Origin of the sequence: Tessaracoccus bendigoensis DSM 12906 (genome assembly GCF_900141915.1) — a bacterium.
Lineage (GTDB): Bacteria > Actinomycetota > Actinomycetes > Propionibacteriales > Propionibacteriaceae > Arachnia > Arachnia bendigoensis.
Map to the genome: position 1 here is coordinate 1 of NZ_FQZG01000034.1, position 40,806 is coordinate 40,806.

Genomic DNA, 40,806 nt, shown 5'->3' on the forward strand with positions numbered 1-40,806 from the left:
AGTGTTTGGGCTTGTCGGGTGGCATCCAGGATGCGGGTCTGGTCGTAGCCGGCAGTGATGACCTGCCGCCCAGCTTCCCGCATCGTTTGGTTCATGTGTTCTATTGTTCCGGGCGGGTCCGACAGAAACCCCCGCCCCGGACGCTGTGGAAGATAACGAAACGGTAACGATTCCCGTCGACTTTCGGTCCCCGGTCGGGGTCGGGTTCCTGCACAAAGTCTCGGTGTCTCAATCTCAAGAATCTGTGGCCAGGATTCTGCACCGTATGCCAGGTGGTAACGCCCACGCCTTGCTCGTCCCTCGCAAGGCGGCTCAACCGGCGGCTCAACCGGCGGCTCGACCGCCGGCTGGTTGAGCCGACCCGAAGGAGTGCTGGATGCCCTGCGGGTAGCCTCTGCTCACATGAGTCAACCCCAAGATCCGCTTCCGGGCGAGGGCTGGGCCATCGGCCCCGACGGCATGGCGCGTCGGTCCGCCGCGCGGGTCCTCCTGTTCGACGGGCTGGGGCGCCTGCTGCTGGTCAACGCCCACGACGCGCAGAACCCGGCCCGCCACTGGTGGTTCACCGTCGGGGGCGGGATCGATGAGGGGGAGAGCGCCCGGGATGCGGCCGTCCGGGAGGTCCGTGAGGAGACGGGTCTTGAGGTCGACCCTGCCTCGCTGATCGGGCCGGTCGCCGTGCGCAGTTCGGTCTTCGATTTCTTTGCCAGGCATGTGCGTCAGGACGAGGAGTACTTCGTGGCGCGGCTTGGCGGCATGGCGGAGCACCTGGTCACGACCGGCTGGACGGCGGTGGAACGCTCCTTCATGGATGGCCTGCGGTGGTTCACCCGCCAGGAGATCGAGGCCCTCGAGGTCGAGGTCTTCCCGGTGGAACTCGTACAACTTCTCGACAATCTGGTGGGAGGTTGGGACGGCACCCTGCGTCGCCTGGGCGACCTGAGTGGAAGTTGAACCTGGACTTTTGCGATCCATGCCCCGGTGATGCAGGCGGCGATTCACTGTGACCCAATGAGTCAGCAGAAGATGGCCGGGGAGACGCCAAGGTCTCTCAGATTTCAGCGCAAGATTGCGCTGCTCGCGGGCGCAGGGATGTTCATCGACGGTTTCGACGTCGCCGTGATCGCAGTCGCTCTACCCGGCCTCCGGCAGGAGTGGAACATCACCAGCGGGCTCGTCTCCGGTGTGGTGGCCTCCGCCGTCGTGCTGGGCATGTTCTTCGGAATGATGTTCGGTGGCCGCCTGGTGGACAAGTTCGGGCGACGGAAGATGTACCTCTTCGACCTCCTGGGGTTCGTCGTGTTCGCGTTGGCCGCGGCCCTCACGCAGAATGTCTGGCAACTGATCGCAGCCCGGTTCATGCTCGGCCTCTTCATCGGCGCCGACTATCCCATCAGTTCATCGGTGACCGCGGAGTTCACCTCCCCCAAGCGGCGCGGCGGCTACATCATCTTCATGTCGCTGCTTTGGCAGTTGGGTGCCTTCACCGCCTATGTCACGGGCATCGTCCTGATGCAGGTCGGTGACAGCGCATGGCGCTGGATGTTGGCCGTCGGGGCGCTGCTGGCCGTGATCGTGATCATCATGCGGCACAGCATGCCCGAATCGCCGCGATGGCTGCGGGCGCAGGGCAGAGACGCGGAGGCCGACGCGATCGAACGCCAGGTGTTCGAGGAGCACGACCTGGTGATCAACTCCGGGTCTGGCGTGAAACCCGCCTCTGCAAGCAAGGGGCAGTGGAGGGAACTCTTCTCCCCGCTGATGATCAGGGCAACCGTGTTCTGCTCGGTGTTCTGGTTCGCGTTCGCCGTCTCGTTCTACGGGATCCAGATGTACACCCCGACGATTCTCGGGCCATTCACTGAGGGACGACCCGAGCTGGCCTTCCTCGGTGCCGCCCTGATCGCTGCCTTGGGTGTCGTGGGTGCCGGGATCGGCATGTTCACCGTCGAACGCTGGGGGCGCCGTCGCCAGATGATCTGGTGCTTCGTCGGTATGGTCATCGCCCTGGTCGTCCTGGCCCTGTGGCAGGACCCGACGCTGACCTTCCTCATCGTGTTCCTGTCGATCACGATCCTGCTGGCCAACCTCGGGCCCGGGGTGCTCAACATGGTCTATCCGAATGAGATGTTCCCGACCCGACTGCGAGGCACCGGGGTGGGATTCGCCGGCTCGGTGAGCCGCATCGGGTCGATCCTGGGCGTGCTCGTCTTCCCGGTGCTGGTCGATTCGTGGGGAATGGCCAACGCCACCTGGCTCTTCGCAGGGGTTGCGATCATCGGGCTGGCGACCGCCGTGGCGCTGGCGCCCGAGACCAAGGGGCGGAGCATGGAGGAGTTGGAGGAACTTGCCAACAACGGCTGGCGTGACGAATCCGGTGAGCGGGTCGTGTATGGGAACTTCCGGAAGGGAGCTTGAGCGTGGTCAGCAACTTCTTCGCGGGCACCGTCGACGACTGGGACGACCCTGCCGGCATGTTGCACGCCTACCTGGTGCCTGACGGCTCGGTCCTCGACCGCCTGGTCGCTCCGACGCTGGCGCTCGATGCCCTGCCGTTCCTGGCCGTCCAGCCCCGGGAGGCGCTCCACGTCACGGTGCTGCGGTTCCCGTTCCTGATCCGTTCCCTGTCGGAGAGTCAGGTCGCCGAATTGGCCGCCGCCGCGGGCCGGAGTTCCGCCGGCACGGGCCCGCTTCTGCTGGACTTCGACGAGCCGCATGCCACCGCGGATTCCGTGTTGCTGCGGGCCGATCCGGTCGACGGCTGGCACCGCCTCGTGGCTGCGGCCCGCGCGGCAGCAGCCGAGGCACTCGGGGAGGGGGCCGGGCGGTATGCGCCACCGCCGGCGCCCCACCTCACGCTCGCCTACGCGACCGCGGGAGGAGACGACGGCGAGATCGAGGCCGCCCTTTGGCGCGGGGCGGAACCACACCGGTTCGGCCAGGTGGTCTTTGACAGGATCGCCTGGTGTGCAGTGCACCAGAACCGCGATGCGGGCACCTACACGTTCGAGACCATCAACGAGACGCCGCTTGGCTGATCAGGACCAGCGCAGGGCCTGACGGAGGGTGCCGATCCTCAGTTCCTGGGCCAGCGCGAGCCAGAGTTCTGCGCAGGCAAGCGCGTCGACGACGGCGTCGTGGCCCCGGTAGGTCGGCAACGAACTGCGCCGACGCAGGCGCCAGAGCCGAAGCGCATCCGGCGGATGGTCCTCGTCCATCCCTAGTGCCCGGTGACCCAGCGTCAGGGTGTCGATGGCCGGGAGGTCGATCTGGATGCCGTGCAGGCGGCGCACGGCCACGGTCAGGAAACCGACCTCGACCGCGCAGTGATGGGCGAGCAGTACCCTTCCGGCGAGCCGGTCGAAGACGAGGTCGAGGGCCTCTGCCAGGGGGACGCCGTCGGCGAGGAGTTCGTCGTCGGTCAGTTGGTGGATGACGGCGGACTGGCCCACGTCATGGCCCGGATTGACCAGGATGTTCGCGGCGCTGCCCAACGGGATGGTGAGGCCCTCCACATCGAGCATTCCTGCCGAGACGATGTGGTCCCGGTCTGCGTCCAAACCGGTGGTCTCGAAGTCGATGGCCAGGAGCGGCAGGTCTTCGATCGGGCAGGTGCGCGGCGGTGGGGGTGTTGCCAGGTAGTGACGCAGGCCGCCGTCGGGGACCTCGGCTGCCAGCGCCGCGTTGGACTTCCTGAATGGCCACCTCATCTACATGAACTGGGTCTGGAAGCTGACGGTGAGTGCCCGCTGCGACCTGCCGACGAAGGTGAACGCGTCGCGCAGGGTTCGCCGCTCGAACTCAGAAAGCTCGCCTGGGGCGATGAAGTTGTCCGGGTCTTCGCCCGCGGCGATCTGCATGCCCTGGTGCCGCAGCCTGGTGTAGCCGAGGAACTCGTGGGCATTGAGGAGGTTTTCGACCTCGGCGCCGTGTTCGGCTGCAGCCGCTAGCCGGGCGCGGGTGCCGACCTGGGGGAGGCCCCATTTGAGGGCGTAGAGCCGAGCCACGTCGACTATCGGGTTGATGCCGCCCTTCTTCACGTCGAGCCGGTCGCGCTGGGTGCCGTGCTTCTCCAGTACGAAGCCGCGCCAAAATCCGATGGGGACCGCGATGTCGTTGGCGTGTTTGGCGAGGTGTCCCAGGAAGCGCGTCGACTGGGGGGCGACCGCCAGCACCCGACGTTGCAGTTCCGCCGCCAGCGTGTGCTCGCCGTGGATGGGGCGCAGGTCGAAGAAGATCGACGAGTGCAGCACCGCTTCCGGGGTCGGGGTAGAAAGCCAGTCCGTGAAGATCCGGCGCCACTGGCCGAGCGGTTGACGCCAGCGGGGATTGGTTGCCATCACGTCACCGTCGCATCGGCTGAATCCGCACTGCACCAGTGCAGACGTCAGGTATTCGGCGAGCTCCGCGAAGTACGCGTCGTGCTCCGGGGCAGCGCGGTCGTCGAGGATGAACGCGTGGTCCTGATCCGAGCCCAGCGCCTGCTCCTGCCTCGCCAGGGACCCGAGCGCGACCCAGCAGTACGGGACCGGAGGGGAGCCGAGAGCTTGCTCACCGAGTTCGGCGAGGCGTTGCCACAGCGCATCGGTGGTGCGGCTGATGATGCGGGAGATGTCCTCAGCGGTCGCATCCTGCCGCAGCAGTCGGGAGACAAGGCGGGGAAGTCTGCCCATCACCGAGGCCAGACCCGCGACGTCGTGTTGGCGTGCCAGGTCGCCGACGAGGTAGAGCGGGCTCGACCGCTCCAGACGCATCAGGTCTCCCGAGGTCACCATGCCGATCACGCGATCGCCGTCCATGACGGGAAGATGGTGGATCCGGTGCTCAACCAGGCCGAGGAGCACATCGAGGGCCAGCGCGTCCTTGCCGACGGTGTACGGTCCGGAGGTCATCGTCTCGGCCAGGGGCGTCGTGCCGGACTGGGCCATCGCAACGACCCGCCTAAGGTCCCGGTCCGTGAGGATGCCGACGAGTTTCTCCCCGCGGGTCACCAACACCGCGGAGATCCGTTGATTGTGCATGACGACGGCCGCGTCGCCGACCGTGCAGTCGACGTCGATCGTGACCGGGGGACGCGTGATCATGTCTGAGACGGCGACCTGCAGCACCGGCCCGTCTTCGGAGGCCTGGCGGGTGGTGTCGCCCAACCGCGATTCGGTGAAGAACCTGAGCACCCCTGGGTCTCGGACCAGTTCGCGCACCACATCCGCGTCGAATGACCAGAGCAGGGTGTCCTCGGTTGCGGTGAAGGAGAAGCGGGACGGGCGGTCCTCCAGGATGGACGACTGCCCGAAGCACTGCCCCTCCTCGTCGTGATCGACCAGCGCGCCGTCGGCGTCTCTGATTTCCACCGCACCGGAGCGGATGACGTGCATGAGAGAGTTTGGCGACCCGGCGGCCAGGATCACGGTGCCCCGCCGTACGTAGGTGGCGACGGCGCGTCTGGCGAGCGCTGCGACCTCGGTTGGTGTGAGCCTGGACCAGGGTTCGCGGGCGGCGAGAAACTGCGTTGTCTCTGCAAGCTCCGACATGTTCGAAACAGTAGTGTTTCCGCGGCTGCGCGTGGGGTGATTCGGGGGAGTGAGGTCCCCGTTTCCTCAGCCCGACCACCAGATAGACCCCACCCACATGCGAATGTGTCCCCGCAGTCGACGACGACCACCGGTAGGATCGACGGGTCCGCCCTCGTCTCCGTGGAGGAAGCCTTGTCCGAAATCACCTTGTTCTCACCGGGATCCGGCCGTCGCATCACGCCCCGTTCCCGGGTCTCATCCGACGCCGTGGAATACGACCTCAGCGGAACCTGGCGGTTCCGGTTCTCCAGCCGACCGGAGTTGGCGCCCTCAGGGGCGGAGCGGGTGGACTTCGACGACTCGGGCTGGGATCAGATCACGGTCCCGAGCCACTGGGTGCTGCAGGGAAGGGACGACTGGGGCAGGCCGGCCTACACCAACTTCGACTACCCCTTCCCGGTCGAACCGCCGGTCGTTCCAGATGAGAACCCCACCGGCGACTACCGGCTCGACTTCGAACTTCCGGACGGTTTCGGCGACCGGGTCTACCTGCGGTTCGACGGCGTCGAGTCGCTCGCGATCGTCTCGCTCAACGGCGTTGAGGTGGGCGTGGTGCGTGGCAGCCGCCTGGCGCAGGAACTCGACGTGACCGAAGAGGCCGTCACCGGCCGAAACGTCCTGCACGTCCGCGTGCACCAATGGTCCGCGGCGACCTATCTGGAGGACCAGGACCAGTGGTGGCTGCCTGGCATCTTCCGCCCCGTCACGGTACTGTCCCGCCCCGCCGCGGGCATCGAGGATGTCTGGCTGCGCGCCGACTTCGACCCAGCCACCAGACAGGCCACCCTGCGGCCCGAGCTGCGGGCCGACGCGGATGCCTTCCCGATCACCGTCACGCTTCCGGAGCTCCGAGTCGAGGCGACCTTCGAGACGCCGTCGGACGTAGCCCCCATCCCGGTCGGGGAGGTGGCGCCCTGGAGTGCCGACCGTCCGCGCCTCTACGATGCCTCGGTCTCTAACGCCGTCGAGACCCGGACGCTCCGCGTCGGATTCCGGCGGATCGAGATCGTCGGGCACGAATGGCGGGTCAACGGCCGTAAGCTCCGGCTGCGAGGCGTCAACCGTCACGAGTACGATCCCGACCACGGCCGTGTGTTTGACGCCGACGCCGTCCGGGAACAGCTGAAGTTGATGAAACGCAGCAACATCAACGCGATCCGCACCTCGCACTATCCGCCGCACCCATCATTCTTCGACATGACCGACGAGCTCGGCTTCTGGGTGATCGACGAATGCGACCTGGAAACCCACGGCTTCGAGGCTGGCGGTTGGGTCGACAACCCGACGGACGACCCGCGCTGGCGGGAGGCGCTTCTCGACCGCATCGAGCGCACCGTCGAGCGCGACAAGAACCACCCGTCGATCATTTCGTGGTCGCTGGGCAACGAATCGGGCACCGGGCAGAACGCCGCGGCGATGGCCGACTGGGCACACCGGCGTGATCCGGAGCGCCCGGTCCACTTCGAGCCCGACTTCGACGGCCGCTACAGCGATCTCGTGTCGCGGATGTACCCGCCGATCGAGGAGATGGAGGACATGTCGGCCGGTACCGGTCAGCACATGTTCGCCAGCGTCGGACGCAACGCGGAACTGGCCAAGCGTCCGATGCTCCTGTGCGAGTACGAACATGCCATGGGCAACGGGGCCGGGGCGCTCGCCGAGTATGAACGGATCTTCGACACGCTGCCGCAGTGGCACGGCGGATTCGTCTGGGAATGGCGCGACCACGGGCTGCGCACCGTGACAGCCGACGGGCGCGAGTATTTCGGCTACGGCGGGGATTTCGGAGAAGAGATGCACGACGGTTCGTTCGTATGTGACGGACTGCTCCTCTCCGACGGCACCCCGACCCCGATGCTCGCCGAGTTCGCCGCCGTCACCACGCCGATAAAGCTCGTCCTGGGTGAGGGCAACGTGACCATCGAGAACCGCCGCCACGACGGCAACACCAGCGATCTGCGGTTCATGTGGCGTGACGAGTTGGAGGGCCGCCAGATCGGGCAGGGTGAACTGCGGGTTCCCGCGGTCGCGCCCGGGGCCAGCGTCACCGTCGGGTTGCCGGGGTTCGAGCCCCGTGCGGGCGAGTTGTGGCGCACGGTCGAGGCCGTCACCGCCGAACCGTCGGCCTGGGCCGGTCCCGGACACGTGGTCACCGCCGTCCAGCAGCGCCTCGCAGTCGGTGAATCGGCAACCGGGCAACCGGGCTCCGCGGCTCCCGTTGCCGAAGGCGGGATGATCAGCTTCGGGCCAGGCCTGTTCGATGCCCGCACCGGAGACCTGGTCGAGGTCGACGGCAGGACCTTCACCGGCCCGAGGCTGGAGCTTTGGCGGGCACCGACGGAGAACGACTCGCTCGGCTCGTTCCCCAGTTACGTCTACGTCGAGGCCACGTCATCACGGGGCAAGGGCGGCCCGGCTCCTTCGTCGGCGGAGCAGTGGCGTTCGGCCGGGCTTGACCGCCTGCACCGCAGGGTGATTTCGGTCGAGGCCGAGCCCGGAGCGCTCGTGGTCATGCACCGCTATGCCCCGGCAGCGACCAGGAACGCCGTGACCGTCGAGCTGCGCTGGACGCTCAGGGAGGGTGCGCTGAGGCTCGAAGCGACCGCGGTCCCCACGCGTGACTGGCAGGGCACCTGGCCGAGGATCGGCCTGCATTTCACCTTGGAGGAGGGCGTCGGACCGGTCGAATGGTTCGGCACCGGCCCCGCAGAGAACTATCCCGATTCCCGTGCGGCCGCCCTCGTAGGACGGTTCGAGTCCACCGTTGCCGAACTGAACGTCGACTACGCGGTCCCCCAGGAGAGCGGCCACCGCGCCGACCTCAGGGAACTCAGCCTGCCTGACCTGGGCCTGACGCTCCGGGCCGAGCCGGTCGCCGGTCAGCTGCCCGGGTTCTCTTTGCGGGAGCACGATGCCCACGAGGTGACCGCCGCCACGCACCCATACGAGCTTCCTGCTCCCACCGCGACCCATCTGTACCTCGACGCGCAGCAACACGGCCTCGGATCGCGCTCCTGTGGCCCGGATGTGCGTCCCGAGTACCAGCTTCGGCCGCGCGCGGCCGGTTGGTCGCTTGAGATCACTGGTCGGTGAGGCGGGGTATCATGCATCATGGTTGAGCAGTTCGCCTTATAGCAGAGGCCCGGTTAAAAGAACAGCCCCTACGGGGAGTAGTATTAATTCCACAGCGCCGTACCGAATCGCCCGGGGGTTTTCCGTGAAAGCGGAGTAACCGGGTGCCGGTACCCGCGTACCCGACACTCAAACCTGTCTCCCAGGAGCAAAATGACGGCCTCGGCCCCAACCCGCGAAGAGTCACTCGTACCAGAAGATCCGTGGGGAGGTTTCGTTCCCGGCGCATGGAGCAACAGCATCGACGTCCGGGATTTCATCCTGACCAACTTCACCCCGTATGACGGGGATGCCTCGTTCCTCGCAGGACCGACCGCCAAGACGCTGGGCGTGTGGGAAACCCTGCAGCGCGATTACCTGTCGGTCGAGCGCACCAAGCGCATCTACGACGTCGAGACGCACATCCCCGGTGATGTCGACGCCTTCCCGGCGGGCTACATCTCGTCTGACGATGACGTCATCGTCGGCCTCCAGACCGACACCCCGCTGAAGCGGCCCATGATGCCGGCCGGTGGATGGCGCATGGTCGAGACCGCGACCCGCGAGGCCGGCCTCGAACCCGATCCGCGGATCAAGGAGATCTTCACCCGTTACCGCAAGACGCACAACGAGGCCGTCTTCGATATCTACACCCCCCGCATCCGTGCGGCCCGCAGCTCACACCTGGTCACGGGCCTGCCGGACGCCTACGGCCGTGGCCGCATCATCGGGGACTACCGTCGGGTCGCCCTGTATGGCGTCGACGCCCTGATCGCGGCGAAGCAGACCGACAAGGATTCGGTCGCCGACCAGCCGTTCAGCGAGGACTGGGCGCGCTACCGCGAGGAGCACTCGGAGCAGATCAAGGCTCTGAAGAAGCTGAAGAACCTTGGCGCGAGCTATGGCTTCGACCTTTCGCGCCCCGCCGCGACGTTCCATGAGGCGGTCCAGTGGACCTACCTGGCCTACCTCGCCTCCGTGAAGAGCCAGGACGGTGCCGCCATGAGCATCGGCCGCCTCTCCGGTTTCTTCGACATCTACGCTCAGCGCGACCTGGCCTCCGGCCTGATCACCGAGTCCGACGCGCAGGAGATCATCGACGCGCTCGTCACGAAGCTGCGCATCGTGCGCTTCCTGCGCACCATCGACTACGACCAGATCTTCTCCGGTGACCCCTACTGGGCCACCTGGTCCGACGGCGGCTTCGCCAACGACGGGCGCACCCTGGTCACCAAGACCTCATTCCGCCTGCTGCAGACGTTGCGCAACCTCGGCCCGGCCCCCGAGCCCAACATCACCATCTACTGGGACGCGAAGCTGCCCGAGGGCTACAAGGCATTCTGCGCGTCGATCTCGATCGAGACCTCCGCAATCCAGTACGAGTCCGACGCCGAGATCCGCAACCAGTGGGGCGACGACACCGCGATCGCGTGCTGCGTCTCACCGATGGCCATCGGCAAGCAGATGCAGTTCTTCGGCGCGCGCCTCAACACCGCAAAGGCGCTCCTTTACGCCATCAACGGTGGCCGCGACGAGATGAGCGGCAAGCAGATCATCGACGGCTACGAGCCGATCACCGGTGACGAGCCGCTCGACTTCGACACCGTCTGGGCCAAGTACGACGCGATGCTCGACCATGCCGTCCACACGTATGTCGAGGCGCTGAACATCATCCACTACAGCCACGACAAGTACGCCTACGAGGCGATGGAGATGGCGCTGCACGACGACGAGATCGTGCGCACCATGGGCTGTGGCATGGCGGGGCTCTCGATCGTGGCTGACTCGCTGGCCGCCATCAAGTACGCAACCGTCACCCCGGTGCGCGACGAGACCGGCCTCGTGGTCGACTACATCACCGAGGGCGACTTCCCGATGTACGGCAACGATGATGACCGGGCCGACGAACTCGCCAAGCTGGTCGTGTCGACCGTCATGGGCAAGATCCGGAAGATCAAGCTGTACCGCGACGCCGTCCCGACCCAGTCGGTCCTGACGATCACCTCGAACGTCGTCTATGGCAAGGCCACCGGTGCCTTCCCGTCCGGGCATGAGGCCGGCACCCCGTTCGCGCCGGGCGCCAACCCCGAGAACGGTGCGGACACCCACGGCATGCTCGCCTCCATGATGAGCGTCGGCAAGCTGGAGTACGAGGACGCCCTCGACGGCATCTCGCTGACCAACACCATCACCCCGACGGCCCTGGGTCGTACCGAGGAGGAGCGCATCGCGAACCTGGTCGGCATCCTCGATGCCGGCATGGGGGAAGGGCTCTACCACGCCAACATCAACGTGTTGAACCGTGAAACGCTCCTCGACGCGATGGAGAACCCGGAGAACTACCCCCAGCTGACGATCCGCGTCTCTGGCTATGCCGTGAACTTCGTCAAGCTGACCCGTGAGCAGCAGCTCGACGTGCTCTCCCGCACGTTCCACGAGGCCCTCTGAGCCTGTGGATCAACCTCTGAAGGACGCCCCGGGCACCGCGCCCGGGGCGTCCGCCTCGCCCGCCACCAGGGCAGGCATGATCGGTGGGATCCCCGTGGTCGACGACTCCGACCGGTCCGCTGTCCTGCTCGGCACGCGCACCGGCGAGATCGGGCTGGTCCACTCCTGGGAGTTGGTCACCGCCGTCGACGGCCCAGGCACGCGGATGACGACGTTCCTTGCGGGTTGCCCGCTGCGGTGTCTCTACTGCCATAACCCGGACACCATGAGCGCCCGCCGCGGCGTTCCAGTACGGGCCACCGACCTGCTCGCCAAGATCTACCGCTACCGCAACATCTTCAAGGCCACCAAGGGCGGCATCACGTTGTCCGGTGGCGAGGTGTTGCAGCAGCCAAGGTTTGCCGAACGGATCCTCCGCGGAGCCAAGGAGTTCGGCGTCCATACGGCGCTGGACACCTCCGGCTACCTTGGCCGCAACGCCACCGACGATCTCCTCTCCGACGTCGACCTCGTCCTGCTCGACGTGAAGGCCGGCGACGAGGAGACCTACAAGCGGGTCACCGGCCGCGAGTTGCAGCCGACGTTGGACTTCGGGCGACGCCTGGACGGCTTTGAGACGGAGGTCTGGATCCGCTACGTGCTGGTGCCCGGCCTGACCGACGATCCAGATTCGGTGGCGCGGGTCGCCGATTATGCCGCGTCACTGTGCAACGTCACACGCGTCGAGGTCCTGCCCTTCCACCAGATGGGCCGCGGCAAGTGGCACGAGATCGGTATGACGTACCAGCTTGAGGACACTCAGCCCCCTTCCACGGAGCTCGCCGAGGCGACGCGGGAGATCTTCAGGGCCCGCGCCCTGACCACATACTGAGCGCCCCACCCCCGCGCTCGCGCGTGTCGCGGAGTTGGTGATAGCCCGGATTTGGCTCAGCCGCCCAGACGTGCCAAGATAGGGGGGTTGCTCCGCGAGGGGTCTGAGTGCTCCGGCGCCCGGAACAGCTCGCGAATCAGGCCGGATCTGAGCTTTCGGCACCTCCGGGTACGTCTTGGAAGGTCGCGCTCGGTCGAGTTCGATGATGCGACACTCCCGAGTACGGGGGTGGGGGTGACAAGGGGTTTTACCCCGAAGGAACTTGAAATTTCCAAAGGGACGAGAAGAAGGAACGACTGTGGCTGGACAAAAGATCCGCATCAGGCTGCGGGCGTATGACCATGAGGTCATCGACAGCTCGGCGCGCAAGATCGTCGACACCGTGACTCGCACGGGTGCGAAGGTGGCCGGCCCGGTGCCGCTGCCGACGGAGAAGAACGTGTTCTGCGTTATCCGTTCGCCCCACAAGTACAAGGACAGCCGTGAGCACTTCGAGATGCGCACGCACAAGCGTCTGATCGACATTCTCGATCCGACGCCGAAGACAGTCGATTCGCTGATGCGTCTCGACCTGCCTGCCGGTGTTGACATCGAGATCAAGCTTCCGTGAGGTCTGCTGAAATGAGTGAACGAATCGTGAAGGGCATCCTGGGCACCAAGCTCGGCATGACCCAGTTGTGGGACGAGAACAACATGGTCGTCCCGGTGACGGTCATCCAGGCCGGTCCCTGTGTCGTGACGCAGGTCCGCACCCCCGAGACCGACGGCTACAACGCCGTGCAACTCGGCTTCGGCGCGGTCAAGGCCAAGAAGGTCACCAAGCCGGAGGCCGGGCACTTCGCCAAGGCCGACGTCACCCCCCGTAAGCACCTGGTGGAACTCCGGACCGCAGATGCGTCCGAGTTCGAACTGGGACAGGAGCTGACCGCCGAGGTCTTCGCCGACGGCGAGTTCGTCGACGTGACCGGCACCTCCAAGGGCAAGGGCACCGCAGGCGTCATGAAGCGCCACGGCTTCAAGGGCCTCCGCGCTTCGCACGGTGTGCACCGCAAGCACCGCTCGCCCGGCTCCATCGGTGGCTGCGCCACCCCCGGCAGGGTCTTCAAGGGCCTTCGCATGGCGGGTCGCATGGGCAATGACAAGGTCACCGTCCAGAACCTGAAGATTCACGCGGTTGACGCTGAGCGTGGCCTGCTGCTTGTCCGCGGCGCCATCCCCGGCAACAACGGGTCCCTCGTCGTCGTCCGCAGCGCAGCTAAGAAGGGTGCCGCAGCATGAGCGATCTGACAGTTGACGTGATCGACGCCGCGGGCAAGAAGGCCGGAGAGGCCGACCTGCCGGGCGAACTGTTCGACACGCAGACCAACATCCCCCTGATCCACCAGGTCGTCGTGGCCCAGCTGGCGGCCGCCCGCCAGGGCACGCACGACACCAAGACCCGCGCCGAGGTCCGTGGCGGTGGCATCAAGCCTTGGCGCCAGAAGGGCACCGGACGCGCGCGTCACGGCTCGCGTCGTTCGCCGATCTGGACCGGCGGTGGCGTCGTGCACGGCCCGACCCCGCGTGACTACGGCCAGCGCACCCCGAAGAAGATGATCGCCGCGGCGCTCCGTGGGGCTCTCTCGGACCGTGCCCGTGACGGGCAGGTGTTCGTGGTCTCCGAGATCGTCGCCGGTGAGAAGCCGTCGACCAAGGGGGCCATCGAGTCCCTGACCAGGATCGCCGGCGACATCAGCAAGGTGCTCGTCGTGCTCGACCGCTTCGAGGACGTCGCCTGGCTCAGCCTGCGCAATGTTCCGACGGTTCACGCCCTGGCTGTCGACCAGCTCAACACGTACGACGTGCTGGTCAACGACAAGGTCATCTTCACCTCCGCGGCGCTGGCGGCGTTCGTCGCCGGGCCCGCGACCGGTCGGTCGGCCAAGGCCGTCGCCACCGAGTCGGAGGCCGCTGCGGTTGAGGCTGAGGTCGCCGACGACACGAACAAGGAGAAGGGCAAGTGATGAACGCGCTGAAGATCCGGGATCACCGCGACGTCATCCTGCGTCCCGTGGTGAGCGAGAAGAGCTACAACCTGCTCGACGACGGCAAGTACACCTTCGTCGTCGCTCCCGACGCCAACAAGACCGAGATCAAGATCGCCATCGAGCAGATCTTCGACGTCAAGGTGGAGTCGGTGAACACCCTCAACCGGCAGGGCAAGCGTCGCCGCACCCGTTACGGGTACGGCAAGAAGGTCGACACCAAGCGTGCGATCATCACCCTCGCTGAGGGACAGAGCATCGACATCTTCGGGGGCCCGGTCGGCTGACCGGAGTACTCACAAGAAGAAGGATTTTTGACTCATGGGTATCCGTAAGTACAAGCCGACAACGCCGGGCCGTCGCGGCTCAAGCGTGTCCGACTTCGTCGAGATCACGCGCTCCACTCCGGAGAAGTCGCTCCTCGCGCCGAAGACCAAGACCGGTGGCCGTAACAACACCGGCCGCATCACCACCCGTCACATCGGTGGTGGCCACAAGCAGGCCTACCGCATCGTAGATTTCAAGCGCTACGACAAGGACGGCGTTCCGGCAAAGGTCGCTCACATCGAGTACGACCCCAACCGGACCGCGCGCATCGCACTGCTGCACTACGCCGATGGCGAGAAGCGCTACATCATCGCCCCGAACGGGCTGACCCAGGGAACCGTCGTCTCGGCGGGAGAGGGCTCCGACATCAAGCCGGGCAACAACCTCGAACTGCGTCAGATCCCCGTCGGCACCACGGTGCATGCCGTGGAGCTGCGCCCCGGCGGTGGTGCAAAGCTCGGCCGCTCGGCCGGTGCAGCCATCCAACTGGTCGCCCGTGAAGGCAAGTACGCCACGCTGCGTATGCCTTCCGGCGAAATGCGCATGGTCGACGTGCGCTGCCGCGCCTCGATCGGCACGGTCGGCAATGCCGAACAGTCGAACATCAACTGGGGCAAGGCCGGCCGCAACCGCTGGAAGGGCATCCGCCCGACCGTCCGCGGTGTCGTGATGAACCCCGTCGACCACCCGCACGGTGGTGGCGAGGGCCGCACGTCCGGTGGCCGTCATCCCGTGTCCCCGTGGGGTAAGCCTGAGGGCCGCACCCGCGACAAGAACAAGGCGAGCAACCGCCTGATCGTCCGTCGTCGCAAGACCGGCAAGAAGCGCTGATAGGGAGCCTGAGAAAAATGCCACGCAGCCTTAAGAAGGGCCCCTTCGTTGACGACCACCTCCTGAAGAAGGTGGAAGTCCAGAACGAAAAGGGCACCAAGAACGTCATCCGTACCTGGTCGCGCCGCTCGATGATCATCCCCGACATGCTGGGGCACACCATCGCGGTGCACGACGGTCGCAAGCACGTCCCGGTGTTCGTCACCGAGTCCATGATCGGTCACAAGCTGGGCGAGTTCGCTCCCACGCGCACCTTCAAGGGGCACGTGAAGGACGACAAGAAGGCCCGTCGCCGCTGAGGCGCGAGATAAGGAACTGATTCAACTATGAGCAACGAGAACGGCAACAGCCGTCGTCGCGAAGCCCTCCTTGGGGACCGTGACGGCTCGTACGCCATCGCGCGTCACGTCCGTATGAGCCCCACCAAGGTTCGTCGCGTCATCGATCTGGTTCGCGGCATGGACGTCCCCGAGGCCCTGGTCGCACTGAAGTTCGCCCCGCAGGCGGCTTCCGAGCCGGTGTACAAGGTCGTGGCTTCGGCCGTGGCGAACGCAGAGTCCTCTGAGGGCCTGCGCTCGGATGACCTGTACATCTCCAAGGCATTCGTCGACGAGGGGGTCACCCTCCGTCGTATCCGCCCGCGGGCCAAGGGATCGGCCAGCCGCATCCTCAAGCGTGGCTCGCACATCACCGTGGTCGTCGAACCCCGCGAGACGAAGGGAGCCTGATAATGGGCCAGAAAATCAACCCGGTAGGCTTCCGTCTCGGCATCACCACCGATCACATCTCGCGTTGGTACAGCGACAAGCAGTACTCGGAGTTCGTCGGTGAGGACGTCAAGATCCGTGACTACCTGACCAAGACGCTGGAGCGCGCAGGCATCTCCTCCATCGAGATCGAGCGCCGTTCCGAGCGCGTGACCATCTTCCTCCATGCCGCCCGTCCCGGCATCGTCATCGGCCGCAACGGCGCCGAGGCCGAGCGGGTCCGCGCGGAGCTGGAGAAGCTCACCGGCAAGCAGGTTCAGCTGAACATCCTTGAGGTCAAGAACCCTGAGATCGATGCCCAGCTGGTCGCCCAGGGGATCGCCGAGCAGCTCGGCGCCCGTGTCGCGTTCCGTCGCGCCATGCGCAAGGCCCAGCAGACCGCGATGCGTGCGGGTGCCAAGGGTATCCGCATCAAGTGCTCCGGCCGTCTCGGCGGCGCCGAGATGTCGCGCTCCGAGGGATACCGCGACGGTCAGGTTCCACTGCACACCCTGCGCGCCGACATCGACTACGGCTTCTACGAGGCCCGCACGACGTTCGGTCGCATCGGCGTGAAGGTCTGGATCTACAAGGGTGACGTCGCAGGCACCAGGGCAGAGCGCGCCGCGCAGAAGGCCGCCCGCAACGCCGCACCCGCGGGACGTCAGCGTCCGGGTCGTCGCCCGGCCCGCGGCGAGGGCCGTGGGGATCGTCCCGAGCGTGGCGGTCGCCGCCGCGCCGACGCAGCCCAGGCTGATGCGCCTGCTGCGCCCGCAACTGAGAACGCAGGAGCATAAGTCATGCTGATTCCTCGTCGAGTCAAGTTCCGTAAGCAGCACCACCCTCACCGGGACGGTGCGGCCAAGGGCGGCACCAAGCTGGCCTTCGGCGACTACGGCATCCAGGCGCTCGAGTCGTCCTACCTGACCAACCGTCAGATCGAGGCGGCCCGTATCGCCATGACCCGTCACATTAAGCGTGGCGGTAAGGTCTGGATCAACGTGTACCCGGACCGTCCCATCACCAAGAAGCCCGCCGAAACCCGAATGGGCTCCGGTAAGGGTTCACCCGAATGGTGGGTTGCCAACATCAAGCCCGGCCGTGTGCTGTTCGAACTCTCCGGTGTGTCGGAGGAAGTGGCCCGTGAGGCCATGCGCCTGGCCATCCACAAGCTGCCGTTCAAGGCACGCTTCATCAAGCGCGAAGCAGGTGACATCTGATGAGCAAAGCTCTCAAGGCCCACGATCTGCGTGGTCTTTCGCGCGATCAGCTCAACGCCAAGATCGTCGAGCTGAAGGAAGAAGCCTTCGGGCTGCGCTTCCAGGCCGCCACCGGTCAGCTGGAGTCCAGCGCCCGCCTGAACGGCGTCCGCAAGGACATCGCCCGCATCTACACCGTGCTGCAGGAACGCAACCTGGGCATCGTGGACGAGCCTGCCGTTGAGGAGAACTGAAATGACTGAAGAAATCACCACCGAAGAGCGCAATCGTCGCAAAGTGCTTCAGGGAATCGTCGTGTCCGACAAGATGGACAAGACGATCGTCGTCCTGGTCGAGGACCGGGTCAAGCACCCGCTCTACGGCAAGGTCATGACCAAGTCGGAGCGGCTCAAGGCCCACGACGAGAACAACGAAGCCGGCATCGGTGACCGTGTTCGCGTCATGGAGACCCGCCCGCTGTCGGCGCAGAAGCGTTGGCGTCTGGTCGAGATCATCGAGCGCGCCAAGTAGCCAAAACTCGAAATGGCCCGTCCCTCACGTCGAGGGGCGGGCCATTTTGCCTGCTCACAAGCGCGGCGGGATCTGCCCCCGGCTCAGCCCTGCTGGCTGCCCGAACCCAGCAGGCCCCCAAGCAGAGCCCCGACGATCGAGATGATCACGGCCCCCCAGAAGGCTGGCCAGAAGCCGTCGACGTGGAAGCCCAGGCCGAACTGCGTCGAGACCCATGAGGTGAGCATCAGCATCAGGGCGTTGATGACGAGCAGGAAGACACCGAGCGTCAGGATGATCAGACAGGTGCCGACGACCTTGACGATGGGCTTGATGACGGCGTTGACCGCGCCGAAGATCAAGGCGACCAGTAACAGGGTGATCACGTTGTCTGACATGTCGCCGCCCGTGAGGTGGATTCCGGGGACCAGCCAGACGGCTGCGGCCGTGGCGAGTGCCGTGACGATGAGGCGGGTTAGGAACTGCATGGCACCCACTCTGCCACGGGCCGGGCCCAGTTGGGCTGGCGCCGGTCGGGAATCGCGTGAGCCGCGGCAGCGGTATCGGGGATCCCGGGGTGGCAGGTTTTTGGTGCCACCTAACATGGTGGTGCCTGGGCGAGCGCCAGATGACGGGCTGGGGGAGAAGGTAGATGCTAGAACTGCGGGATGTCCGCAAGTCGTACACGACCGGCGATTTCACGCAGGTCGCGCTCGATGACGTTTCGATCGCCTTCCGCGACAACGAGTTCGTGGCGATCCTCGGCCCTTCCGGCTCCGGGAAGACGACCCTTCTAAATGTTGTGGGCGGCCTTGATCACTACGACTCGGGCAACCTGATCATCGACGGGGTGGAGACATCCCGCTACAAGGACCGCGACTGGGATACCTACCGAAACAACCGGATCGGGTTCGTCTTCCAGAGCTACAACCTGATCCCGCACCAGTCGGTGCTCGCCAACGTGGAACTGGCCCTGACGCTGGCAGGTGTTTCGCCTGCGGAACGGAAGCGCCGCGCGCTCGAGGCCCTCGATGAGGTCGGCCTCAGCGACCACGTACACAAACGCCCAAATCAGCTCTCCGGTGGGCAGATGCAGCGGGTCGCGATCGCCCGCGCGCTGGTCAACGACCCCGAGATCCTGCTGGCCGACGAACCGACTGGGGCGCTCGACTCCGCGACCAGCGTCCAGATCATGGCCCTGCTGACCAGCATCGCCAGCGACCGGCTGGTCATCATGGTCACCCACAACCCCGAGCTGGCCGAGCAGTACGCCACGCGCATCGTCTCCCTGCGCGACGGGGTGATCTCCGAGGACACCGACCCGTTCGTCCCGGTCGCATCACCGGTGGCGACAGGGGCCGCCGCGCGACACACGAGCATGAGCTTCCTCACCGCGATCGCGCTGTCCTTCAACAACCTCATGACCAAGAAGGGCCGCACCCTGATGACGTCCTTCGCGGGCAGCATCGGCATCATCGGCATCGCGGCCATCCTCGCGTTGGCCAACGGCGTCAACGCCTACATCAAGAACGTTGAGGAGGACACCCTCTCGCTCTACCCCCTGACCATCCAGCGCCAAGGTATGGACATGACCGCCATGCTCAGCGCGTCGGCCGGACTCATGGAAGAGGCGAGTGGGAATGGCGCGGTGGAAGGTGACGTACACGAGGTGCAGGTCATGGGGAAGATGTTCTCCAGCGTCGGAACCAACGACCTCGAGTCGTTGAAGGCGTTCCTGGAGAGCGGGGAGAGCGGGATCGACGCTCATGTGAACTCGATCCAATATGCCTACGACGTCACCCCTCAGATCTATGCGGCCGACACCTCCGAGAAGGTGCGCAAGGTCAATCCCGACTCGACGTTCAGTGCACTCGGGTTCGGCTCGTCTGCATCCGCCTCCAGCCTGGTCTCCTCGTCGATGAGTGCAGGCGTGTTCCGGGAACTCATGCCGGATCTCTCCCTGGTCGAATCCCATTTCGACGTGATGGCTGGTCACTGGCCGACTTCCTATGACGAGACGCTTCTTGTCCTCACGCCGAGCGGCGGCGTCAGCGACCTGGCCCTCTACGCGATGGGCCTGCGTGACCCTGCCGAGCTTGACTCGATGGTCGAGCAGGTCAGGAACGAGGAGGATGTCGAGAGCCCGACGGATCCTCTGAGCCTGAGCTACGACGACCTGATGGGTGCCAGCTTCAAGCTGGTGGATGAATCGGAGCTCTACACACACGACGACGAGTTCGGCGTCTGGACGGATCGCAGCGGAGACGCGGCCTACCTGAAGAAGGTCGTGGACGGGGGCGCCGACCTGCGCGTCGCCGGGATCGTCAAGCCGACCGAGGACTCAGCCCGGTTGTCGCCCGGCATCTACTACACGAGGGCACTTACCGAGCACATCGTGGCTCAGGCCGATGCCTCCCCGATCGTGCAGCAGCAACTGGCGGACCCCGCCGTCAACGTGTTCACCGGGAGGGGGTTCGGGGAGGAACCAGACGACTCGGAGTTCGACTTCGCTTCGCTGTTCACCATCGATGAGGATGCGATCGCGAAGGCGTTCACGTTCGACGAGTCGAAGCTGAACCTCGACCTGTCGGGTCTGGAGTCGGGCCTCTCCGGCGCCGATCTAGGCCTGAGCGACCTGGAACTCGACCCGTCGAAGCTGCCCGCTCTCGACCTCGACCAGATCCTCGCAGGCTTGGACCTGTCCAGTCTAATCAAGATCCCGGACGGTGCTCCGACGCCCGATGCCCAAGCCCCCGACGTCGACGCCGACGATCTCACCGAGGCGGCGACGAAGCTGGTCGAGGGCTATTTCGCCTTCGCCGCGGCCGGTGGGCTCGACCCTGCCGACGTCGCCTCGAACCTGCCGGCCTTCCTGGAGACCCCGGAGGCGGCCGCCGCACTCGATGAGGCCGGGATCGACGGTGCATCCGTAACGAAGCTGGTCGAAGGCTATGTGTCGTTCGCGGTGGCTGGCGGGCTCGACCCGACCGATGTCGCGACCAACCTGCCCGCCTTCTTCGCCTCTGCTGAGGGATCGGCGCTCCTCGGGGAGATCGCCCCGCTGCCTGGAGCCGATGCCGGGCTCGTGGAGCGGCTGGTTTCGGGCTACCTCGCGTTCGCCGTCGAGAATGGGCTCGATCCGACCGACGCCGCAGCCAGCTTTCCCGCCTTCCTCGCCTCACCCGCGGGGCAGGCGCTGGCTGGCGAGGTGGTGGGCTACCTGGACACGTCGTCGCTCGAGACGCAGCTGCAGGGGGTTCTCGGCGACTACCTGCAGCAGGTGATGACGGCTTACATGGGTGAGGTGTCCGGCCAGTTGACGTCGGCGCTCACCACGCAGATCTCCTCGGCCCTCGAATCGTCCATGGGTCAACTCGCCGACAACATGTCGGACGCCATGGGGATCGATCAGGACGCCTTCCTGGCCGCCTTCAAGATGGAGCGCAGCAAGGATGAGCTGACCCAGCTCCTGGTTTCGATGGCATCGACGCAGTCCGCGAGCTATGAGGGTAACCTCCGCACGCTCGGGTGGGCTGATTTCGACAATCCGTCCCGGATCGACATCTACCCGATCGACTTCGAGTCGAAGGCCGAGGTGACCGGCATCCTCGACGGCTACAACGATTCCATGCGAGCCGAGGGGCAGGAGGGGCGCGTGATCACCTATACCGATCTCGTCGGCGCCCTGATGAGTTCCGTGACGGACATCATCAACATGATCAGCTACGTGTTGATCGCGTTCGTGGCGATCTCGCTGGTGGTGAGCTCGATCATGATCGGCGTGATCACCTACATCTCGGTGCTTGAGCGGAAGAAGGAGATCGGCATCCTGCGTTCGATCGGCGCAAGCAAGAAGGACATCCGCCGTGTGTTCAACGCCGAGACCCTGATCGTCGGGTTCGTGGCCGGGGCGCTCGGCGTCATCATCACGTTCCTGCTGACGATCCCGGCCAATGCGATCGTCTACGCCAACTTCGACGTGCCGAACATCGCCCGGTTGCCTTGGCAGGCCGCCGGGATCCTCGTGCTGATCAGCATGGCGCTGACGGCGCTCGCGGGCCTGATCCCGTCATCGGCCGCGTCGAGGAAGGACCCTGTCGAGGCGCTGCGCAGCGAGTAGCTTCGAGGTCGTCTGCCGGTCGCCTGTCATGCCTGCGCGGGTGCCTGTCGGCCTTCACGGCATGACCGGGGCGCGGTGGCGGTACTGCGCAATCCCCTCCGCTGGGTTAGGTCTCTACCCCGTACCCGGGTGAGGTGGCCCCCTCTGCCCAGCCTTGGACGCCGGTGGGGGTCCCCATGGGTAGCTCGCGCCGCCATGTCGCCGTCTCACTTGCCCATCTTGCGCCCGTCTCGACGCCGATTGATCCTCTGCCCGGGCCAGCGTTGAGCACTATTCAGGGTTCGATCCCGGAAAGTGCGGGTTTGCACGTTAAAGGTGCCAGCGAACCCGGGTTAGTGCTCATCGCGCCGCCCGGACGACCCCCGGCTCAGCCCCACCGGCGGCGGACCAGGGTTGAGCACTATCCCGGACTCGATCGGCGACACGCCGTAGGTGGGCGTGGTTTTGAGCAACGAACCCCGGATAGTGCTCAACGCCCCAGCCGGGACGCGCCCAAGCCACACCGGCTTCGACGGAGGTGGCCGGGACGTCCTGCGTCGCGGTGGCGGCGATTTCCGGCGACTCGGTGCAATGGGATAGACTGCCAAAGTTGTCTTGGGTCTGTGCCCCTCCGGGGGGACCTTTCCCATCCAACGTCCGTGGCCCCCTCTCCCTCGAGCTGGGGGTTGCCTCCTGGCAGAATCCAGGGGGTTCGTTTCTAGTTCCACAAGGCCTCATCCGGAACCGGTGGAGCAAGGAGAAGTAATGATCCAGCAGGAGTCGCGGCTGAAGGTCGCCGACAACACTGGTGCGAAGGAAATCCTCTGCATCCGTGTTCTCGGTGGCTCCAAGCGCCGCTATGCCTACCTCGGCGACACGATTGTCGCCACCGTCAAGGACGCGATCCCCGGCGGCAACGTGAAGAAGGGCGACGTGGTCAAGGCCGTCGTCGTCCGCACCAGGAAGGAACGCCGTCGCCCGGACGGTTCCTACATCAAGTTCGACGAGAACGCGGCCGTCATCCTCAAGAGCGACGGGGAGCCCCGCGGTACCCGCATCTTCGGCCCCGTCGCCCGCGAACTGCGCGAGAAGAAGTTCATGCGCATCGTCTCGCTCGCACCGGAGGTGATCTGATCATGGCAGGTCTGAACATCAAGAAGGGTGACCGCGTCAAGGTCATCGCAGGTGGCGACAAGGGCGTGACCGGCGAGGTCATCGCCGTCAACGCCGAGGCCCAGAGTGTCACGGTCCAGGGCGTGAACCTGGTCAAGAAGCACCGTCGCGAATCGCAGACCTCCACCGGTCGGCGGGTCGAAGGCGGCATCATCACCGTCGAGGCCCCGATCCACGTGTCAAACGTGCAGCTCGTGGTCAAGGTCGACGGTAAGGAAGTCCCCACCCGGGTCGGCTTCAAGCGCGTCGATGTGACCAAGCGTCGTCCCGACGGTTCCGAGTACAAGGCGCAGCGTTCCGTCCGGATCGCCCGCAAGACCGGTGAGGAGATCTGATGACTGAGACCTCGACCGCCACGATGCCCCGTCTCAAGGCCAAGTACCGTGAGACCATCGTCCCTGCACTGCAGGATGAGTTCCACTTCGACAACGTCATGCAGATCCCCGGTCTCGTCAAGATCGTCGTGAACATGGGTGTCGGTGAGGCAGCCCGCGACTCGAAGATCATCGACGGTGCAATCAAGGACCTCACCGCCATCACCGGCCAGAAGCCGGCCGTGACGAAGGCCCGCAAGTCGATCGCCCAGTTCAAGCTCCGTGAGGGCCAGCCCATCGGCTGCCACGTCACGCTGCGTGGCGATCGGATGTGGGAGTTCGCCGACCGTCTCCTGACGCTCGCGCTGCCCCGCATCCGCGACTTCCGCGGCCTCAATGCGAACCAGTTCGACGGCAAGGGCAACTACACGTTCGGTCTCAACGAGCAGGTCATGTTCCTGGAGATCGACCAGGACAAGATCGACCGCGTGCGTGGCATGGACATCACGTTCGTCACCTCCGCCGACGACGACGCACAGGGCCGGGCGCTGCTCAAGCACCTCGGATTCCCGTTCAAGGCCGTCGACGATCCGAAGAAGCAGAAGGCCAAGCGCGGCCCCGCTTACTACGCCAAGAAGAAGAAGTGAGCTGATCCGTAATGGCTAAGACAGCACTCAAGGTCAAGCAGTCCCGCAAGCCGAAGTTCGGTGTGCGCGCCTACACCCGTTGCCAGAAGTGCGGCCGACCACACTCGGTCTACCGCAAGTTCGGCCTCTGCCGCATCTGCCTTCGCGAAATGGCGCATGCCGGGGAACTTCCCGGCATCACCAAGTCGTCCTGGTGACCCGAACCCCACATTCATTCAACCGACACCAGGTCCGGGGATCCGGAAACCGGTGTAGATAAGAGGCAACTAGTCATGACGATGACTGATCCGATTGCAGACATGCTTACGCGTGTGCGCAACGCCAACCAGGCGTACCTGGATTCCACGTCCATGCCAAGCTCGAAGATCAAGGTGGGCATCGCCCAGATCCTCAAGAAGAACGGCTACATCGCCGACTTCGAACAGGCCGAAGTCGAAGGCCAGGTCGGCAAGGTCCTGACCGTGACGCTGAAGTACGGCGAGTCCCGCGAACGTTCGATCGTCGGGATCCGTCGCATCAGCAAGCCGGGGCTCCGCGTGTACGCGAAGTCGACAGAGCTCCCCAAGGTGCTCGGAGGTCTGGGCATCGCGATCATCTCGACGTCGCAGGGTCTTCTGACCGACCGCGACGCCAAGTCCAAGTCCGTCGGCGGCGAAGTACTCGCCTACGTCTGGTGATCCGGCGAAGGTAAGGAGGAAAACATAATGTCACGAATTGGCAGGCTCCCCATCGCCGTTCCGTCCGGTGTGGACGTCAAGCTCGACGGTCAACAGGTCGACGTCAAGGGCCCCAAGGGCGCTCTGACGTTCACCGTCGCAGCACCCATCACCATCGCCAAGGGTGAGGACGGCCAGCTGCAGGTTTCGCGCCCCGACGACGAGCGCGAATCGCGTTCGTTGCACGGCCTGACCCGCACCCTGGTCAACAACATGATGATCGGCGTCACCGAGGGTTACGAGAAGAAGCTCGAAATCGTCGGCGTCGGTTACCGCGTGATCTCCAAGGGACCCAAGCAGCTCGAGTTCGCGCTCGGCTTCTCGCACCCCGTGATCGTGGACGCCCCGCAGGGCATCGAGTTCATCGTCGAGACCCCCACCCGTCTCACGGTCAAGGGCATCGACAAGCAGCTCGTCGGCGAGACGGCGGCCAACATCCGCAAGATTCGCAAGCCCGAGCCCTACAAGGGCAAGGGCGTCCGCTACGCGGGCGAGCAGGTCCGCCGCAAGGCCGGAAAGGCTGGTAAGTAATGGCCATCTCGATCAGGCACGACAAGTCGCTTGCTCCCAAGTCCGCTTCCCGTGCGCGCCGTCAGTTGCGCGCGCGCAAGAAGATCAACGGTTCGCCCGAACGCCCACGCCTGGTGGTCACCCGTTCGTCGCGTCACCTCTTTGTCCAGGTGATCGACGACACCGTCGGCCGTACCCTCGCATCCGCCTCCACCATGGAGGCCGATCTGCGCGCAGTTGAGGGCGATAAGTCGGACAAGGCCCGCAAGGTCGGATCCCTTATCGCCGAACGCGCCAAGGCCGCGGGTGTCGAGAACGTCGTTTTCGACCGCGCGGGCAACAAGTACCACGGACGGATCGCCGCTCTGGCCGACGCCGCCCGCGAGGCCGGGCTCGGCTTCTAACACCACGACAGGAAAGGTTTTTACGATGAGTGAAACCCAACAGCGCCGTTCAGGCGCGGGTGAGCGTCGTGGCCGTGACGATCGTCGTGGCCAGGCTCAGAAGGAAGAAAGCAAGTACCTCGAGCGCGTGGTGACCATCAACCGCGTGGCGAAGGTCGTTCAGGGCGGTCGCCGCTTCAGCTTCACGGCGCTGGTCGTCGTCGGCGACGGTGAGGGCATGGTCGGTGTCGGCTACGGAAAGGCCAAGGAGGTGCCGGCCGCGATCGCCAAGGGTGTTGAAGAGGCCAAGAAGCACTTCTTCCGCGTTCCGCTGATCCAGCGCACCATCCCGCACCCCGTGCAGGGTGAGAAGGCCGGTGGCGTCGTGCTGCTGCGTCCCGCCTCGCCCGGTACCGGTGTGATCGCCGGTGGCTCGGCCCGCGCCGTGCTCGAGTGCGCCGGGGTGCACGATGTGCTCTCCAAGTCGCTCGGTTCGTCGAACGCGATCAACGTGGTGCACGCGACCGTCGATGCGCTCAAGCAGCTCGAGACCCCGGAGGCCGTCGCCCAGCGTCGCGGGCTCCCGGTCGAAGACGTGGCCCCGGCCGCACTGCTTCGCGCCGCAAAGGAAGGGGCGGCCAAGTAATGGCAGACCTCAAGATCACCCAGTCAAAGTCCGGGGTGGGCGGGAAGCAGTACCAGCGCGAAACCCTGCGCACCCTGGGCCTCAAGCGGATCGGTGACTCCGTGACGCGTGAGGATCAACCCGAGGTGCGTGGCATGCTCCGCACGGTCGCCCACCTCGTTACCGTGGAAGAGGTGAAGTGACCATGTCGCTCAAGCTCCATCATCTGCGTCCTGCACCCGGCGCCAAGACCGAGAAGACTCGTGTCGGCCGTGGTGAAGGCTCGAAGGGTAAGACCGCCGGTCGTGGCACCAAGGGCACCGGTGCGCGCAAGAACGTTCCTCAGAACTTCGAGGGCGGCCAGATGCCGCTGCACATGCGCCTGCCGAAGCTCAAGGGCTTCAAGAACCCGTTCCGGGTCGAGTTCCAGGTCGTCAACGTCGGTCGCCTTGCCGAACTGTTCCCCAACGGTGGCGACGTCACCGTCGCGGACCTGGTCGAGGCCGGCGCCGTGCGTGACGGCTCGCTCGTCAAGGTGCTCGGCAGCGGCGACGTCTCGGTCGCCCTCAAGGTGAGCGCCAACGCGTTCTCCGGTTCGGCGAAGGCCAAGCTGGAGGCCGCTGGCGGTTCCGCCACCGAGGTCTGAGACTTCCAGATTCACCGCTGAAGGGCGGTCCCGGTTCGCCGGGACCGCCCTTCAATGCGTCTCAGGTGTGCAACGAAGATGGAAGGGGAGTTTTGGTGGGGCGGCAGGCCTTGATAGGCTGCGAGGGTTGTCGTGCCCCAGGGTGCGTCGTTACCCCGTTGTCAGTTGAAAGTAGATCTGGATGCTCTCCGCACTTGCAAACGCGTTGAAGACGCCGGACCTTCGCAAGAAGCTCCTCTTCACGCTGGGCATTCTCGTCCTGTTCCGTCTCGGTTCCACCATTCCGACCCCGAACGTGAACATGGCCCGCATCGATCAGTGTCTGGCCGCGGCCACCACCGGCGACCGGGCCGGCATCTACAACATCGTCAACCTGTTCTCGGGTGGGGCGCTCCTGCAGCTGACGATCTTCGCGTTGGGCATCATGCCCTACATCACCAGCTCGATCATTCTGCAGTTGCTCACCGTGGTGATCCCGCGGTTGGAAGCGCTGAAGAAGGAAGGCGCCTCCGGGCAGGCGAAGATCACCGAATACACGCGTTACCTGACCCTCGTGCTCGCCGTCCTCAACGCCTCCGCATACGTCACGATGGCGCGGACCGGCCAACTGCTGCCCGGCTGTGACGGGGTGCTCTACTCCGACGAACTGTTCGCGCTGATCGTGATGATCCTGATCATGACCGCAGGCACCGTCGTGATCATGTGGATGGGCGAGCTGATCACCGACCGCGGCGTCGGAAACGGCATGTCGATCATGATCTTCACGCAGATCGCCGCCAGCTTCCCCGCAGGCATGTGGTCCATCAAGCAGGGCCACCAGGGAATCACCGGTTGGGTGCTGTTCTTCGTGGTGCTCGGCCTCGGCCTACTTGTCATGCTCGGCATCATCTGGGTTGAGCAGGGGCAGCGCCGCATCCCGGTGCAGTACGCCAAGCGCATGGTCGGACGCCGCCTCGTGGGCGGGTCCACCACCTATATCCCGCTGAAGGTAAACCAATCGGGCGTCATCCCGGTCATCTTCGCCTCGTCGATCATGTACCTGCCGGTTCTGTATGCGACCTTCCGCCCCGAAGGCGCCATCTCGGAATGGATCAACGCCAACTTCTCCGGCACGGGCATGTACTCGTGGACCTACAGCCTTCTGCAGTTCGTCCTCATCATCGCCTTCTGCTACTTCTACGTGTCGATCACCTTCAACCCCGAAGAAGTTTCCGACAACATGAAGAAGTACGGCGGATTCATCCCGGGCATCCGGGCAGGCAAGCCGACCGAGAGATATCTCGCCTACGTCTTGTCGCGCCTCACCGCCCCCGGCTCGCTGTACCTGGCCGTCATCGCTCTGATCCCGACTATCGCGTTCATGGCGGTCGGAGCGCAGCAGAACTTCCCGTTCGGCGGCACCTCGATCCTGATCATCGTCGGCGTCGGTCTTGATACCGTGAAGAAGATCGAGAGCCAGCTCCAGCAGCGCAACTGCGAGGGTTTCCTGAAGTGAAGCTTCTGATCATGGGAGCGCCGGGGGCCGGGAAAGGCACCCAGGCGACCGCCCTGGCTGAACGTTACGGCGTACCCGCCATCTCCACCGGCGACATCTTCCGGTACAACATCGCGAACAAGACACCGCTCGGCGTCAAGGTGAAGGCGATCATTGATGCTGGGGAGTACGTTCCCGATGATGTCACCGAGGAGATCGTCGCCGCCCGGCTGGCCGAACCCGACTGTGACGCCGGTTTCCTGCTCGACGGTTTCCCCCGCACCATGCACCAGGTGCACTTCCTTGACACCTACCTGTCCGGTCGGGGGGAGCAACTCGACGCCGTAGTCTCGCTGCTGGTCGAGCCCGAGGCACTGGTGCAGCGGCTCTTGGCCCGTGCTGAGATCGAGGGACGCGCCGACGACAACGAAGACACCATCCGACGCCGCATGGAGGTCTACGCGGGCCAGACGGCCCCGCTCCTGTTCCACTACGAGAACAAGAGGCTCCTGGTAGAGGTTGAGGGGACCGGGACGGTCGAGGAGGTTCGGCAGCGGATGTTCGAACTCGTCGACGCCCGCGTCGAGGCCTGAGAGTGGTGGCCATCGAGGTCAAGTCCGTCGACGAGCTGAGGCTCATGCGCAGGGCAGGTCTCGTCGTGGCCGAAGGGTTGCGTGCGATGTGCGCGGCCGCTGTGAAGGGTGCCACCACCGGTGACCTCGACGCCATCGGGCGTGAGGTGCTCGCGCGGGCCGGCGCCAGGTCATCCTTCCTTGGGTATGGCGCTGAGTACGGTGCCCCGTTCCCTGCCGTTGCCTGCATCTCGGTGAACGAGGAGTTGGTCCACGGCATCCCCGGCGAGCGTCGGCTGGTGGACGGCGACGTCGTCTCGATCGACTTCGGCGCCATCGTCCAGGGTTGGCACGGAGATGCGGCCCGCACCGTCATCGTCGGCCCGGCCGACCCGCTCGACGAGGCGCTCGTAGACGCCACGCGCGGCGCGTTCTGGTCAGGTGCCCGGGCGGCCGTCGAAGGCAACCGGGTCTCAGATGTGTCCAAGGCCATCGAGGGATACGTGAAGGGCCTGCCGAGGCGCTACGGCACGCTTCGGGAGTACACCGGTCACGGGATCGGTACCGAGATGCACATGGCGCCGGACGTGCCGAACTGGTACCGACCCAGGCCGACTCCCCGGCTGCGCCCCGGAATGGCCATCGCGATCGAGCCGATGCTGACGCTCGGCACGCATCAGACCTTGGAACTCGACGATGAGTGGACCGTCGTGAGTCGCGACGGGGCACGCGGATCGCACTGGGAGAACACCGTGGCTGTGACCTCCGGTGGGGCCTGGGTGCTGACCGAGCCCGACGGTGGGGCCTCGGGGCTCGGCGACCTGTTTGCCCCGCTCGCGGACTGAGGCGACCTCGCCGCGCGCCTATGATTGGGCGCATGGCCCTGCCACCAAGCTCGAAGTACCTCCAGCGTGCCGGTGATCTCGTCGATGACCTCGAACGCGACTCTCTCACGCAGCGCCTCAACGACGCCTACGGCGACGGCAGGATCGTCCACGACGACTACTCCGCGGCAATGGACATCGTGTACGCCGCTCGAACCCTTGGCGACCTGGTCCCCGTCATCGAGAAGCTGCCCGCCGCTGCAGACAACACCCCCGCCATCGTGGATCAAGGCAATCTGCCGGCCGGGAGGGTCGGCGAAGCGCGCAACGTGGCCCCTATGGCGTTCGCCGTCGCTGTGGTGGGTGTGGTTCTCATCGCGGTGTTGGCTGTACTGATCGCGGTCCTGCTGTTCTGAATCTGCCGACCCGTAGGGTTGCCCTCCGACTGGACGGAGCAGGCGATGCAGCATCTGCCGCTACCCGGGCGGAGAGTGGGGCCATCCGGTGGCGGTCATTTGGTTGCGGCCGCACTCAAGCGTAAACTGCACTGTTGGAGTATCATTCGGTGCCCGTCAGGGGCGCCGGACAAACAAGATTGAGAGTACATGGCGAAGAAAGAAGGAGCACTCGAGCTTGAGGGCACCGTGGTTGAGGCGCTGCCCAACGCGATGTTCCGGGTCGAGTTGGCCAATGGCCACAAGGTCCTCACCACCATCAGCGGCAAGATGCGCCAGCACTACATCCGCATCCTGCCGGCAGACCGCGTCGTCGTGGAGCTGTCGCCCTACGACCTGACCCGTGGCCGCATCGTCTACCGGCACAAGTAGACCCTGCCTGTCAGATCTGGGCGCGCCCACCCCATCCAGGGGAGGGGCGCGCTTTCGTATGTCCAGGATTTGGGAAGAGGCCCGGTGTGGCCTAGACTGACTCGTCGGTCGTCTATGCCCGGGAACGTCTCTGCGTGCCTGGGAAATGTGGCCACTCACCATCCGATTGGGGCTCCTCAAGGTGTCTCCCAGTCGCCGATTGAAAGGTTGCTCGAATGAAGGTTCAGCCGAGCGTCAAGACGATCTGCGACAAGTGCAAGGTCATCCGCCGGCACGGTCGTGTGATGGTGATCTGCGAGAACCCGCGTCACAAGCAGCGCCAGGGCTGATCCCCTGACCGGTCCACGCGGGCCAGGCAGATCATTGCGGAAAGGGTTGGTCCCCACCCCGCCGACAACAACTGAAGCAACGTGAACGCAAGGCTCCCTCCGGGAGTTCCACCCTTGGACGAAGGCCAAGGCCCCGTCGACACCCGCAGAGTGGTGTCACAGGCAACGGGGACGCGTCGCGCCACACACCTTCGCGGTCCGTGACCGGGTTCGAACGAACCAGGACCGATTGATTTGGAAAGGTACCGCCTGATGGCACGCCTCGTTGGTGTTGACCTCCCGCGCGAAAAGCGCCTTGAGGTCGCACTCACCTACATTTTCGGCATCGGTAAGACCCGTGCCGCCGAGACCCTCGCCGCCACCGGAGTGAGCGGCGATCTGCGAGTCCACCAGCTCACCGACGACCAACTCGTCGCGCTGCGCGATTTCATCGAGGGCAACTATGAGATCGAGGGCGACCTCCGACGCTCCGTTGCCGCCGACATCCGCCGCAAGGTCGAGATCGGCAACTACCAGGGCCGTCGCCACCGCAGTGGCCTACCGGTCCGTGGTCAGCGCACCCGGACGAATGCGCGCACCCGCAAGGGCAAGAAGAAGGCCGTCGCTGGCAAGAAGAAGGCACGCTGACCCTCGGGTGAGCGCCTCTTAAGGACTCAAGGAGAAAGACTTTATGGCTACTGCAAGCCGCAAGGCGGCCGCCAAGACCAAGGTGCGCCGCAAGGAGAAGAAGAATGTGCTCGCCGGACAGGCGCACATCAAGAGCACGTTCAACAACACGATCATCTCGATCACCGATCCCACGGGTGCGGTGATCGCGTGGGCCTCTGCCGGCACCGTCGGTTTCAAGGGCTCCCGCAAGTCGACCCCGTTCGCCGCGCAGATGGCCGCCGAGGCCGCCGGTCGCCGCGCGATGGAGCACGGCATGAAACGTGTCGACGTGTTCGTCAAGGGTCCCGGTTCCGGCCGTGAGACCGCGATCCGTTCGCTCGGCGCCGTGGGCCTCGAGGTCGGTGCCATCTCGGATGTCACCCCCGTGCCCCACAATGGCACCCGCCCGCCCAAGCGTCGTCGCGTCTGATCGCCGGGATAGGAAAGGACTAGCACCATGGCTCGTTACACAGGCCCGATCACCAAGAAGTCCCGTCGCCTCGGGACCGACCTCGTCGGCAACGACAAGGCATTCGAGCGTCGTCCGTACCCCCCGGGTGTGCATGGACGCGGTCGCACCAAGGACTCCGAATACTCGCTGCAGCTCAAGGAGAAGCAGAAGGCCCGTTACGCGTACGGCGTGCTCGAGAAGCAGTTCCGTCGCTACTACGAAGAGGCCGATCGCTACCCGGGTAAGACCGGCGACCGGCTGCTCCAGATCCTGGAGTCCCGGCTCGACAACGTGGTCTACCGCGCTGGCTTCGCGGCCACGCGTCGCCAGGCCCGCCAACTCGTCGTGCACGGCCACTTCGTCGTCAACGGGGTCCGCGTCAACATCCCGTCCTACCGGGTCCGCGCCCACGACATCATCGATGTCGCGGAGAAGTCGCTCAACCTGACCCCGTTCGTCATCGCCCGTGAGACCCACGGCGAGCGCACGGTTCCTGCTTGGCTTGAGGCCCGTCCGAACCGGATGCGGATCCTCGTGCACCAGCTCCCCGTCCGCGAGCAGATCGTGGTCGACGTGGCTGAGCAGATGATCGTCGAGCTCTACTCGAAGTAATCACCCAGGTTGCGGTGGCCACCCGGCCACCGCAACACCTGTGGCCAAACGTTTTGCGGCCACACCTCACATCGCGTCATCAAATAGCGGTTGACGCGGGAAGGAACAGTCCATGCTCATCGCACAGCGCCCCACCCTCTCCGAGGAGGTCGTCTCCGACCTCCGTTCCCGGTTCATCATCGAACCGCTGGAGCCTGGGTTCGGATACACGCTCGGCAACTCGCTGCGTCGCACCCTGCTCTCGTCCATTCCGGGCGCGGCGGCGACCAGCATCAAGATCGAAGGCAACCAGCACGAGTTCTCCACCCTGGAGGGCGTCGTTGAGGACGTCACCGAGATCATCCTCAACCTCAAGGGCCTCGTGCTCTCGTCCGAGGAGGACGAGCCCGTCGTCATGTACCTGCGCAAGGCAGGTGTCGGCGCGGTCACCGCGGGCGACATCCAGCCTCCGGCAGGTGTGGAGATCCACAACCCGGAACTGCACATCGCCACGCTCAACGACAACGGCAAGCTCGAGATGGAACTGGTGGTGGAGCGCGGGCGTGGCTACGTGTCCAGCGTCCAGAACAAGAATCCTGATGCTGAGATCGGCCGTATCCCGGTCGACTCGATCTACTCGCCGGTTCTGAAGGTCACCTACAAGGTCGAGGCCACCCGTGTCGCGCAGCGCACGGACTTCGATCGGTTGATCATCGATGTCGAGACCAAGCCTTCGATCCTGCCGCGGGACGCTGTCGCCTCCGCCGGCCGTACGCTCGTCGAGCTCTTCGGGCTCGCCCGCGAACTCAACGTCGACGCCGAAGGCATCGAGATCGGTCCGTCCCCTGTGGACGAGCAGATCGCCGAATCGCTGAGCCTTCCTGTTGAGGATCTCGAGCTGTCGGTCCGCTCCTACAACTGCCTGAAGCGCGAGGGGATCCACACCGTTGGTGAGCTCGTCGCCCGCAGCGAAGAGGATCTGCTCGACATCCGCAACTTCGGCTCCAAGTCGATCGACGAGGTCAAGGAGACCCTCGCCGGTCTGGGCCTCGCGCTGCGTGACTCGCACCCGGGCTTCGACCCGATGCAGGCGATCGAGCGTTACGACGAGGAATCGGAAGACGGCGATTTCGCCGAGACCGAGCAGTACTGACCGCACCTAGCACTTAGACACTCACGGAGAACAAACCAATGCCCAAGCCAACCAAGGGCGCCCGCCTGGGCGGCAGCCCCACCCACGAGCGCATGATCCTGCGCAACCTGACCAGCCAGCTCATCGAGCATGGCCGGATCACCACCACCGAGACGAAGGCCCGTCGCGTGCAGCCCTTCGCCGAGAAGGTCCTCACCAAGGCCAAGCGCGGCGACCTACACTCGCGTCGCCTGGTGCTCGCAACCCTGTTCGAGAAGAAGCAGGAGCTCGGCGTGCCGGTCAAGGCCAGCGACAAGCTGGTCAAGAAGCTGTTTGACGAGATCGCTCCGTCGCTCGAAGGCCGTGAAGGTGGCTACACCCGCATCACGAAGATCGGTCCCCGCAAGGGTGACAACGCTCCGATGGCCGTGATCGAGATCCTCACCGAGCAGGTCGCACCGAAGGCAAAGCCAGCCAGGGCGGCCGCCCCGGTCGAGGAAGCCCCGGTTGAGGAAGCTCCAGTTGAGGAGGAAGCCCCGGCTGAGGTCGTGGCTGACGCGGAGGACGCCGAAGTCGTGGAAGAGGCCGTGGCCTCAGAAGCCAAGTAGAACGCAGCGTCTGCAAAAGAGGGGTCCGAACGGGCCCCTCTTTTCGCGTCCCCCACCCGAACCAAGCCCGCATGCTGATGGGGAGAGTACGGTTCGGTAAGTTGTGTCACACCGAGGAGAAGAAGGTGGCTCCACCCATGTTGCGTCGAACCTTGACCGGGGCAGCGCTTGCTGCCGTGCTGCTGACGGCCGCCTGCGGGCAGACCCCTGAACCGTCGGTGGAGTCGGCCGACGCCAAGGCGCACGTCAAGATCGGTGTGGTCACGATCGTGACACATCCATCGCTTGATGCCCTGTACGACGGTCTGGTGGCCGGTCTGGCAGAGAACGGCTATGACGAGGGTCAGAACCTCACGATCGAGCTTCAGAACCCGCAGAATGATCTGGCCACGTTGTCGAACATCGTCAACACCTATTCGGCCTCCGACAACGACCTGTTCGTCGCCATCGCGACGCCCCCGGCCCAGGCGCTCGCCCAGGTGGTACAGGATCGGCCCGTCATCTTCGCTTCGGTCACCGATCCTGTGGCGGCGGGTCTCGTCGACTCGATGGAGGTGCCAGGCGGAAACGTGACCGGCACCAGTGACCAGTTGCCGACCGATGAACAGCTGAAGCTGATCCTCGATATCGACCCCAGCGTCGAGAGCGTCGGAATCGTCTACTCGGCGGCCGAGGTCAACGCGCAGGTCCAGGCGGAAGCCGCTGTGGAGGCAGGCCGGGAACTGGGCATCGACGTCAAGACCGCAACCGTCACCAACTCATCCGAGGTGCAACAGGCCGCGGAGTCACTCGATGTAGATGCCTATTTCGCCTTGGTGGACAACACGGTGGTCTCCGCCATCGAGTCGATGGTCCAGGTTGCGGAGGAGCGCCAACGGTTGCTTGTCACCTCGGACGCCGACTCCGTGGCCCGGGGCGCAGCTGCGGCGCTTGCCACCGACTACGAGGCGCAGGGCAGGCAGACCGCCGGCATCGTCTCCCGCATCCTGGGAGGTGCGGACCCGGCAACGACTCCCGTCGAACTCCAGAAGGAACTCGAGATCGCGATCAACCAGGAGGCCGCAGAGCGTATGGGCGTTACCATCCCTGAAGACGTTGTCAAGCGGGCAGCGACCACAAGCTGAGCGGTGGACGGAGGCGTGGGGAACCTCCTGAGAACCTATCCTGTCAACCGCACAGCCCTGCACAAGGAGAATCATGAACCTCAAGGCCGTTGCCGCCCTCGGCATCCTCGCCGCCGTCTCGTTGACCGCCTGTGGTGGCGTCGATGCCGGCTCGTCCCCCTCCGCCGAAGCCCCGAAGGAGGCATACAAGATCGGCATCGCGCAGATCGCGACGCACCCCGCCCTGGACGCCGTTGCCGCAGGGTTCAAGGCGGCCTTTGCCGAGTCGGACTATGAAGTCACCTTCGACGAGGAGAACGCGCAGGGGGACCAGTCGACGCTGACGAACATCGCCTCCACGTTCGCGTCGTCCGACAATGACGGCTTCCTGGCGATCGCCACGCCCACCGCCCAGTCTCTGGCCAACGCCATCACCGACCGGCCGATCGTCTTCGCTGCTGTAACCGACCCGGTCGCCGCTGGCCTCGTCAACGACTGGGAAACGCCGGACGCGAACCTCACCGGAGTCTCCGATCTCAACCCGATGAAGGAGCAGCTCGAGCTGATCAAGGAGGCGCTGCCGGATGTGGCGACTGTCGGCATCATCTACTCCTCGGGTGAGGTCAATTCCGAGGTGCAGGTCACCGAGGCCGAGGCTGCCGCAAGCGAACTCGGGCTGGAGATCAAGAAGGCCACCGTCACCAACTCCTCCGAGGTGCAGCAGACGGCGGATTCCCTCGATGTGGACGCCTTCCTAGTGCCGACCGATAACACCGTGGTCTCCGCGGCGGAGTCGGTCATCCAGATCGGTGAGCAGAAGCAGATCCCGGTGTTCGCCTCAGACGAGGCCACCATCGAACGCGGTGCAGCCGCAGGCCTTTCGGTCAACTACACGCAGCAGGGCAGGGACGCGGCCGCGATCATGATCAAGCTGTTGGAAGGCGCCAATGCGGCCGACATCCCCGTCGAGACGCAGAAGGAGTTTGATCTGTTCGTGAACCCGGAAATGGGTGCCAAGCAGGGAATCGAACTGCCGGAGTCGATCATCTCGCGCGCCACGAAGCAGTTCTGATCCCGTGATCGTCGCCGTGGAGCTGGGACTCCTATACGCCGTCATGGCGTTGGGGGTCTACCTGACCTACCGCGTGCTGGACTTCCCCGACCTGACCGTCGACGGATCGTTCACCACGGGCGCTGCCACATGCGCCATGATGATCGTCGGTGGGCTGCCGGTGCCGCTGGCGATGATCGGCGGCGTGGTCGCAGGGATGCTCGCGGGCGCCGTCACCGGTCTGCTGCACGTCTGGGGCAACATCAATGCGTTGCTCGCTGGCATCCTCACCCAGATTGCGCTGTACTCGATCAACCTGAGGATCATGGGGAACAAGGCCAACATCCCCCTCCTGCGGACCGAGACGGCCTTCTCCTGGCTCAAGGACCACGACCTGATGCGCACCTGGGTGTCCGTGGCGATCTTCGCCGTGGTCGTTTTGGTGGTGGGTCTGTTGCTGTACCTGTTCCTCGGCACCAGCTACGGGGTCGCTCTCCGTGCCACCGGGGACAACGAGTTGATGGCCCGTTCGCAGGGCATCAACACCGGCGTCACGAAGATCGTCGGACTGATGATCTCCAACGGCATGGTCGGTCTCTGCGGCGCCCTGATCGTGCAGTACCAGGGTTTCGCTGACATCTCGATGGGCATCGGCATCATCGTCGCCGGGTTGGCATCGGTGATCGTCGGCCAGGCCATCTTCGGCATGACATCGGTGTGGCAGGCCATCCTCGCCGCGGTTCTCGGATCCATCATCTACCGCGGAGTGATCCAGGCCGCCCTGATGGTCGGGCTCAACCCCAACGACATGAAGTTGATCTCGGCAGTACTCGTGGTGGCAGCCCTGGTGCTGCCACAATGGGGCCCGTTCAAGAGGCTCCGGATCCGGCGCAGGACGGCCCAGGCCGTCGCGGAAGGCGGCAAGTGATGCTCAAGCTGGATCGCGTGACCAAACGCTTCTTCCCCGGAACCATCAACGAGCGGATCGCCTTGGATGAGGTGTCGCTCACGTTGAACGAGGGCGACTTCGTCACGGTGATCGGTTCCAACGGTGCGGGCAAGTCGACGATGCTCAACGTCATCTCCGGTCGATACCCGACCGACGGCGGCAAGGTGGTCATCGACGGCCGCGACGTCACCAAGGCCCCCGAACACAAACGGGCGACGTGGGTCGCCCGCGTCTTCCAGGATCCGATGGCGGGTACTTCGCCGCACCTGACCATCGAGGAGAACCTGGCGATCGCGTTTCGACGGGGACAGGGTCGGGGCCTCGGGATGGCAGTTACACGGAGCGGCCGCGAGGTGTATCGCAAGGCTCTCCGAACGCTGGAGCTCGGGCTCGAGGACCGCCTCCAGATGAGGGTCGGGATGCTGTCCGGCGGGCAACGGCAGGCTCTGAGCCTGTTGATGGCGACGTACGCGAAGCCGTCCATCCTGCTGCTCGATGAGCACACCGCCGCGCTCGACCCGTCACGGGCCGAACTGATCACCCGGTTGACCGGCGAAGCGGTGGCGAGGAACCACCTGACGGCGCTGATGGTTACCCACAACATGCATCAGGCAATCGAGTTGGGCAACCGCCTGATCATGATGCACGAGGGACGCATCGTGCTCGAGGTCGACGAGGAGGCGAAGAAGTCGATCACCGCAGACCAGTTGCTCCAGGAGTTCTCGAAGATCAAGGGAGCGAGCCTCTCCGATCGCACGCTGCTCGACTGACCCGGGCACCGGCCCGGGCGCCGCTCGGCAGTGCCCCGGGTCGGCGCTATGCTCTGCGGTGGAGGTGGGTGGAAGGTGACCGAGAACCCGACCCCCGAGCGGCCCAACATCCGGCATGTGGCGTCGCTGGCCGGGGTCTCACACATGACGGTTTCGCGCGTCCTCAACAACCACCCCAACATCAAGCCCGATACTCGACAGCGGGTCCTCGCGGTGATCGAGGAACTCAACTTCCGCCCCAACAGCGCCGCGCGGGCACTCGCGACCCAGCGCAACCGCCGTATCGGAGTGCTCGTCGAAGCCTCATCGGCCTACGGCCCGAGCACCACGCTGCGGGGAATCGAACTGGCTGCCGGCCTCGCAGACTATTCGGTGACTTCGGTCAGTCTCCACTCGGAGCGGAACGGCGACACGCAGGCCGCGGTCGATCAGTTGACGGGCCAGGGCATAGACGCGCTCTGCATCATCGCGCCGAGATCTTCTTCCCTGTCTGCGCTGCGGGAGTTGAACCCGGGGGTGCCGGTGCTCGCCATCAAGGCCGACAACGATGCAAACTTCCTCACGACGTCGCTGGATCAGCAGCAGGGTGCCATGCTGGCCGTCGACCACCTGGCCGAATTGGGGCACCGCGACATCCTTCATCTCTCGGGCCCACTCGACTGGCTCGATGCCAGGGCCCGGGAACGTGCGTTCCACACCCGTAGCCGGGATTGGAAGCTCCGGGAGCGGCCCATCGTGGTGGGGGATTGGTCCGCGGACTTCGCGTACGACTATGCGATTTCTCTCAAACGCCGCCCCGATTTCACGGCCATCTTCTCGGCCAACGATGAGATGGCCCTTGGCCTGGTTCACGGCTTCGCGAGCCGCGGTATCGGCGTCCCGGAAGAGGTCAGCATCGTCGGCTTCGACGATGTGCCGCTTGCGGCCCACTTCCTTCCTCCCCTGACGACAGTGCGTCAGGATCTCCGTCAGCTCGGGTCAAAAGTGGTTGGTGCGCTGATCTCCGCGGCCGAGGGGCGCGAGGTGCCAAAGCGTACGAAGCTGCCGGTGGAGCTGGTGGTTCGGGAGTCGACGGCGGCACCGAGGCGAACCTCATGACGGCAGAGCCGCTGCTGGAGTTACGTGAGGTGACGGTCACGTTCCCCAACGTGGTTGCGCTCGACGGGGTCAGCCTGCGGCTCTATCCGGGCGAGGTACACGCGCTGATGGGGGAGAACGGTGCGGGCAAGTCAACCGTGATCAAGGTCCTCAACGGCGTCTGCCCCGTCGATGCGGGCGAGGTGCTACTTGATGGCGAGGCGATCAGCATCGCCAGCCCGGCGGCCAGCCGCGCCTACGGCATCGGGACGGCCTTTCAGGACATCCACCTCGGGCCCAAGATGACGGTCGTCGAGAACGTCATGCTCGGCCACGAGGCGCGTGGCCTCCTTGGCATCAACTGGCGGGCCACGAAGGCCCGTGCCGCAGAGGTGCTGGGGGACCTCGGGCTGGACGACCTGAACCTGTCTGCACGTCTCGGAGAACTCCCTCCGGCGGTCCAACAGCTTGTGGCGATCGCAAGGGCCATGGTCAGTCGACCACGGGTCCTGCTGCTCGACGAGCCCACCTCCAGCCTCGAACCGCAAGAGGTGCAGCGGCTGTTTCAGATCATCCGGGCACTGAAGGGTCGAGGGGTCGCGATCGTATTCGTCTCGCACTTCCTGGAGCAGGTCTACGCGATCAGCGACCGGATGACGGTGCTACGGGACGGTCGGGTGAAGGGTGAGTTCAAGACAAGGGAGATCGACCGCGTTGAACTGATCTCCAAGATGCTCGGCGGCGACATCGAAGGGCTTCGCCAGATCGGCTCAGAGCGGCGCGCGCATCACCAGGAGCCCGAGGGGGAGCCGGTGTTGGAGGCGCGAGGCATCGCGCAGGACGGCGTCGTCGAACCGACTGACCTTGCGCTCTACCGAGGGGAGATCGTCGGCTTCGCAGGGCTGCGGGGCTCAGGACGCACCGAGTTGGCTGCCCTGATCTCCGGGATTTCGAAGCCTGATGCGGGGGAGATCAGCATCGACGGTGTGCGGGTCCGCCTCTCCGGGCCCGGGGATGCCCTGGCACACAGGGTGGTGGCTTCGACCGAGCAGAGGGCGGAACTCGGCATCGTCGGTGACCTGTCCGTGGCCGACAACATCGTGATCGGGTTGCAGGCGCTGAGGGGCTGGCGTCATCCGGTTTCGAAGCGGGAGCGCGACGAACTGGTCACGTGGTCGATTGAGAACTTCGGAATCGGTGCGGTGCCCGTGGATCTGCCTGCCAGGTTCCTATCTGGTGGGGCGCAGCAGAAGGTCATGCTGGCCAGGCTGTTCGCGACCCGGCCGTTGGTGATGATCCTCGACGAGCCGACCCGTGGCATCGACATCGCGTCGAAGGTGGACCTGCAGGCGAAGATCGCGAAGCTGGTCGACCGGGGCATGGCGATCGTGTTCATCTCCTCGGAGTTCAGCGAGGTGGTCAGGATGAGCGACCGGATCGTGGTGCTCAAGGACCGCAGCAAGATCGGTGAGTTGAGCAACGGTCCCGGGGTGAGCGTGGACACGCTCGTGGAGATGATCGCGGCCCACGGCGTCGAGGACGACGACTGAGCGGTCGCTCGTGCGCGCCGTCGAGGCCGGGGACCCCTTCCGAAAATCGGCCAGTGGTCGATTTTGCTCCGTCTGGGGTCGAGTATCGGCCACTGCC

General features: G+C 65.2%; 48 protein-coding genes. 45 read left to right on the forward strand and 3 right to left on the reverse strand.

The window, feature by feature from the left end; genetic code table 11:
• The first annotated feature begins 402 nt into the window (after window positions 1–402).
• Genes BUC15_RS10110 through BUC15_RS10120 form a run of 3 tightly spaced genes read left to right on the forward strand, consistent with a single transcriptional unit; the run spans window position 403 to window position 3,038 of the window.
• Window positions 403–954, forward strand: coding sequence for an NUDIX hydrolase (locus BUC15_RS10110; RefSeq protein WP_073187801.1), 552 nt, complete (start codon window positions 403–405; stop codon window positions 952–954).
• Between the two features lie 57 nt (window positions 955–1,011).
• Window positions 1,012–2,418: an MFS transporter gene (locus BUC15_RS10115; RefSeq protein ID WP_175558299.1), complete on the forward strand. Its 1,407-nt coding sequence runs from the start codon at window positions 1,012–1,014 to the stop codon at window positions 2,416–2,418.
• A 2-nt stretch (window positions 2,419–2,420) separates the two neighbouring features.
• Entirely contained in the window at window positions 2,421–3,038 is a 618-nt protein-coding gene (locus BUC15_RS10120) for a hypothetical protein (RefSeq protein ID WP_073187807.1), read from the forward strand.
• Here the strand turns inward: BUC15_RS10120 and BUC15_RS10125 are convergent, their stop codons facing one another.
• Entirely contained in the window at window positions 3,039–3,710 is a 672-nt protein-coding gene (locus BUC15_RS10125; RefSeq protein ID WP_073187809.1) for a 3'-5' exonuclease, read from the reverse strand. It lies immediately after the preceding gene.
• On the reverse strand, window positions 3,711–5,531 hold the full coding sequence (locus BUC15_RS10130; protein ID WP_073187812.1) for a DUF294 nucleotidyltransferase-like domain-containing protein: 1,821 nt from the start codon (window positions 5,529–5,531) through the stop codon (window positions 3,711–3,713).
• A gap of 174 nt (window positions 5,532–5,705) precedes the next feature.
• Between BUC15_RS10130 and BUC15_RS10135 the strand changes: the two genes are divergently transcribed.
• The 14 genes from BUC15_RS10135 to rpsQ all read left to right on the forward strand — a co-directional run bounded on the left by BUC15_RS10135 (window position 5,706) and on the right by rpsQ (window position 17,661).
• Window positions 5,706–8,666 (forward strand): glycoside hydrolase family 2 TIM barrel-domain containing protein, encoded by a 2,961-nt coding sequence (locus tag BUC15_RS10135; RefSeq protein WP_217652197.1) that lies wholly within the window; start codon window positions 5,706–5,708, stop codon window positions 8,664–8,666.
• 192 nt (window positions 8,667–8,858) lie between these two features.
• Window positions 8,859–11,132 (forward strand): formate C-acetyltransferase, encoded by a 2,274-nt coding sequence (gene pflB / locus BUC15_RS10140; protein WP_073187815.1) that lies wholly within the window; start codon window positions 8,859–8,861, stop codon window positions 11,130–11,132.
• A 4-nt stretch (window positions 11,133–11,136) separates the two neighbouring features.
• On the forward strand, window positions 11,137–12,003 hold the full coding sequence (pflA, locus tag BUC15_RS10145) for a pyruvate formate-lyase-activating protein (RefSeq protein WP_245787944.1): 867 nt from the start codon (window positions 11,137–11,139) through the stop codon (window positions 12,001–12,003).
• A gap of 298 nt (window positions 12,004–12,301) precedes the next feature.
• Window positions 12,302–12,613, forward strand: coding sequence for a 30S ribosomal protein S10 (rpsJ, locus tag BUC15_RS10150; protein ID WP_015071250.1), 312 nt, complete (start codon window positions 12,302–12,304; stop codon window positions 12,611–12,613).
• A gap of 11 nt (window positions 12,614–12,624) precedes the next feature.
• A complete protein-coding gene (rplC, locus tag BUC15_RS10155; protein WP_073187820.1) occupies window positions 12,625–13,281 on the forward strand; it encodes a 50S ribosomal protein L3 in 657 nt (218 codons plus the stop codon).
• Window positions 13,278–14,006 (forward strand): 50S ribosomal protein L4, encoded by a 729-nt coding sequence (rplD, locus tag BUC15_RS10160; RefSeq protein WP_073187822.1) that lies wholly within the window; start codon window positions 13,278–13,280, stop codon window positions 14,004–14,006. The genes rplC and rplD overlap by 4 nt, the downstream gene beginning before the upstream one ends.
• Window positions 14,006–14,314 (forward strand): 50S ribosomal protein L23, encoded by a 309-nt coding sequence (gene rplW / locus BUC15_RS10165; RefSeq protein WP_073187824.1) that lies wholly within the window; start codon window positions 14,006–14,008, stop codon window positions 14,312–14,314. Before rplD ends, rplW begins: the two co-directional genes overlap by 1 nt.
• A 34-nt stretch (window positions 14,315–14,348) precedes the next feature.
• Window positions 14,349–15,185 carry a 50S ribosomal protein L2 gene (gene rplB / locus BUC15_RS10170; protein ID WP_073187827.1) on the forward strand — a complete coding sequence of 279 codons (837 nt, stop codon included), beginning with the start codon at window positions 14,349–14,351 and terminating at the stop codon, window positions 15,183–15,185.
• Window positions 15,186–15,202: 17 nt separating this feature from the next.
• Window positions 15,203–15,484: a 30S ribosomal protein S19 gene (rpsS, locus tag BUC15_RS10175; RefSeq protein WP_073187829.1), complete on the forward strand. Its 282-nt coding sequence runs from the start codon at window positions 15,203–15,205 to the stop codon at window positions 15,482–15,484.
• A gap of 27 nt (window positions 15,485–15,511) precedes the next feature.
• Window positions 15,512–15,913: a 50S ribosomal protein L22 gene (gene rplV / locus BUC15_RS10180; RefSeq protein ID WP_073187831.1), complete on the forward strand. Its 402-nt coding sequence runs from the start codon at window positions 15,512–15,514 to the stop codon at window positions 15,911–15,913.
• 2 nt (window positions 15,914–15,915) lie between these two features.
• The gene (rpsC, locus tag BUC15_RS10185) at window positions 15,916–16,728 is read left to right on the forward strand and encodes a 30S ribosomal protein S3 (RefSeq protein ID WP_073187834.1); all 813 of its coding nucleotides are present in this window, start codon (window positions 15,916–15,918) and stop codon (window positions 16,726–16,728) included.
• Window positions 16,729–16,731: 3 nt separating this feature from the next.
• Window positions 16,732–17,151, forward strand: a complete 420-nt coding sequence (gene rplP / locus BUC15_RS10190) for a 50S ribosomal protein L16 (protein ID WP_073187836.1) — start codon at window positions 16,732–16,734, stop codon at window positions 17,149–17,151.
• Window positions 17,151–17,384 carry a 50S ribosomal protein L29 gene (gene rpmC / locus BUC15_RS10195; RefSeq protein ID WP_073187838.1) on the forward strand — a complete coding sequence of 78 codons (234 nt, stop codon included), beginning with the start codon at window positions 17,151–17,153 and terminating at the stop codon, window positions 17,382–17,384. The genes rplP and rpmC overlap by 1 nt, the downstream gene beginning before the upstream one ends.
• A 1-nt stretch (window position 17,385) precedes the next feature.
• Window positions 17,386–17,661, forward strand: coding sequence for a 30S ribosomal protein S17 (gene rpsQ / locus BUC15_RS10200; RefSeq protein ID WP_073187840.1), 276 nt, complete (start codon window positions 17,386–17,388; stop codon window positions 17,659–17,661).
• A gap of 83 nt (window positions 17,662–17,744) precedes the next feature.
• Here the strand turns inward: rpsQ and BUC15_RS10205 are convergent, their stop codons facing one another.
• Window positions 17,745–18,128 carry a phage holin family protein gene (locus BUC15_RS10205; RefSeq protein ID WP_073187843.1) on the reverse strand — a complete coding sequence of 128 codons (384 nt, stop codon included), beginning with the start codon at window positions 18,126–18,128 and terminating at the stop codon, window positions 17,745–17,747.
• A 164-nt stretch (window positions 18,129–18,292) separates the two neighbouring features.
• Between BUC15_RS10205 and BUC15_RS10210 the strand changes: the two genes are divergently transcribed.
• The 28 genes from BUC15_RS10210 (at window position 18,293) to BUC15_RS10345 (ending at window position 40,709) form a co-directional block, all read left to right on the forward strand.
• Window positions 18,293–21,760 carry an ABC transporter ATP-binding protein/permease gene (locus BUC15_RS10210; protein WP_073187845.1) on the forward strand — a complete coding sequence of 1,156 codons (3,468 nt, stop codon included), beginning with the start codon at window positions 18,293–18,295 and terminating at the stop codon, window positions 21,758–21,760.
• Window positions 21,761–22,504: 744 nt separating this feature from the next.
• The gene (gene rplN, locus BUC15_RS10215; RefSeq protein ID WP_073187847.1) at window positions 22,505–22,873 is read left to right on the forward strand and encodes a 50S ribosomal protein L14; all 369 of its coding nucleotides are present in this window, start codon (window positions 22,505–22,507) and stop codon (window positions 22,871–22,873) included.
• Window positions 22,874–22,875: 2 nt separating this feature from the next.
• Entirely contained in the window at window positions 22,876–23,247 is a 372-nt protein-coding gene (rplX, locus tag BUC15_RS10220; protein ID WP_073187849.1) for a 50S ribosomal protein L24, read from the forward strand.
• Window positions 23,247–23,873: a 50S ribosomal protein L5 gene (gene rplE / locus BUC15_RS10225; RefSeq protein ID WP_073187851.1), complete on the forward strand. Its 627-nt coding sequence runs from the start codon at window positions 23,247–23,249 to the stop codon at window positions 23,871–23,873. The genes rplX and rplE overlap by 1 nt, the downstream gene beginning before the upstream one ends.
• An 11-nt stretch (window positions 23,874–23,884) precedes the next feature.
• The gene (locus BUC15_RS10230) at window positions 23,885–24,070 is read left to right on the forward strand and encodes a type Z 30S ribosomal protein S14 (RefSeq protein ID WP_073187854.1); all 186 of its coding nucleotides are present in this window, start codon (window positions 23,885–23,887) and stop codon (window positions 24,068–24,070) included.
• Window positions 24,071–24,145: 75 nt separating this feature from the next.
• A complete protein-coding gene (gene rpsH / locus BUC15_RS10235; protein ID WP_073187856.1) occupies window positions 24,146–24,550 on the forward strand; it encodes a 30S ribosomal protein S8 in 405 nt (134 codons plus the stop codon).
• Window positions 24,551–24,577: 27 nt separating this feature from the next.
• Window positions 24,578–25,120, forward strand: coding sequence for a 50S ribosomal protein L6 (rplF, locus tag BUC15_RS10240; RefSeq protein WP_073187858.1), 543 nt, complete (start codon window positions 24,578–24,580; stop codon window positions 25,118–25,120).
• On the forward strand, window positions 25,120–25,503 hold the full coding sequence (gene rplR, locus BUC15_RS10245) for a 50S ribosomal protein L18 (RefSeq protein ID WP_073187860.1): 384 nt from the start codon (window positions 25,120–25,122) through the stop codon (window positions 25,501–25,503). Before rplF ends, rplR begins: the two co-directional genes overlap by 1 nt.
• 25 nt (window positions 25,504–25,528) lie before the next feature.
• Window positions 25,529–26,128 carry a 30S ribosomal protein S5 gene (rpsE, locus tag BUC15_RS10250; RefSeq protein ID WP_073187863.1) on the forward strand — a complete coding sequence of 200 codons (600 nt, stop codon included), beginning with the start codon at window positions 25,529–25,531 and terminating at the stop codon, window positions 26,126–26,128.
• Window positions 26,128–26,310, forward strand: coding sequence for a 50S ribosomal protein L30 (gene rpmD / locus BUC15_RS10255; RefSeq protein ID WP_073187865.1), 183 nt, complete (start codon window positions 26,128–26,130; stop codon window positions 26,308–26,310). Before rpsE ends, rpmD begins: the two co-directional genes overlap by 1 nt.
• A 2-nt stretch (window positions 26,311–26,312) precedes the next feature.
• Window positions 26,313–26,753 (forward strand): 50S ribosomal protein L15, encoded by a 441-nt coding sequence (gene rplO / locus BUC15_RS10260; RefSeq protein WP_073187867.1) that lies wholly within the window; start codon window positions 26,313–26,315, stop codon window positions 26,751–26,753.
• A 181-nt stretch (window positions 26,754–26,934) separates the two neighbouring features.
• Complete coding sequence (secY, locus tag BUC15_RS10265; RefSeq protein ID WP_073187869.1) at window positions 26,935–28,248, forward strand: preprotein translocase subunit SecY; 1,314 nt, start codon at window positions 26,935–26,937, stop codon at window positions 28,246–28,248.
• Complete coding sequence (locus BUC15_RS10270) at window positions 28,245–28,820, forward strand: adenylate kinase (RefSeq protein WP_073187871.1); 576 nt, start codon at window positions 28,245–28,247, stop codon at window positions 28,818–28,820. Before secY ends, BUC15_RS10270 begins: the two co-directional genes overlap by 4 nt.
• Window positions 28,821–28,825: 5 nt before the next feature.
• A complete protein-coding gene (gene map, locus BUC15_RS10275; protein ID WP_073187906.1) occupies window positions 28,826–29,644 on the forward strand; it encodes a type I methionyl aminopeptidase in 819 nt (272 codons plus the stop codon).
• A 32-nt stretch (window positions 29,645–29,676) separates the two neighbouring features.
• Window positions 29,677–30,039, forward strand: coding sequence for a DUF1707 SHOCT-like domain-containing protein (locus BUC15_RS10280; RefSeq protein ID WP_073187873.1), 363 nt, complete (start codon window positions 29,677–29,679; stop codon window positions 30,037–30,039).
• Between the two features lie 189 nt (window positions 30,040–30,228).
• Window positions 30,229–30,450: a translation initiation factor IF-1 gene (gene infA / locus BUC15_RS10285; RefSeq protein ID WP_068749455.1), complete on the forward strand. Its 222-nt coding sequence runs from the start codon at window positions 30,229–30,231 to the stop codon at window positions 30,448–30,450.
• Between the two features lie 215 nt (window positions 30,451–30,665).
• Entirely contained in the window at window positions 30,666–30,779 is a 114-nt protein-coding gene (rpmJ, locus tag BUC15_RS10290; RefSeq protein ID WP_073187875.1) for a 50S ribosomal protein L36, read from the forward strand.
• Between the two features lie 252 nt (window positions 30,780–31,031).
• Complete coding sequence (gene rpsM / locus BUC15_RS10295; protein WP_073187877.1) at window positions 31,032–31,406, forward strand: 30S ribosomal protein S13; 375 nt, start codon at window positions 31,032–31,034, stop codon at window positions 31,404–31,406.
• A gap of 43 nt (window positions 31,407–31,449) precedes the next feature.
• Entirely contained in the window at window positions 31,450–31,857 is a 408-nt protein-coding gene (gene rpsK, locus BUC15_RS10300) for a 30S ribosomal protein S11 (protein ID WP_073187879.1), read from the forward strand.
• A 27-nt stretch (window positions 31,858–31,884) separates the two neighbouring features.
• Window positions 31,885–32,490, forward strand: coding sequence for a 30S ribosomal protein S4 (rpsD, locus tag BUC15_RS10305; RefSeq protein ID WP_073187881.1), 606 nt, complete (start codon window positions 31,885–31,887; stop codon window positions 32,488–32,490).
• A 112-nt stretch (window positions 32,491–32,602) separates the two neighbouring features.
• Window positions 32,603–33,622: a DNA-directed RNA polymerase subunit alpha gene (locus tag BUC15_RS10310; protein WP_073187884.1), complete on the forward strand. Its 1,020-nt coding sequence runs from the start codon at window positions 32,603–32,605 to the stop codon at window positions 33,620–33,622.
• Between the two features lie 38 nt (window positions 33,623–33,660).
• Window positions 33,661–34,209 carry a 50S ribosomal protein L17 gene (gene rplQ, locus BUC15_RS10315; RefSeq protein ID WP_073187885.1) on the forward strand — a complete coding sequence of 183 codons (549 nt, stop codon included), beginning with the start codon at window positions 33,661–33,663 and terminating at the stop codon, window positions 34,207–34,209.
• Window positions 34,210–34,346: 137 nt separating this feature from the next.
• Complete coding sequence (locus tag BUC15_RS10320) at window positions 34,347–35,333, forward strand: ABC transporter substrate-binding protein (protein ID WP_073187887.1); 987 nt, start codon at window positions 34,347–34,349, stop codon at window positions 35,331–35,333.
• 73 nt (window positions 35,334–35,406) lie between these two features.
• The gene (locus tag BUC15_RS10325) at window positions 35,407–36,384 is read left to right on the forward strand and encodes an ABC transporter substrate-binding protein (protein ID WP_073187889.1); all 978 of its coding nucleotides are present in this window, start codon (window positions 35,407–35,409) and stop codon (window positions 36,382–36,384) included.
• 4 nt (window positions 36,385–36,388) lie between these two features.
• On the forward strand, window positions 36,389–37,291 hold the full coding sequence (locus BUC15_RS10330; protein ID WP_073187892.1) for an ABC transporter permease: 903 nt from the start codon (window positions 36,389–36,391) through the stop codon (window positions 37,289–37,291).
• On the forward strand, window positions 37,291–38,082 hold the full coding sequence (locus tag BUC15_RS10335; protein WP_073187895.1) for an ABC transporter ATP-binding protein: 792 nt from the start codon (window positions 37,291–37,293) through the stop codon (window positions 38,080–38,082). Before BUC15_RS10330 ends, BUC15_RS10335 begins: the two co-directional genes overlap by 1 nt.
• Before the next feature lie 75 nt (window positions 38,083–38,157).
• Window positions 38,158–39,180 carry a LacI family DNA-binding transcriptional regulator gene (locus BUC15_RS10340; RefSeq protein WP_217652198.1) on the forward strand — a complete coding sequence of 341 codons (1,023 nt, stop codon included), beginning with the start codon at window positions 38,158–38,160 and terminating at the stop codon, window positions 39,178–39,180.
• Window positions 39,177–40,709: a sugar ABC transporter ATP-binding protein gene (locus tag BUC15_RS10345; RefSeq protein WP_073187901.1), complete on the forward strand. Its 1,533-nt coding sequence runs from the start codon at window positions 39,177–39,179 to the stop codon at window positions 40,707–40,709. Before BUC15_RS10340 ends, BUC15_RS10345 begins: the two co-directional genes overlap by 4 nt.
• Window positions 40,710–40,806: the final 97 nt, after the last annotated feature.

Bases quoted from the DNA above. Each gene is read 5' to 3' on its own strand.
- rplN (WP_073187847.1), top strand. From the start codon at position 22,505: ATGATCCAGCAGGAGTCGCGGCTGAAGGTCGCCGACAACACTGGTGCG.
- rplD (WP_073187822.1), top strand. From the start codon at position 13,278: ATGAGCGATCTGACAGTTGACGTGATCGACGCCGCGGGCAAGAAGGCC.
- rplE (WP_073187851.1), top strand. From the start codon at position 23,247: ATGACTGAGACCTCGACCGCCACGATGCCCCGTCTCAAGGCCAAGTAC.
- BUC15_RS10280 (WP_073187873.1), top strand. From the start codon at position 29,677: ATGGCCCTGCCACCAAGCTCGAAGTACCTCCAGCGTGCCGGTGATCTC.
- rpmJ (WP_073187875.1), top strand. From the start codon at position 30,666: ATGAAGGTTCAGCCGAGCGTCAAGACGATCTGCGACAAGTGCAAGGTC.
- rplX (WP_073187849.1), top strand. From the start codon at position 22,876: ATGGCAGGTCTGAACATCAAGAAGGGTGACCGCGTCAAGGTCATCGCA.
- rplP (WP_073187836.1), top strand. From the start codon at position 16,732: ATGCTGATTCCTCGTCGAGTCAAGTTCCGTAAGCAGCACCACCCTCAC.
- secY (WP_073187869.1), top strand. From the start codon at position 26,935: ATGCTCTCCGCACTTGCAAACGCGTTGAAGACGCCGGACCTTCGCAAG.
- rpsK (WP_073187879.1), top strand. From the start codon at position 31,450: ATGGCTACTGCAAGCCGCAAGGCGGCCGCCAAGACCAAGGTGCGCCGC.
- BUC15_RS10310 (WP_073187884.1), top strand. From the start codon at position 32,603: ATGCTCATCGCACAGCGCCCCACCCTCTCCGAGGAGGTCGTCTCCGAC.
- rplF (WP_073187858.1), top strand. From the start codon at position 24,578: ATGTCACGAATTGGCAGGCTCCCCATCGCCGTTCCGTCCGGTGTGGAC.
- pflB (WP_073187815.1), top strand. From the start codon at position 8,859: ATGACGGCCTCGGCCCCAACCCGCGAAGAGTCACTCGTACCAGAAGAT.
- BUC15_RS10130 (WP_073187812.1), bottom strand. From the start codon at position 5,531: ATGTCGGAGCTTGCAGAGACAACGCAGTTTCTCGCCGCCCGCGAACCC.
- rpsC (WP_073187834.1), top strand. From the start codon at position 15,916: ATGGGCCAGAAAATCAACCCGGTAGGCTTCCGTCTCGGCATCACCACC.
- BUC15_RS10125 (WP_073187809.1), bottom strand. From the start codon at position 3,710: ATGAGGTGGCCATTCAGGAAGTCCAACGCGGCGCTGGCAGCCGAGGTC.
- BUC15_RS10205 (WP_073187843.1), bottom strand. From the start codon at position 18,128: ATGCAGTTCCTAACCCGCCTCATCGTCACGGCACTCGCCACGGCCGCA.
- BUC15_RS10320 (WP_073187887.1), top strand. From the start codon at position 34,347: ATGTTGCGTCGAACCTTGACCGGGGCAGCGCTTGCTGCCGTGCTGCTG.
- BUC15_RS10325 (WP_073187889.1), top strand. From the start codon at position 35,407: ATGAACCTCAAGGCCGTTGCCGCCCTCGGCATCCTCGCCGCCGTCTCG.
- rplV (WP_073187831.1), top strand. From the start codon at position 15,512: ATGAGCAACGAGAACGGCAACAGCCGTCGTCGCGAAGCCCTCCTTGGG.
- rpsS (WP_073187829.1), top strand. From the start codon at position 15,203: ATGCCACGCAGCCTTAAGAAGGGCCCCTTCGTTGACGACCACCTCCTG.
- BUC15_RS10115 (WP_175558299.1), top strand. From the start codon at position 1,012: ATGAGTCAGCAGAAGATGGCCGGGGAGACGCCAAGGTCTCTCAGATTT.
- rplB (WP_073187827.1), top strand. From the start codon at position 14,349: ATGGGTATCCGTAAGTACAAGCCGACAACGCCGGGCCGTCGCGGCTCA.
- BUC15_RS10230 (WP_073187854.1), top strand. From the start codon at position 23,885: ATGGCTAAGACAGCACTCAAGGTCAAGCAGTCCCGCAAGCCGAAGTTC.
- rplQ (WP_073187885.1), top strand. From the start codon at position 33,661: ATGCCCAAGCCAACCAAGGGCGCCCGCCTGGGCGGCAGCCCCACCCAC.
- BUC15_RS10335 (WP_073187895.1), top strand. From the start codon at position 37,291: ATGCTCAAGCTGGATCGCGTGACCAAACGCTTCTTCCCCGGAACCATC.
- BUC15_RS10210 (WP_073187845.1), top strand. From the start codon at position 18,293: ATGCTAGAACTGCGGGATGTCCGCAAGTCGTACACGACCGGCGATTTC.
- rpsD (WP_073187881.1), top strand. From the start codon at position 31,885: ATGGCTCGTTACACAGGCCCGATCACCAAGAAGTCCCGTCGCCTCGGG.
- rplW (WP_073187824.1), top strand. From the start codon at position 14,006: ATGAACGCGCTGAAGATCCGGGATCACCGCGACGTCATCCTGCGTCCC.
- rpmD (WP_073187865.1), top strand. From the start codon at position 26,128: ATGGCAGACCTCAAGATCACCCAGTCAAAGTCCGGGGTGGGCGGGAAG.
- rpsQ (WP_073187840.1), top strand. From the start codon at position 17,386: ATGACTGAAGAAATCACCACCGAAGAGCGCAATCGTCGCAAAGTGCTT.
- rpsM (WP_073187877.1), top strand. From the start codon at position 31,032: ATGGCACGCCTCGTTGGTGTTGACCTCCCGCGCGAAAAGCGCCTTGAG.
- rplC (WP_073187820.1), top strand. From the start codon at position 12,625: ATGAGTGAACGAATCGTGAAGGGCATCCTGGGCACCAAGCTCGGCATG.
- rpsE (WP_073187863.1), top strand. From the start codon at position 25,529: ATGAGTGAAACCCAACAGCGCCGTTCAGGCGCGGGTGAGCGTCGTGGC.
- rpsH (WP_073187856.1), top strand. From the start codon at position 24,146: ATGACGATGACTGATCCGATTGCAGACATGCTTACGCGTGTGCGCAAC.
- BUC15_RS10110 (WP_073187801.1), top strand. From the start codon at position 403: ATGAGTCAACCCCAAGATCCGCTTCCGGGCGAGGGCTGGGCCATCGGC.
- rplR (WP_073187860.1), top strand. From the start codon at position 25,120: ATGGCCATCTCGATCAGGCACGACAAGTCGCTTGCTCCCAAGTCCGCT.
- BUC15_RS10345 (WP_073187901.1), top strand. From the start codon at position 39,177: ATGACGGCAGAGCCGCTGCTGGAGTTACGTGAGGTGACGGTCACGTTC.
- rplO (WP_073187867.1), top strand. From the start codon at position 26,313: ATGTCGCTCAAGCTCCATCATCTGCGTCCTGCACCCGGCGCCAAGACC.
- rpmC (WP_073187838.1), top strand. From the start codon at position 17,151: ATGAGCAAAGCTCTCAAGGCCCACGATCTGCGTGGTCTTTCGCGCGAT.
- infA (WP_068749455.1), top strand. From the start codon at position 30,229: ATGGCGAAGAAAGAAGGAGCACTCGAGCTTGAGGGCACCGTGGTTGAG.